Source organism: Nonomuraea jabiensis, from assembly GCF_014204795.1.
Classification (GTDB): domain Bacteria; phylum Actinomycetota; class Actinomycetes; order Streptosporangiales; family Streptosporangiaceae; genus Nonomuraea; species Nonomuraea jabiensis.
Genome location: NZ_JACHMB010000001.1, coordinates 3,741,563 through 3,797,168 on the forward strand (window position 1 = coordinate 3,741,563; position 55,606 = coordinate 3,797,168).

Annotated in this window: 58 protein-coding genes (2 of these 58 cut by a window edge); 34 read left to right on the plus strand and 24 right to left on the minus strand. The window is 68.9% G+C overall.

Features of this window, described 5'->3' with window-relative positions:
• Positions 1-892, minus strand: partial view of a zinc-binding dehydrogenase gene (locus HD596_RS16985; RefSeq protein ID WP_185070195.1) — the 5' portion only. 62 nt of this gene lie to the left of the window's left edge; the window shows 892 of its 954 coding nt (coding positions 1-892); its start codon is at positions 890-892; its stop codon lies off the left edge, out of view.
• Between the two features lie 99 nt (positions 893-991).
• On the opposite strand from HD596_RS16985, the gene HD596_RS16990 reads away from it, so the two are divergent.
• Positions 992-1,582, plus strand: coding sequence for a TetR/AcrR family transcriptional regulator (locus HD596_RS16990; RefSeq protein WP_313044338.1), 591 nt, complete (start codon positions 992-994; stop codon positions 1,580-1,582).
• Here the strand turns inward: HD596_RS16990 and HD596_RS16995 are convergent.
• Entirely contained in the window at positions 1,560-2,105 is a 546-nt protein-coding gene (locus HD596_RS16995; protein WP_185070199.1) for a type 1 glutamine amidotransferase domain-containing protein, read from the minus strand. The two genes, HD596_RS16990 and HD596_RS16995, sit on opposite strands and share 23 nt — an antisense overlap.
• A gap of 118 nt (positions 2,106-2,223) precedes the next feature.
• Here HD596_RS16995 and HD596_RS17000 point away from each other — a divergent pair, with 118 nt between their 5' ends.
• The 6 genes from HD596_RS17000 to HD596_RS17025 all read left to right on the plus strand — a co-directional run bounded on the left by HD596_RS17000 (position 2,224) and on the right by HD596_RS17025 (position 8,384).
• Positions 2,224-2,487, plus strand: coding sequence for a heavy-metal-associated domain-containing protein (locus HD596_RS17000; protein WP_185070201.1), 264 nt, complete (start codon positions 2,224-2,226; stop codon positions 2,485-2,487).
• Positions 2,488-2,673: 186 nt separating this feature from the next.
• Positions 2,674-4,488 (plus strand): ABC transporter substrate-binding protein, encoded by a 1,815-nt coding sequence (locus HD596_RS17005; RefSeq protein ID WP_185070203.1) that lies wholly within the window; start codon positions 2,674-2,676, stop codon positions 4,486-4,488.
• The gene (locus HD596_RS17010; protein WP_185070205.1) at positions 4,485-5,537 is read left to right on the plus strand and encodes an ABC transporter permease; all 1,053 of its coding nucleotides are present in this window, start codon (positions 4,485-4,487) and stop codon (positions 5,535-5,537) included. The genes HD596_RS17005 and HD596_RS17010 overlap by 4 nt, the downstream gene beginning before the upstream one ends.
• Positions 5,534-6,415, plus strand: a complete 882-nt coding sequence (locus HD596_RS17015; protein ID WP_185070207.1) for an ABC transporter permease — start codon at positions 5,534-5,536, stop codon at positions 6,413-6,415. The genes HD596_RS17010 and HD596_RS17015 overlap by 4 nt, the downstream gene beginning before the upstream one ends.
• The gene (locus HD596_RS17020) at positions 6,412-7,386 is read left to right on the plus strand and encodes an ABC transporter ATP-binding protein (protein ID WP_185070209.1); all 975 of its coding nucleotides are present in this window, start codon (positions 6,412-6,414) and stop codon (positions 7,384-7,386) included. The genes HD596_RS17015 and HD596_RS17020 overlap by 4 nt, the downstream gene beginning before the upstream one ends.
• Positions 7,383-8,384, plus strand: a complete 1,002-nt coding sequence (locus tag HD596_RS17025) for an ABC transporter ATP-binding protein (RefSeq protein WP_185070211.1) — start codon at positions 7,383-7,385, stop codon at positions 8,382-8,384. The genes HD596_RS17020 and HD596_RS17025 overlap by 4 nt, the downstream gene beginning before the upstream one ends.
• 2 nt (positions 8,385-8,386) lie before the next feature.
• On the opposite strand, the gene HD596_RS17030 is transcribed toward HD596_RS17025, so the two are convergent.
• Both HD596_RS17030 and HD596_RS17035 read right to left on the minus strand, forming a co-directional pair.
• Positions 8,387-9,034, minus strand: a complete 648-nt coding sequence (locus tag HD596_RS17030; RefSeq protein ID WP_185070213.1) for a response regulator — start codon at positions 9,032-9,034, stop codon at positions 8,387-8,389.
• Positions 9,031-10,131, minus strand: a complete 1,101-nt coding sequence (locus HD596_RS17035) for a sensor histidine kinase (protein WP_185070215.1) — start codon at positions 10,129-10,131, stop codon at positions 9,031-9,033. Before HD596_RS17035 ends, HD596_RS17030 begins: the two co-directional genes overlap by 4 nt.
• Before the next feature lie 109 nt (positions 10,132-10,240).
• Here HD596_RS17035 and HD596_RS17040 point away from each other — a divergent pair, with 109 nt between their 5' ends.
• Positions 10,241-11,317: an alpha/beta hydrolase family protein gene (locus HD596_RS17040; protein WP_185070217.1), complete on the plus strand. Its 1,077-nt coding sequence runs from the start codon at positions 10,241-10,243 to the stop codon at positions 11,315-11,317.
• On the opposite strand, the gene HD596_RS17045 is transcribed toward HD596_RS17040, so the two are convergent.
• Positions 11,278-12,102: an NmrA family NAD(P)-binding protein gene (locus tag HD596_RS17045; protein WP_185070219.1), complete on the minus strand. Its 825-nt coding sequence runs from the start codon at positions 12,100-12,102 to the stop codon at positions 11,278-11,280. The genes HD596_RS17040 and HD596_RS17045 overlap by 40 nt on opposite strands.
• 60 nt (positions 12,103-12,162) lie before the next feature.
• Entirely contained in the window at positions 12,163-13,341 is a 1,179-nt protein-coding gene (locus HD596_RS17050; protein WP_185070221.1) for an FAD-dependent monooxygenase, read from the minus strand.
• Between the two features lie 73 nt (positions 13,342-13,414).
• On the opposite strand from HD596_RS17050, the gene HD596_RS17055 reads away from it, so the two are divergent.
• Complete coding sequence (locus HD596_RS17055; RefSeq protein WP_185070223.1) at positions 13,415-13,981, plus strand: TetR/AcrR family transcriptional regulator; 567 nt, start codon at positions 13,415-13,417, stop codon at positions 13,979-13,981.
• A gap of 348 nt (positions 13,982-14,329) precedes the next feature.
• On the opposite strand, the gene HD596_RS17060 is transcribed toward HD596_RS17055, so the two are convergent.
• From HD596_RS17060 to HD596_RS17070, 3 genes are read right to left on the minus strand one after another with little or no spacing between them, the layout of a single operon-like run.
• Complete coding sequence (locus HD596_RS17060; RefSeq protein ID WP_185070225.1) at positions 14,330-14,968, minus strand: maleylpyruvate isomerase N-terminal domain-containing protein; 639 nt, start codon at positions 14,966-14,968, stop codon at positions 14,330-14,332.
• Between the two features lie 19 nt (positions 14,969-14,987).
• Positions 14,988-15,302 carry a DMT family transporter gene (locus HD596_RS17065; protein ID WP_185070227.1) on the minus strand — a complete coding sequence of 105 codons (315 nt, stop codon included), beginning with the start codon at positions 15,300-15,302 and terminating at the stop codon, positions 14,988-14,990.
• Positions 15,299-15,928, minus strand: coding sequence for an FMN-dependent NADH-azoreductase (locus tag HD596_RS17070; RefSeq protein WP_185070228.1), 630 nt, complete (start codon positions 15,926-15,928; stop codon positions 15,299-15,301). The genes HD596_RS17065 and HD596_RS17070 overlap by 4 nt, the downstream gene beginning before the upstream one ends.
• 74 nt (positions 15,929-16,002) lie before the next feature.
• Here HD596_RS17070 and HD596_RS17075 point away from each other — a divergent pair, with 74 nt between their 5' ends.
• On the plus strand, positions 16,003-16,563 hold the full coding sequence (locus HD596_RS17075; protein ID WP_185070229.1) for a TetR/AcrR family transcriptional regulator: 561 nt from the start codon (positions 16,003-16,005) through the stop codon (positions 16,561-16,563).
• Here HD596_RS17075 and HD596_RS17080 read toward each other — a convergent pair.
• The 3 genes from HD596_RS17080 to HD596_RS17090 form a co-directional block, all read right to left on the minus strand.
• Positions 16,544-17,272 carry a nucleotidyltransferase domain-containing protein gene (locus tag HD596_RS17080; RefSeq protein WP_185070230.1) on the minus strand — a complete coding sequence of 243 codons (729 nt, stop codon included), beginning with the start codon at positions 17,270-17,272 and terminating at the stop codon, positions 16,544-16,546. The genes HD596_RS17075 and HD596_RS17080 overlap by 20 nt on opposite strands.
• A gap of 80 nt (positions 17,273-17,352) precedes the next feature.
• Entirely contained in the window at positions 17,353-18,291 is a 939-nt protein-coding gene (locus HD596_RS17085) for a ribose-phosphate diphosphokinase (protein WP_185070232.1), read from the minus strand.
• Positions 18,292-18,348: 57 nt separating this feature from the next.
• Positions 18,349-18,978 carry an HAD family hydrolase gene (locus tag HD596_RS17090; RefSeq protein ID WP_185070234.1) on the minus strand — a complete coding sequence of 210 codons (630 nt, stop codon included), beginning with the start codon at positions 18,976-18,978 and terminating at the stop codon, positions 18,349-18,351.
• A gap of 133 nt (positions 18,979-19,111) precedes the next feature.
• On the opposite strand from HD596_RS17090, the gene HD596_RS17095 reads away from it, so the two are divergent.
• Positions 19,112-20,911 (plus strand): alkyl/aryl-sulfatase, encoded by a 1,800-nt coding sequence (locus HD596_RS17095; protein ID WP_185070236.1) that lies wholly within the window; start codon positions 19,112-19,114, stop codon positions 20,909-20,911.
• Here HD596_RS17095 and HD596_RS17100 read toward each other — a convergent pair.
• Positions 20,901-21,386, minus strand: a complete 486-nt coding sequence (locus tag HD596_RS17100) for a hypothetical protein (protein ID WP_185070238.1) — start codon at positions 21,384-21,386, stop codon at positions 20,901-20,903. The genes HD596_RS17095 and HD596_RS17100 overlap by 11 nt on opposite strands.
• Positions 21,387-21,420: 34 nt before the next feature.
• On the minus strand, positions 21,421-22,830 hold the full coding sequence (locus tag HD596_RS17105) for a purine-cytosine permease family protein (protein WP_185070240.1): 1,410 nt from the start codon (positions 22,828-22,830) through the stop codon (positions 21,421-21,423).
• Between the two features lie 67 nt (positions 22,831-22,897).
• Between HD596_RS17105 and HD596_RS17110 the strand changes: the two genes are divergently transcribed.
• The 3 genes from HD596_RS17110 (at position 22,898) to HD596_RS17120 (ending at position 25,406) form a co-directional block, all read left to right on the plus strand.
• Positions 22,898-24,289: an MFS transporter gene (locus HD596_RS17110; protein WP_185070242.1), complete on the plus strand. Its 1,392-nt coding sequence runs from the start codon at positions 22,898-22,900 to the stop codon at positions 24,287-24,289.
• Between the two features lie 109 nt (positions 24,290-24,398).
• Positions 24,399-24,788, plus strand: a complete 390-nt coding sequence (locus HD596_RS17115; RefSeq protein WP_185070243.1) for a hypothetical protein — start codon at positions 24,399-24,401, stop codon at positions 24,786-24,788.
• Positions 24,789-24,989: 201 nt separating this feature from the next.
• A complete protein-coding gene (locus HD596_RS17120) occupies positions 24,990-25,406 on the plus strand; it encodes a hypothetical protein (RefSeq protein WP_221519367.1) in 417 nt (138 codons plus the stop codon).
• A 47-nt stretch (positions 25,407-25,453) separates the two neighbouring features.
• Here the strand turns inward: HD596_RS17120 and HD596_RS17125 are convergent, their stop codons facing one another.
• The gene (locus HD596_RS17125; RefSeq protein ID WP_185070245.1) at positions 25,454-26,065 is read right to left on the minus strand and encodes a GNAT family N-acetyltransferase; all 612 of its coding nucleotides are present in this window, start codon (positions 26,063-26,065) and stop codon (positions 25,454-25,456) included.
• A gap of 120 nt (positions 26,066-26,185) precedes the next feature.
• On the opposite strand from HD596_RS17125, the gene HD596_RS17130 reads away from it, so the two are divergent.
• Together HD596_RS17130 and HD596_RS17135 are read left to right on the plus strand one after the other, a co-directional pair.
• Positions 26,186-26,782 carry an RNA polymerase sigma factor gene (locus HD596_RS17130; RefSeq protein ID WP_185070247.1) on the plus strand — a complete coding sequence of 199 codons (597 nt, stop codon included), beginning with the start codon at positions 26,186-26,188 and terminating at the stop codon, positions 26,780-26,782.
• Complete coding sequence (locus tag HD596_RS17135; RefSeq protein WP_185070249.1) at positions 26,775-27,983, plus strand: CU044_5270 family protein; 1,209 nt, start codon at positions 26,775-26,777, stop codon at positions 27,981-27,983. Before HD596_RS17130 ends, HD596_RS17135 begins: the two co-directional genes overlap by 8 nt.
• A gap of 210 nt (positions 27,984-28,193) precedes the next feature.
• Here the strand turns inward: HD596_RS17135 and HD596_RS61785 are convergent, their stop codons facing one another.
• Positions 28,194-28,442 (minus strand): hypothetical protein, encoded by a 249-nt coding sequence (locus tag HD596_RS61785; protein ID WP_246554522.1) that lies wholly within the window; start codon positions 28,440-28,442, stop codon positions 28,194-28,196.
• A 150-nt stretch (positions 28,443-28,592) separates the two neighbouring features.
• Between HD596_RS61785 and HD596_RS61790 the strand changes: the two genes are divergently transcribed.
• The gene (locus HD596_RS61790) at positions 28,593-29,081 is read left to right on the plus strand and encodes an NUDIX domain-containing protein (RefSeq protein WP_185070253.1); all 489 of its coding nucleotides are present in this window, start codon (positions 28,593-28,595) and stop codon (positions 29,079-29,081) included.
• Between the two features lie 7 nt (positions 29,082-29,088).
• Here the strand turns inward: HD596_RS61790 and HD596_RS17150 are convergent, their stop codons facing one another.
• Both HD596_RS17150 and HD596_RS17155 read right to left on the minus strand, forming a co-directional pair.
• On the minus strand, positions 29,089-29,931 hold the full coding sequence (locus HD596_RS17150; protein ID WP_185070255.1) for a PHP domain-containing protein: 843 nt from the start codon (positions 29,929-29,931) through the stop codon (positions 29,089-29,091).
• Between the two features lie 12 nt (positions 29,932-29,943).
• Positions 29,944-30,906, minus strand: coding sequence for an MBL fold metallo-hydrolase (locus HD596_RS17155; protein WP_185070256.1), 963 nt, complete (start codon positions 30,904-30,906; stop codon positions 29,944-29,946).
• A gap of 451 nt (positions 30,907-31,357) precedes the next feature.
• Between HD596_RS17155 and HD596_RS65655 the strand changes: the two genes are divergently transcribed.
• On the plus strand, positions 31,358-31,792 hold the full coding sequence (locus HD596_RS65655; protein ID WP_376776145.1) for a family 20 glycosylhydrolase: 435 nt from the start codon (positions 31,358-31,360) through the stop codon (positions 31,790-31,792).
• Positions 31,793-32,569: 777 nt separating this feature from the next.
• Here the strand turns inward: HD596_RS65655 and HD596_RS17165 are convergent.
• A complete protein-coding gene (locus HD596_RS17165; RefSeq protein WP_185070257.1) occupies positions 32,570-33,025 on the minus strand; it encodes a hypothetical protein in 456 nt (151 codons plus the stop codon).
• A gap of 470 nt (positions 33,026-33,495) precedes the next feature.
• Here HD596_RS17165 and HD596_RS17170 point away from each other — a divergent pair, with 470 nt between their 5' ends.
• Both HD596_RS17170 and HD596_RS17175 read left to right on the plus strand, forming a co-directional pair.
• Positions 33,496-34,131: a hypothetical protein gene (locus HD596_RS17170; protein ID WP_185070259.1), complete on the plus strand. Its 636-nt coding sequence runs from the start codon at positions 33,496-33,498 to the stop codon at positions 34,129-34,131.
• 975 nt (positions 34,132-35,106) lie between these two features.
• Positions 35,107-35,481, plus strand: a complete 375-nt coding sequence (locus tag HD596_RS17175; protein ID WP_185070262.1) for an STAS domain-containing protein — start codon at positions 35,107-35,109, stop codon at positions 35,479-35,481.
• 358 nt (positions 35,482-35,839) lie between these two features.
• Here HD596_RS17175 and HD596_RS17180 read toward each other — a convergent pair whose 3' ends face one another.
• On the minus strand, positions 35,840-36,433 hold the full coding sequence (locus HD596_RS17180) for a hypothetical protein (protein WP_185070263.1): 594 nt from the start codon (positions 36,431-36,433) through the stop codon (positions 35,840-35,842).
• Between the two features lie 223 nt (positions 36,434-36,656).
• On the opposite strand from HD596_RS17180, the gene HD596_RS17185 reads away from it, so the two are divergent.
• The 9 genes from HD596_RS17185 to HD596_RS61800 all read left to right on the plus strand — a co-directional run bounded on the left by HD596_RS17185 (position 36,657) and on the right by HD596_RS61800 (position 43,799).
• Positions 36,657-37,157, plus strand: coding sequence for a hypothetical protein (locus HD596_RS17185; protein ID WP_185070265.1), 501 nt, complete (start codon positions 36,657-36,659; stop codon positions 37,155-37,157).
• Positions 37,154-37,441: a hypothetical protein gene (locus HD596_RS17190; protein ID WP_185070267.1), complete on the plus strand. Its 288-nt coding sequence runs from the start codon at positions 37,154-37,156 to the stop codon at positions 37,439-37,441. The genes HD596_RS17185 and HD596_RS17190 overlap by 4 nt, the downstream gene beginning before the upstream one ends.
• A 985-nt stretch (positions 37,442-38,426) precedes the next feature.
• Entirely contained in the window at positions 38,427-39,050 is a 624-nt protein-coding gene (locus tag HD596_RS17195; protein ID WP_185070269.1) for a hypothetical protein, read from the plus strand.
• A gap of 299 nt (positions 39,051-39,349) precedes the next feature.
• A complete protein-coding gene (locus HD596_RS17200) occupies positions 39,350-40,426 on the plus strand; it encodes an IS110 family RNA-guided transposase (RefSeq protein WP_185070271.1) in 1,077 nt (358 codons plus the stop codon).
• Between the two features lie 359 nt (positions 40,427-40,785).
• Entirely contained in the window at positions 40,786-41,412 is a 627-nt protein-coding gene (locus tag HD596_RS17205; protein ID WP_185070273.1) for a hypothetical protein, read from the plus strand.
• A gap of 898 nt (positions 41,413-42,310) precedes the next feature.
• Positions 42,311-42,583 carry a S1 RNA-binding domain-containing protein gene (locus HD596_RS65660; RefSeq protein ID WP_376776146.1) on the plus strand — a complete coding sequence of 91 codons (273 nt, stop codon included), beginning with the start codon at positions 42,311-42,313 and terminating at the stop codon, positions 42,581-42,583.
• The gene (locus tag HD596_RS65665; protein WP_185070277.1) at positions 42,513-42,818 is read left to right on the plus strand and encodes a UTRA domain-containing protein; all 306 of its coding nucleotides are present in this window, start codon (positions 42,513-42,515) and stop codon (positions 42,816-42,818) included. The genes HD596_RS65660 and HD596_RS65665 overlap by 71 nt, the downstream gene beginning before the upstream one ends.
• Positions 42,819-42,918: 100 nt before the next feature.
• Positions 42,919-43,380, plus strand: a complete 462-nt coding sequence (locus tag HD596_RS61795) for an NUDIX domain-containing protein (protein WP_185070279.1) — start codon at positions 42,919-42,921, stop codon at positions 43,378-43,380.
• 173 nt (positions 43,381-43,553) lie between these two features.
• Positions 43,554-43,799 carry a hypothetical protein gene (locus HD596_RS61800; RefSeq protein WP_246554525.1) on the plus strand — a complete coding sequence of 82 codons (246 nt, stop codon included), beginning with the start codon at positions 43,554-43,556 and terminating at the stop codon, positions 43,797-43,799.
• A gap of 394 nt (positions 43,800-44,193) precedes the next feature.
• On the opposite strand, the gene HD596_RS17230 is transcribed toward HD596_RS61800, so the two are convergent.
• Entirely contained in the window at positions 44,194-45,009 is an 816-nt protein-coding gene (locus HD596_RS17230; RefSeq protein WP_185070281.1) for a class I SAM-dependent methyltransferase, read from the minus strand.
• 88 nt (positions 45,010-45,097) lie between these two features.
• Here HD596_RS17230 and HD596_RS17235 point away from each other — a divergent pair, with 88 nt between their 5' ends.
• Both HD596_RS17235 and HD596_RS17240 read left to right on the plus strand, forming a co-directional pair.
• Entirely contained in the window at positions 45,098-45,580 is a 483-nt protein-coding gene (locus HD596_RS17235) for a GbsR/MarR family transcriptional regulator (protein WP_185070283.1), read from the plus strand.
• Positions 45,581-46,107: 527 nt separating this feature from the next.
• Positions 46,108-47,109, plus strand: coding sequence for an ROK family protein (locus HD596_RS17240; RefSeq protein ID WP_221519370.1), 1,002 nt, complete (start codon positions 46,108-46,110; stop codon positions 47,107-47,109).
• Here HD596_RS17240 and HD596_RS17245 read toward each other — a convergent pair.
• From HD596_RS17245 to HD596_RS17255, 3 genes are read right to left on the minus strand one after another with little or no spacing between them, the layout of a single operon-like run.
• The gene (locus HD596_RS17245; protein ID WP_185070287.1) at positions 47,096-47,938 is read right to left on the minus strand and encodes a LacI family DNA-binding transcriptional regulator; all 843 of its coding nucleotides are present in this window, start codon (positions 47,936-47,938) and stop codon (positions 47,096-47,098) included. The genes HD596_RS17240 and HD596_RS17245 overlap by 14 nt on opposite strands.
• A complete protein-coding gene (locus tag HD596_RS17250) occupies positions 47,935-50,373 on the minus strand; it encodes a glycoside hydrolase family 2 protein (RefSeq protein WP_185070289.1) in 2,439 nt (812 codons plus the stop codon). The genes HD596_RS17245 and HD596_RS17250 overlap by 4 nt, the downstream gene beginning before the upstream one ends.
• A 31-nt stretch (positions 50,374-50,404) precedes the next feature.
• Entirely contained in the window at positions 50,405-51,568 is a 1,164-nt protein-coding gene (locus HD596_RS17255; RefSeq protein ID WP_185070291.1) for an ROK family transcriptional regulator, read from the minus strand.
• A gap of 265 nt (positions 51,569-51,833) precedes the next feature.
• Between HD596_RS17255 and HD596_RS17260 the strand changes: the two genes are divergently transcribed.
• The 3 genes in view from HD596_RS17260 to HD596_RS17270 are tightly spaced (at most 11 nt apart) and all read left to right on the plus strand, a layout consistent with a single transcriptional unit that may run on beyond the window.
• Positions 51,834-53,393, plus strand: coding sequence for an ABC transporter substrate-binding protein (locus HD596_RS17260; RefSeq protein ID WP_221519371.1), 1,560 nt, complete (start codon positions 51,834-51,836; stop codon positions 53,391-53,393).
• Between the two features lie 11 nt (positions 53,394-53,404).
• A complete protein-coding gene (locus HD596_RS17265; RefSeq protein ID WP_185070295.1) occupies positions 53,405-54,397 on the plus strand; it encodes an ABC transporter permease in 993 nt (330 codons plus the stop codon).
• A protein-coding gene (locus HD596_RS17270) for a dipeptide/oligopeptide/nickel ABC transporter permease/ATP-binding protein (RefSeq protein ID WP_185070297.1) crosses the window boundary here: on the plus strand, positions 54,394-55,606 show its 5' portion. It continues 512 nt past the right edge of the window; 1,213 of the gene's 1,725 nt are visible here — the first part of the coding sequence; its start codon is at positions 54,394-54,396; the stop codon falls past the right edge of the window. Before HD596_RS17265 ends, HD596_RS17270 begins: the two co-directional genes overlap by 4 nt.

Genomic DNA, 55,606 nt, shown 5'->3' on the forward strand with positions numbered 1-55,606 from the left:
CCTTCACGTCCTCCAGGTCCTCCCACGAGCTGTTCAGGCCGATGTCGACGGAGAGCTCGCCGGCGGCCACGAGGGCGAGCAGGTGGGCGAGGTCGTCGGCGGGGGCCGTCACGTCGCCGAAGGAGTTGAGCGATCTGGCCGGGCCGAGGGAGAAGGTCGAGTTCGGGGGGAAGACGGCGGGCTGCCCGCAGGCCCAGCCGACGCTCTGCAGGTTGCCGCCGGGCTTCAGCAGCGCCCAGGCCGCGACGAGCGCCGGACCGCCGACCGTCTCGATCGCGACGTCGACCGGCTCGACGCCGTCCAGGCCCACCACGATGTCGGCGGGCGCTGCGAGGCCGGCCGCCGGCCGCGCCGCGCGTTCGGGTGCGCCGAGGCCGGCCGCCAGCCGCGCCGCGCGTTCCGGCCTGCTGACGGAGGCGATGACGTGGGCGCCCGCGCGCCCGGCCAGCTGCACGGCCAGCCGTCCCACGGCTCCCGACGCCCCGGTCACCAGGACGCGCGACCCCGGCCCGGGTCCGGCGGCCCGCAGCGAACGCAGGGCCGTGAGGCCGGCCATCGGCAGCGCGGCGGCCCGTACCAGGTCCACCCCCTCGGGCACCACCGCCATCGAGCCGGTGTCGAACGCCGCCCGCTCGGCCCACGCGCCCGCCCCGAAGGCCGCCACCCGCGCCCCTTCGCGCGGCCCCGTGCCGTCCTCGGCGGCGCGCAGGACGACCCCGGCGGCGTCGTAGCCGAGCACGGTGCCCTCCGGCAGGCGGCCGATGTGCCGCAGGTCGCTGAAGTTGACGGAGGCGTGACGGACCTCGACGAGCGCCTGCCCGGGCCCCGGCGCCGGTTCGGGCACCTCCGCGAAGCGTCCCTCGGCTCCCGGGCCCACGACCAAAGCGCGCATGCTCATCCTCCCTGGCAGCACAATACGGACTGTCGGTCCGCTTCTATGGCAGGGATAGTATGGGGACCGACGGTCCGTTTGCAACAGGAGGTAAGGCCGGTGCGGTCAGACGCGACCCGTAATCGGGCGGCGATCCTGCGGGCGACGGAGGAGCTGCTCGCCGCCCACGGCGCCGAGCACATCTCCCTCGACCGGGTGGCCGCGGCGGCGGGGGTGGGCAAGGGCACGCTGTTCCGGCGCTTCGGCAGCCGTACCGGGCTGTTCCAGGAGCTGCTCGCCGAGCGGGCCGCCGCGCTGGCGCTGGCCATCGAGACGCCCGGCTCCGCGCTCGGCCCCGGCGCGCCGCCCGAGGACCGGCTGCTGGGCTTCCTGGACGAGCTGTGCGAGCTGGCCGAGCGGAACCTGGCGCTCTTCGCCGCGCACGAGCGGGCCTGCGCCGAGGACAAGTACCGCGATCCGACCTATCTGCGCTGGCACGCGCACGTGACCGCCCTGGTCGCCGAGGCCCGGCCGGAAGGCGACGGCGGCCTGGACGCGGAGTTCGCCGCCCACGCGCTGCTGGGCTCCTTCGACGCCGACCTGGCCCGGCACGTCATGGCGGACGGCGGGGTGGCGCGGCTCAAGTCCGCGGTCAGGGGCCTGGCCGAGACCCTGCTCCAGGGTGCGGCTACTCCCCGAACGCGTCGGTAGCGGCCTGGCAGAAGGCCTTGAGATCGTCCGGCTTGCGGCTGCTGACCAGGGTGTTGGGCCCTGACGTGCAGATCACGACCTCCTGGTCCGCCCACGTCGCCCCCGCGTTGCGCAGGTCGGTCTGCAGGCTCGGCCAGGACGTGATGGTACGGCCGCGCACGACGTCCGCCTCGATCAGCGTCCAGGGCGCGTGGCAGATGGCGGCCACGGGCTTGCCCAGGTCGAAGAAGGCGCGGGCGAACCGGACGGCCTGCGGGTCCATCCGCAGGAAGTCGGGGTTCGCGACGCCTCCGGGGAGCACGAGGCCGTCGAAGGAAGCCGGGTCGGCGTCCTCCACCGTGGCGTCCACGGCGAACCGGTCGCCCTTGTCCAGGTGGTTGAACGCCTGGATCTGACCCTGCTTGGTGGAGACAAGCTTGGGCGTGCCGCCCGCCTGCTTGACCGCCTTCCACGGCTCCGTGAGCTCCACCTGCTCCACTCCCTCGGGCGCGACGAGGAACGCGATGGTCTTGCCGTCCAACATGTGACCTCCCCTTGGGTTGAGTGCTTCCCCTCCCCCTTTCCGGGCGCGGCCGTAGTATGCACCTTTACCCCTAGGGGGTATAGTGGCGGCCAAGGATCGAGGAGTGAAGGAGCGAGGCATGACCGTCGCGACGTACCAGGTTGAGGGCATGACCTGCGGCCACTGCGTGAGCGCCGTGACCGAGGAGGTCGGCAAGGTCGCGGGCGTGAGCGGCGTCCAGGTGGACCTGGCGGCCAAGGCCGTGACCGTCACGAGCGAGACGCCGATCGACCGCGCGCTGATCGACGCGGCGGTGGTGGAGGCCGGTTACGAGCTGGCGGGGGCGATCGAGCTGCTGCCGCAGGCGGGGGGTTCGTGCTGCGGCTCCGGCGGCTGCCACTGATCGCCCCGTAGGATGCCTCATCGTCCCCTTGGGGGTGCCGCATCACGGCAGCCCCAAGGGGACTGAAAATTTACACCGCAAAAGGAAACGAGAATGAAACAATTTTCCGCAGCGCGTTGACACGCGGACTCCCTATGGTGTGCCTTTCTCTACACAGGAAAACCCCCGCCTGAAGGTGAGGCACATATGAGCAAATGGATCGCGCGCCTGGCAGCGCTGGGTGTCGCGCTGTTAGTGGCGGGTCAGGGCGCGACAGCCGCCCACGCCCAGGAGCCCGCGGCGGGGAAGAAGGTACTGCGCGTCGGGGCCACGCAGTCGATGGACTCGATGAACCCGTTCCTGGCGGTCCGCCTGGTCTCGACGTCGATCCACCGCTGGATGTACGGCTTCCTCACGGTGCCCGACTCCAAGACGCTGCAGCCCAGCGCCGACCTGGCCGAGTCGTGGACCACGTCGCCCGACGGGCTCACGTGGACGTTCAAGATCCGTGCGACCAAGTGGTCGGACGGCAAGCCGGTCACGGCCGATGACGCGGCCTGGACGTTCAACAAGATCATGACGGACGAGGCCGCCAAGACGGCCAACGGCCCGGCGGTCGAGAACTTCGAGAGCGTCACCGCCAGCGGCCAGGACCTGACGATCAAGCTCAAGTCGCCGCAGGCGTCCATGCTGGACAACCCGATCCCGATCATGCCCAAGCATGTCTGGGAGTCGGTCACCGACATGGCCAACTACGACGCCGAGAAGTACCCGGCCGTCACCAGCGGCCCGTACATCGCGATCGAGCACAAGAAGGACCAGTACGTCAAGCTGCAGGCCAACCCCAACTACTGGCGGGGCAAGCCCAAGATCGACGAGCTGCAGGTCATCTTCTACGACAACCCGCAGGCCGCCGTCGCCGGCCTCAAGAACGGCGACATCGACCTGCTCGGCCGGATGAACCCGCCGGAGTTCCAGGCCATCCAGAACGACCCGAACATCGAGGCGTGGAACACCCAGGGCCGCCGCGCGGCGTACCTGCAGATCAACCACGGCGCCACCACCACCGACAACAAGCCCGTCGGTGACGGTCACCCGGCGCTGAAGGACGTCAAGGTCCGCCAGGCGCTGCACTACGCCATCGACAAGCAGAAGCTGGTCGCCGAGGTCCAGAACGGCCTGGCCAAGCCCGCCGACGGCTCGATCATCCCGCCGATGTACAAGGACTTCTTCTGGGAGGCCACCGGCGACGAGAAGGTCACCTACGACCCCGCCAAGGCCAACAAGATCCTCGACGACGCCGGCTACAAGAAGGGCTCCGACGGCATCCGCACGATGCCCGACGGCAAGCGCAAGCTGGAGTTCCGCTTCAGCATCCACACCGACACCCCGATCGAGGACAAGCTCGCCGAATACCTGACGGGCTTCTTCAAGGAGATCGGCATCACGCTGACCACCAAGAAGCTCGACTCCAGCAAGTTCACCGAGGAGACGGGCGTCACCGGCCTGTTCGACATCGCGATCAGCGGCTGGTCGGTCAACCCCGACCCCGAGGAGGTCCTGGCCACGCACCTGTGCAGCCGCAGGCCGGCCCCGGGCGGCGAGGGCGGCGGCACCGAGTCGTTCTTCTGCGACGAGACCTTCGAGAAGCTCTACAAGGAGCAGCTGCAGGAGCTCGACCGGCCCAAGCGCGCCGAGACCATCAAGAAGATGCAGGAGCGGCTCTACACCGAGGCCCCGGTCATCGCGATCTACTACAACAATGACCTCGAGGGCTACCGCAAGGACCGGATCACCAGCATCACCCCGATCCCCGAGGACAAGGGCCTCCTGTACGGCGGCAGCGGCTACTGGCCGTTCTACACCGTGGACGTCAAGGCCGCAGCGGCGAGCGGCGGCAGCGGCGGCGGCGGCTCCAACACCGGCCTCATCGCCGGCATCGTGGGCGGCGTCGTGGTCCTCGGACTGGCGGGCTTCTTCCTGAGCAGGCGGCGTAAGAGCGTCGCAGACGAGCGCGAATGACCACTCCGCTCGAAGCAGCAGAGCCCGCCGTCCAGGCGGCGGGCCCTGGTGACGAGCGCTCCACCCGCCGCGGCACGCTGCAGTACGCGCTGTCCAAGGCCGGTGGGGCGCTGTTCAGCATCGCCATGGTGATCGTCGGGACGTTCTTCGTGTTCCGGCTGCTGCCCGGCGACCCGGTGCGCAACCTGGCGCAGGGCCGCAACATGACGCCGGATCAGCTCAACCTCGAACGCCACCGGCTCGGCCTGGACAAGCCGGTGCTCCAGCAGTTCTTCGACTTCGTGGGCAACACGCTCAGGCTCGACCTGGGCACGTCCTACGAGTACAAGCGGCCGGTTCTGGACCTGATCGGCGAGCGCATCGGCCCGACGCTGCTCCTGGCGGGCACGGGTCTGGTCATCGCCGTCAGCCTCGGGATCTGGCAGGGCACGCGGTCCGGATGGCGGCCGGGCACCAGGTTCGACCGCTTCTCCACCAGCGTCTCGCTGGTGCTCTGGTCGGTGCCCACGTTCTGGCTCGGACTGCTGCTGATGATGGTGCTCGGCGTCGGCATCGGGCCCATCCCCGGCCTCTTCCCCTTCAGGGGCATCGAGAGCGTGGACGCGCCGGATGGCTTCGCGTACGTGCTGGACGTGGCCTCGCACATGGTCCTGCCGTGCCTGACCCTGGTGGGCGTGGTCTACGCCCAGTACCTCCTGATCATGCGCTCGTCGCTGCTGGAGGAGGTCAGCCAGGACTACGTGACCGTGGCCAGGGCCAAGGGGCTCCGGGACGACGAGGTCCGGCGGCGCCACGCGGTGCCCAACGCCCTGCTGCCCACGGTGACGCTGGTGTTCATGCGCATCGGCTTCGTGGTCGGCGGCGCGGTCACCGTGGAGACGATCTACACCTGGCCCGGCCTGGGTCAGCTGTTCTACCGTGCGATCAAGGTGCCTGACTTCACCCTCATGCAAGGGACGTTCCTGCTGATCACCGTGTCCGTGATCGTCATGAACACGCTGGCCGACGTGGTCTACCACATGCTCGACCCGAGAGTGAGGTCGGCATGACCAGCGTCGCCGCGGCCCGCCGGCGGCTCGTCCTGAGCCGGTTCTGGGCCGACTTCCGCACCCACAGAGCAGGCGTCGCCGGGATGGTGGTCCTGCTCGTCGCCGTGGTGCTCGCGCTGATCGCGCCGCTGTTCATCGACGAGGGCGTGACCAGTGTCGTCGACGCCCCCGGACCCGAATTCGCCGCGCCGAGCCTGGACTTCCCCTTCGGGACCGACGAGTCCGGCCGCTCGATCCTGCTGATGGTCTGGTGGGGCTCGCGCACGTCGCTGCTCATCGGCTTCCTGGCCGCCCTGCTCAGCATCGTGATCGGCACGGTCATCGGCATCGCCGCCGGGCACTTCCGCGGCTGGGCCGGCGGCGCGCTCATGCGGGTCACGGACTGGTTCCTGGTGCTGCCCTCGCTGGTGACCGCACTGGTGCTGGCGGCCATCCTGGGCGGCACCACGTTCACGGTCATCATGGCGATCGCGGTCACCTCCTGGCCGTCCACCGCCCGCCTGATCAGGGCGCAGACGCTCGCCGTGGAGGCCAGGCCGTACATCGAGCGGTCGAAGGCGCTCGGCGGCGGGCACTGGCACATCACCACCCGGCACGTCCTCCCCAACGTGGCGCCACTGCTGCTGGCCAGCACCACGCTGGAGGTGGCCAGCGCGATCGTCACCGAGTCCACGCTGGCCTTCCTGGGCGCCAGCGCGAACAAGACGTCATGGGGGACCATGCTGCGTTCCTCCTACGACTACGGCGCGGCCACGCATGGCGCGTGGTGGTACATCCTCATCCCCGGTCTCGCCATCCTGGCCGTCGTCATGGCGTTCACCCTCGTCGGGCGGGCGCTGGAGGCCGTGCTGAACCCGCGGCTCAGGAGGGCGGCATGAGCTTGCTCGAACTCGACGACGTGTCGGTGACGTACCGCATCGCCTCGGGCGAGGTGCCCGCCGTACGCGGTGTGTCGCTGAAACTCGACTCCGGAGCGGCACTCGGAGTCGCCGGCGAGTCGGGATCCGGCAAATCGACGTTGGCCATGGCGCTGATGCGGCTCCTGCCCCGCGACGCGCGCGTCGAAGGCCGGATCCTGCTCGACGGCGAGGACGTGCTCACCATGAAGTGGGGCCGCATGCGCGCCGTACGGTGGGCCGAGGCCTCGATCGTGTTCCAGGGCGCGCAGCACGGGCTCAACCCGGTGCGCAGGATCGGCGACCAGATCGCCGAGCCGCTGCTCGTCCACGGCCTGGCCAAGCCGGACGCCGCCCGCAAGCGCGTGGCCGAGCTGCTCGAACAGGTCGGCCTGCCCTCCTGGCGGGCCCGCAGCTACCCGCACGAGCTGTCCGGCGGGCAGCGGCAGCGCGTGATGATCGCGATGGCGCTGGCCTGCTCGCCCCGGCTGATCATCGCCGACGAGCCGACCACCGCGCTCGACGTGATGGTGCAGGCCCAGGTCCTGACGCTGATCAAGGAGCTGGTCGCCGAGCACGACATCTCGCTGATCATGATCTCGCACGACCTGTCGGTGCTGGCGGACGTGTGCGGCCGGCTCGCGGTCATGTACGCGGGCCGCGTCGTCGAGTACGGCCCGTCCGCCGAGGTGTTCCACGACGCCAAGCACCCCTACAGCCGGGCGCTGGCGGCGGCGTTCCCCACGGTGGGCGACCCGGCCTCGCGGCTGGCGCCGAAGGGCCTCGGGGGCGACCCGCCCGACCCGATGCAGCTCCCGGGCGGCTGCTCGTTCCACCCGCGCTGCCCGGTCGCGCTGGACGAATGCGCCACGCTGGACGTGGAGCTGTGGCCCGCGGGTGAGCGCCGTACCGCCGCTTGCGTGCACGTACGCGAGAAGGAGGGGGCCTCATGACCGAGACGCAGACCACCGCCGAGGCGGTCTCGACGGCCCGGCCGAGCCTGCTGGAGGCCCGCGACCTGCACGTGGAGTTCTCCTCGCGCGGCCGGCGCGCCAAGGCCGTGGACGGCGTGAACCTGGCCGTCGGCGAGGGCGAGATCGTGGCCCTGGTCGGCGAGTCGGGCTGCGGCAAGACCACGCTGGCGCGCACGCTGCTCGGCCTCGAACGCCCCACCTCCGGCGAGGTCCGCTACGGCGGCGCCGCCCTGGACTACGGCTCCAGGGCGCTCAAGGAGTACCGCAGGCAGGTGCAGCTCGTCCTGCAGGACCCGACCGGCTCGCTCAACCCCAGGCACACCGTGTACGAGGCGGTCGCCGAGGGGCCGCGCATCCACGGGCTGCCGGACGAGCGCGAGATCGTGGCCGAGGCCCTGTCCAGGGCGGGGCTGCGACCGCCGGACCGGTTCTTCCTGCGCTACCCGCACGAGCTGTCCGGCGGGCAGCGGCAGCGCGTGGTGATCGCCGGGGCGCTGGCGCTGAACCCGAAGGTGCTGATCGCCGACGAGCCGGTGGCCTCGCTGGACGCCTCCGTACGCGGCGAGATCCTGGCCCTGATGCTGCGGCTGCGCGACGAGCTGGGGCTGTCGGCGCTGGTCGTCACCCACGACCTGGGCCTGGCCTGGAACATCGCCGACCGGGTGGCGGTCATGTACCTGGGCCGGATCGTCGAGTCGGGGCCGGTGGAGCAGGTGCTGACCGCGCCGCGGCACCCGTACACGCAGGCCCTGATGTCGGTGCTGCCGGAGTCTCCCGAGCGGGTGGTGCTGACCGGCGAGCCGCCGGACCCGACCCGGATCCCGGGCGGGTGCCGCTTCCACGCCCGCTGCCAGGTGCTGGCCTCCGGGAAGGCGGCCGAGGCGGGGGTGGACGCCAGGTGCCGCTCGGAGCTGCTGGACATCCTGCCGGCCGTGCCCGGGGCCCAGGCGGCCTGCTACTACGCGGACGCCGTCTGAGGTTAGCCCAGGTCGGCGTCGTGGACCAGGATGGCGGCCTGGACGCGGTTGGCCAGGCCCAGCTTGGCCAGCATGCGGCTGACGTGCGCCTTCACCGTCGCCTCCGTCAGGTGCAGCTCGCGGCCGATCTCGGCGTTGGACAGGCCGCGGGCGACGGCCCTGATCACGTCCTCCTCCCGCCCGGTGAGCCGGTCGAGCTGCTGGCGCGCCACCTCGGCGCGGGAGGGGGCTCGGTTGGCGTACGAGGCGATCAGGCGCCTGGTGACCGAGGGCGAGAGCATGGCCTGGCCGCCGGCGACCGTGCGGACGGCGGCGGCCAGCTCTCGCGGCGGGGTGTCCTTGAGCAGGAACCCGACCGCGCCCAGGCGCAGCGCCTCGTGCACGTACTCGTCCAGGTCGAACGTGGTCAGCATGATCAGCTTGGGCGCGTCCGGCTCGGACAGGAGCCGCGCGGCGGCGGTCAGGCCGTCCATGCCCGGCATGCGGACGTCCATCAGCACGACCTCGGGCCGCAGCCGCCGCACGGCGGAGACGGCCTCGGCGCCGTCGCGGGCCTCGCCGGCGATCGCGATGTCGCCCGCCGCCTCCAGGATCAGCCGCAGCCCCGAACGGACGAGCGCCTCGTCGTCCACGACGAGCACCCTGATCATGCCGGGATCCTGGCGCTCACGAGGAAGCCGCCGCCGTCCTGGGCGCTGGTACGCAGGGTGCCGCCGAGCAGCTCCACCCGTTCCCGCAGCCCCACCAGGCCCCAGCCCGCGCCGGGCAGCTCCCCGGGCGGCGACCCCGGCGCCTGGTTGCGCACCTCCACCTCCAGCTCCCCGGGCCCGTAGCGGATGAGCACGTCCGTGGCGGCGTCGCCCGCGTGCTTGTGCACGTTGGTGAGCGCCTCCTGGACCACCCGGTACGCGGTCCGCTCCACGGTCGGTTCGACCGGCCGCGCCTCGCCCTCGTCGTGCCTGGTCACCGCGATGCCCAGGGCGCGGGACTGGTCGAGCAGCCGGTCGAGATCCCCCAGGGTGGGCGGCGGCTGGACCGCGCTCTCCCGCCCGGGTGTTCGCAGGACTCCCAGCACGTCGCGCAGGTTCGCCAGCGCCTCCCGCCCGATCCCGCCGATCAGGGCGGCGGCCCGCTCCGTCTCCCCGTCCGGCGCCCGCATCTCCAGCGCCCCCGCGTGCAGCACCATGAGCGAGACCCGGTGCGCGACCACGTCGTGCATCTCTCTGGCGATCCTGGCCCGCTCCTGCGCCCTGGCCTGCTCGGCCCGCATGACCTGCTCGTGCTCGCGGCGCTCCGCGCGCTCCACGGCCGCTTCCCGGCGGGTGCGGACGAGGAGGCCCAGCGCCAGCGGCAGCCCGATCACGGCCAGCGCCAGGATCAGGGCGTTGCCCGTGGTGGCGGTCATCAGCTCGTACGGGCCGCTTCGCTGCGCGCCCGCGAGCGCGGCGATTCCGCACACGGCCAGGCAGCCGCCGAGGTAGGCGGCCAGGCGCCGCCCGCTCAGGGCCAGGCCCGCGTAGTAGGAGGCCACCAGCAGCGGCGGCCACATCACCAGCCACACGTAGCCGGCGGCGCCCACCGCGGCCAGCGGCCACCAGGACCGCCGCGCCTGCCAGGCGGCCAGGCCCGCGACCGCGGCGACCGCGACGAGCACCGGGAGCGGCAGGCTCGACGGCACCCCGAGCTGCCCCTTCACCACGAGCAGCGAGGCCGCGAACACCCCTGCGCCGAGCAGCACGAACCGCATGCCTCACAGCGTATGGGCCACCCGGAAAGGGACATTACAACCAAAGTAGTAAGAGCCGATCGACGATCGGGGCGTCCCGGGCGGCGGCCTGCGGCACCAGCCTGGGCCCATGCGTAAAACCCTTGCCACAGTCGTGACGTCCCTGGCCGTCCTCGCCGGAGCCGCTCCGGCGCAGGCGGCCGACCTCGCCCTTCCGAAGCCGACCGGGCCGCGGCCCGTCGGCACGACCAGCCTGCACCTGGTGGATTCCAGCCGCCCCGACCCCTGGAACCCCGAGGCGTCCCGGCGGGAGCTGATGGTCTCGCTCTGGTACCCGGCCAGGAAGGCCGTGGGGCGGCCCGCGCCGTACGTGACACCCCAGGAGTCGGCCGCCATCGTGAAGGGCTTCCCGGACGTCTCCCCGGACGCGCTCACGAAGACCAGGACGTACGCCAGGCTCGGCGCGCCCGTGAGCGGGGGCAGGCTGCCCCTGGTCGTCATGTCGCCGGGCTTCTCCTTCCCGCGCGCCACCCTGACCTCGCTGGCCGAGGAGCTGGCGTCCAGGGGATACCTGGTGGCGGCGGTGGAGCACACGTACGAGTCGGTCGCGACCACCTTCCCCGACGGCCGGACCACCACCTGCCTGGCCTGCGTGAAGGGCCAGGACAACGTCAAGGTGGCCGCGAGCCGGGTCAAGGACGTGCGGTTCGTGCTCGGCGAGCTGGTCAGGGGCCGGTGGGGCAAGGTGATCGACCGGTCGAGGATCGCCATGGCCGGCCACTCCATGGGCGGGTACGCCACCGCCCAGACCATGCTGGCCGACACCCGGATCAAGGCCGGCGTCAACCTGGACGGCACGTTCGCGCTGGACGAGCCGCTCGACCGGCCGTTCATGCTGGTCGGGGCGCCGGGGCACGCCCCCGGCTACGGCTCCTGGGACAGGGCCTGGGTCAACCTGAAGGGCTGGAAGCGCTGGATCACGGTGGCGGGGACCGACCACTCGGCCTTCGTCGACTACGCCGTGCTCAGGCCGGCGCTCGGCCTGCCCGCGCAGGAGCTGGACGGCGCGCGGGCGCTGCGGATCACCCGCGCTCACCTGGTCAGCTTCCTCGACCTGCACCTGCTCGGTAAGCGGACGCCGGTCGAGGACTATCCCGAGGTCACCGATCAGACGCGGAACGCGTCGGCGTTCTCCGAGGCCCACTGAGCGAAGCTGCGCGCGTCCCGGCCGGTGATCTCGCGCACGGTCGGGACCACCGTATAGCCGACCTCCGGGGTGTTGCCCAGGGCCTGGACGAGGAACTCGATGGTCTGCTCGCCCATGCCGTCGGCGGCCCACTTGGCCCGCGCCTCGTCCACGGTCAGCTCCACGTACTCGACGTGGCTGCCGATCGACGTGCCCAGGATCTCGACCTTCTGCCTGAGGGTGATCGCCTCGGGGCCCGTCAGCACGTACGTCCTGCCGCCGTGGCCGCCCTCGACCAGCACCGTCGCGGCCACGGCGGCGATGTCGCGCTCGTGCACGAGGGCGCTCAGCCGGTCGCCGAACGGCTCCTTGATGACGCCTTCCGTCTTCACCGTCTGCGCCCACCAGCGCAGCGTGTTGGACATGAACTCGACCGGGTGCAGCAGCGTCCACTCCAGGTCGGCCGCGGCCAGCGCCTGCTCCAGCGGGCCGTCCTCGCGGCCGCCCAGCACGGTGACCCGCCGCACGCCCGCCTTGACGGCCAGCTCCACGATCGCGGCGCCGTCCGGCAGGGGCGCGTAGTCGTCGCCCGCGAAGTTGATGAGGTGCGCGGCGGTGACGCCCTCGAAGGCGTCCGTCAGCGTCTCGGGCCGGGCGAAGTCGCCGGCGACGACCTCGACGCCCTCGGGGAGTGCGGCCTTGGCGGGGTTCCTGGTCAGGGCGCGTACGTGCTGCCCGGCCGCGAGGAGCTCCTCCACGACGAGTCGGCCGACGGTCCCGGTGGCTCCGGTGACGAGGATGGTCATGGCGAACCCCTTTTTTTCGGAACGGAATGTTCTGCTCTCAGTATAGCAGAACGGAACGCTTTATTCCGAGTAGTTTTTGAGCGAGATGGCGTTCGCGGCGCGGTGGATGGGGCCGGCGATCCTGTCGATCATCCGGTCGCGGCCCGGCAGGTGCGGGAGCAGCCTGACCATCCTGGTCTGGAACCAGATGGCCACGGGGGAGCCGAGCACCATGCCCTTGACGTTGGCCGGCCCGAGTGCCTGGTTGGCTTCGACGAACTCGCGCATCTCGCGCTCGTAGCCCTCCGTCCCGCCGCCGCCGGCCAGCTCGCCGGCCAGCACGTACGCGCCCACGAGCGCCAGGCTCGTGCCCTGCCCGGAGGCCGGCGAGGCGCAGTACGCCGCGTCGCCCACCAGCACGACGCGCCCCTTGGACCAGCGGTCCATGTGGATCTGGGTGACCGAGTCGAAGTAGAAGTCCTTGGCGTCGCGTACGGACTCCAGCAGCGCGGGCACCTCCCAGCCGACCCCCGCCATGGCCTTGACCAGCAGGTCCTTCTGGCCCTCGGTGTCGCGGTGGTCGTAGGCCAGCGGCTCGGACGACCACATGAACAGCGCCTTGGCGCGGGTGTCCTGGCGGGTGCTGTAGACGTTCGCGGTCCGGCCCGGGGCCAGGTGCACGGCCTCCTCGCGGTCCAGGCCCAGGGTGTTGGGGACGGTGCAGATGGAGATGTAGTAGCCGAGGTCGCGGGCGTACTGGGACTCCTCGCCGAAGGCGATCCTCCTGGTGTTGGAGTGCGCGCCGTCGGCCCCGACGACCAGGTCGAACCTGCGGGGCGCGGAGCGCTCGAACGTCACCGTGCCGTCCTCCGCGATGCCGGTGACGGAGTCGCCGAAGACGTACTCGACGTCGTGGCGGGTGAGGTCGTACAGGAGCTCGTTGAGGTCGCCGCGCATGATCTCGGCGTCGCCGCCCGTGCGCCCGCCGAACAGGTCGGCGTCCATGGTCGCGACCTTCCTGCCGTTGGCGTCGTAATGGGTGGCGATCCGCATGTCCGTGCTCGCCGCGCGGACCGCCTCCATGAGGCCCATGCGCTCGACGACCCGGAGGGCCGCGCCCCGGATGTCCACCTTGTAGCCGCCCTCGCGGATCGCGGGGGCCCGCTCGACCACGGTCACGTCGAAGCCGTGGCGCCTGAGCCAGTACGCGGCCGCGGTGCCGGCGATGCTTGCGCCTGAGATGAGGATGCTCTTCGTCATGGCCCTGACGGTACACATGTCTCAGACGCTTGTCTAGGACGAGTTTTCCAGACGTTTGTGCTAGGCTCCGGGCATGGGAAACAGGGAAGATCTGCTGGCCGGGGCCAAGCGGTGCCTGATCGAGAAGGGCTATTCGCGTACGACGGCGCGCGACATCGCCAACGCGTCCGGGGTGAGCCTGGCGGGCATCGGTTACCACTTCAAGTCGAAGGAGGCGCTGATGAACGAGGCGCTCTTCGAGGCGATGCGGGAGTGGGGGGACGACCTGGCGGCGACCCTGACGGCCGACGTCAAACCGGACGCCACGCCGCTGGAGCGGTTCGAGGCGGCCTGGGACCGGGTGGTGGAGTCGTTCACCCGCCTGCGGCCGCTGTGGCTGACGCAGTTCGAGCTGCTGGGGCAGATCGACCACCTGCCGGAGGTGCGCGAGCAGCTGGTGCGGGCCACGGGGGAGGCGCGGCTGGGGCTGGCCGAGCTGTTCGAGGGGGTGGAGCTGGGGGGCGATCCGGAGCGGGAGCGGCTGGCGGGGTCGCTCTACCAGGCGCTGCTGACGGGCTTCCTGTCGCAGTGGCTCCTGGACCCGGCCAGCGCCCTGTCGGGCCGCGAGGTCGTCACCGCCCTCCGCTCACTCACCTCCTGACACCACCCGCCCCCTTGCGCCGGACCGCTCACCGCCACACACCGCCCGCACCACGTCCCGCCGGGGTGCTCGCCCGGCGTGCGGGGTGCGGCGTTAGGAGGGGCGCTGGGCGGCGTCCGGTGCGGCATGCGGGGGCGGCGTGCGGTGTCGCGTGAGGAGGGGGCGGGTCATGCGACGCCGACCATGCCGCTCGCCCGCACCGCGCCCTCAGCGCCAGCGCCGCGCGTCCGGATGCGGCGATGCTGCCGTGTGGTGGTGCTGGGTGCGGTGCGTGTGTGGGTGCTACGGCGAGGACGTCACGTCCGCGAGTCGCCCCCGCGAAGGGGACCGGGCAGGCGACGGCCGGGGTCAGAAGGCGCTGATGGTGGCGGGGGCGCGTTCGGTGCGGCTGAGGGTGCGGATGACCGCCGTGGCCCCGTGCCGGTGGACGGCCAGCCGGGCCAGGAGTTCGACCACGGGATCGATGATCGAGGACGGCAGCTCCGGCGTGTCCAGCCCCACGCTCGCCGCCAGGTCGTCCGAGTGCACCACCAGCTCCACGAGCCGAGTGAGCAGGAAGTCGTCGAGCAGCAGCGACCACCCCGCCCACGGCAGGCCCACGACCCGGTCGGCGGGTTCGGCGGCCAGGGCGGCGGCCAGCAGGTCCAGCAGCGCCTGGGTCCGGTCCGCCAGCGCCTCGGGCCCGTCCGCCGCGGCGGCCTGGCCGCCGCGCCTGATGCTCACGTTGCTCTCGTGGTCGAGCCCCGCCTGCACCCACGGCGACCTCGAATAGTGCTCCAGGAGCCCGACCGGCTCGCCGGCCACCCCGTCCGACGCGAGCACGTCACGGACGCGGACGAGCTGGTGCGCCAGGTGCCCCGCCAGCCCCGCGACGCTGAACTCGGTCAGCGCGCTCGGCTTGTCCCAGGCCGCCGCCACGGCGGGATCGCGCAGCAGCGAGACCGCCGAGGTCGCGGCCACCAGATAGGACTGCCTGATTTCCCCCATTTGCCGCCCTTCCCCTGGTTTAGGTGGTAACTCGCGCCAAGACTATCCCTCCGACAATCAGGGCGAGCGCCGCCATCCTGCCGACGGAGACGGGGTCGTCGTTGAGCGCGATGCCCAGGGTGATCGCGCCGACCGCGCCGATGCCCGTGAAGACGGCGTACGCGGTGCCGACCGGCAGCGTGTTCATCGCCTGGGACAGCAGCCAGACGGCGGCGGCCATCAGGACGAGGCACACGAGCGTGGGCACCGGCCGGGTGAAGTTGTGCGTCGGCTTGATGCTCTGCGACCACGCCACTTCGACGAGTCCGGCGAGGAGCAGAATGAGCCAGTTCATCGGGCCGCCTCCTTGAGCGCCGCGGCCAGGGACCGCTCGTGGTCGTCGCGCAGGTGCGCCAGGGCCGGGTCGAGCCGCGCGTTGACCAGCTCCGCGTGGATGAACGTCACGTCCTCGACCCTGAAGTGCCCCTTGAAGAAGTCGCGCAGGTAGCGCTCCTGGTGGTCGTAGGGCTCGCGGGGGGTGCCCGGCCCGTACGCGCCGCCCCGCGCGCTCGTCACCACGAACGAGCGGCCTTCGAGCGACATCTTCGGGAACGTGATCTGGTCGAGCCAGGCCTTGAGCGAGGAGGGGATCGAGTAGTTGTACATGGGCGTGCCGATCAGGATCACCTCGGCCGCCACCACCTCGTCGAGCAGCGGCTCCACGACGGCCCACGCCTGCCGCTGGGCGGGCGTCCGTACCGCCTCCCGATATCGCGAAATGTCGGTGATCTCGTGTTCGAGGATGTGGTCGCAGAGCTCCGTCCACGCCTCGCCGATGTGCGGCACCGGCTGCGTGGCCAGGTCCCGGTAGGCGTACGGGCGATCGGGATGCGCCGCCCGCCACGTGTCGGCGTACACGGCGGACAGTCTGCGCGAGAACGACGACGCCCGGCGCGCGCTCGCGTCCAGATGCAGCAGCATGGTCTCTCCTCAATAAGTGGACATGCCGTCCACTTCAATATAACCGGACGCCGCGTCCACATACAATCGGACGCATGGAAAGAGCCGACGCCGCGCGGAACCGCGCGCGCATCCTGGAGGCGGCCGCGCAGCTCTTCGCGGAGCGGCTGCCGCAGGACGTGACGATGGAGGACATCGCCAGGAAGGCCGGGGTGGGCCGGGGCACGCTCTACCGCCGCTACCCCGACCGGGCGTCGATCGCCGTCGCGCTCCTCGACGAGCACGAGCGGGCGCTGCAGGAGCGGCTGCTGCGCGGCGAGCCGCCGCTCGGCCCGGGAGCGCCGCCCGGCGACCGGCTCGCCGCCTTCTACGCCGCGATGGTGCGCCTGCTGGAGGACCACCGGCACCTGGTCCTCGGCTCGGAAGTGGGCCGCTCGCGCTTCGAGACGGGCGCGTACGGCTTCTGGCGGGCGCACGTGCGCGCGCTCCTGGTCGCGGCCCGCACCCCGGAGCCCGACGCGCTGGTGGACGTCCTGCTCGCGCCCCTGGCCCCCGAGGTGTACGGCTACCAGCGCTCGGTGCTCGGCCTGACCCCGGAGCAGATCGCGCAGGCGCTGGCCAAGCTCACGGCGACCCTCAGGTCAGAGCCTTCCTGATGGCGGACCTGACGAACGCGCGGGCCAGCCGCCCCCTCCTGAACCGGCTCAGCACCGGCCGCGCCGTGCCGTATCTCCGCGCGCGGATGTCGGCCACCACGCTCTCCGGAGCCCCCAGCTCGGCGAGCACGTCGAGGGCCTCCCGCTTGCTGATCATCCGCCCTTCCCGCAGCGTGACCGTGGCCCGGGCGACCGTGAGCAGGCCCAGGTCCACCCAGATGTCACGCAGCCAGCGCCGCCGGGCCCGCGTCTTGACGAGCCAGTAGTCGCGCAGGTCGCCGCGGACGAAGTCGGTCAGCTCCTCGTCCGACACCGGCGGCAGCAGCCCGGCGGGCGGCGGGCCGTACAGCTCCAGGGCGCTTTCGTGCAGCTCGCGGCGGGTGACCGCGCTGACGGGACGGCGGAAGATGCGCTCGTGCGCCCAGGTCACGTGCTCGACCGAGGGGTCGGCCAGCTCCTGCCTGGCCAGGTACGAGCAGTGCAGCCGCGCCGCCAGCGGCCCGTCGAGAGTCCGGTGAACGGCCTTGATCCGGCGCCACTGCTCCATCGTCACCGGCGCGTCGAGGACCGCGACCAGATCCAGGTCGCTGCGGCCGGGTTGGTAGTCATCGGTGGCGAGGGAACCGTGCGCCCATAAGGCGACCAAGGGCACGGCCGGTTCGACGCCCCGGAGAAAGTCGCTCAGCAGTCGTTCGGTCGCCGCGTGCATACTGGCCACTATGATCGATAAACCGCCGAGGGGGAAAGCCGCGCAGATCACAGCGGGTCTCCGCGGCTCCGGTCAGGTCGTCACGACGCGTTGAACAGCGCGCTCACCGACTCCCCGTCGTGGATGCGGCGCATGGCCTCGGCCAGCGCGGGCGCGATCGACAGCACGGTCAGCTTGTCGCTGGGCTTGGGCGACGGCACGGTGTTGGTGCAGACGATCTCCTCGACCTCCGGCAGCGCGCTCAGCCGCTCCACCGCCCCGCCCGCGAACAGCCCGTGCGTGCAGGCCACCCGCACCGAGCGGGCGCCCTGCTCGCGCAGCCGGTCGAGCAGTTCGATGACCGTGCTGCCCTTGGCGATCTCGTCGTCCAGGACGATCACGTCCTTGTCCGCGACGTCGCCGATCACGGAGCTGATCACCACGCGGTCGTCGCTGAAGCGCTGCTTGGCGCCCATGGCGACCCCGGTGCCGAGCAGGCGGGCGAAGTGCGCGGCCTCCTTGGCGTTGCCGAGGTCGGGGGAGACGACGACCGTGTTCGACAGGTCGTACTGGCGGAAGTGCGCGGCCAGCTCGCGCAGCGCGTGCAGGTGGTCGACGGGGACGCTGAAGAAGCCGTGCACCTGCGGCGAGTGCAGCGTCATCGCCAGCACCCGGCTGGCGCCCGCGGCCACCATCAGGTCGGCGACCAGCCGCGCGCCGATCGAGATGCGCGGGGCGTCCTTCTTGTCCGATCTCGCATACGCGTAATGCGGAAGGACGACAGTGGTCCGCGCCGCGGACGCGCCCCGCGCCGCGTCCAGCATCAGCAGCAGCTCGACCAGATGCTCCTGTACGGGCGGCACGAGCGGCTGGATGAGGAACACGTCGCGTTCACGGCAGTTGGCCTGGAGCTGCACTTCGAGGACGTCGTTGGCGAAGCGTTCGATGCGCACCGGGTGGAGTGGCGTACCCAGATGCCTGCAGATCTCTTCGGCCAGCTCAGGATGGGCGCTTCCGCTGAAAACCGTGATGTCTCGCACGATTCCGTAAGCATAGCCACCCGACCTCGGCGTTCACGTGAGCGACCCGGGGTGCGCTCAAACGAGCAGCAGATCGGAGGTCAGCTCGTCGAGACCGGGCAGGACCCGCCAGGCCAGCGCCAGCGCGTCGGGAGCGGGCGGGTAGCGCGGGTGCGGCACGGCGATCACGCGCATGCCCGCCGCGTGCGCCGAACGCAGCCCGTTGCTCGAGTCCTCCACCGCCACGCACTTGCGCGGGTCGGCCCCGATCCGCCGGGCGGCCTCGAGGTATCCGTCGGGCGCCGGCTTGCCGCGGTCGACCTCCTCGGTCGAGACCGTGGCCGCGAAGCACTCGTTGAGCTCGGCCGCGTCCAGCACCACGTCGATCAGTCTGCGCGGGGACGAGCTGGCCAGCCCCAGCGTGACGGCGCCGGACAGCCGCCGTACCGTCTCCACCGCCCCCGGCATCAGCGGCACCCCGTCGCGGTAGCGGGCGGCCATCTGGTCCACCACGCCCCGCGCGATCTCGTCGGGAGGCATCGACACCCCCAGCGAGTGCAGGTATTCGGCCCACTCCCCGGTGCTCATGCCCATGAGCCTGGATTGGGTGTCGGGCTGCCAGGTGCCGCCGTGTTCGGCGACGAACGCCCGGCGCACCTCCTCCCACACGGGTTCGGAGTCCACCAGCACGCCATCGAGGTCGAACACGCACGCTTCCACCCGAACAGCCAATCACACGGTGTCGAGGAGCCGAGCCAGGCCTGTCCGTATTGCCCGAGATTCATGCTATTAGGGGCGTTTATTGAGCTATGTAGAGTGATTCCCGGGCACTCGGCTAGGCATGGCAGACCTTCCATTCCACGACAAGGACGACTTCGAGGACGCGGACCGCGGGTTCATCGCGAAGCTGAGTCCCGCAGTGATCCAGGCGGCGGACGGCCGGGTCATCTGGGACAACGACTCCTACGACTTCCTCCAGGGGGAGTGCCCGCCCACGGCCCATCCCAGCCTCTGGCGGCAGGGCCAGCTGTGCGCCAGGCAAGGTCTGTACGAGGTCGCCGAGGGCGTCTACCAGGTACGCGGCCTGGACCTGTCGAACATGACCCTGGTCGAGGGCGAGCGCGGCGTCCTCGTGATCGACCCGCTGATCTCCACGGAGTGCGCCGCCGCCGCGCTCCGCCTCTACCGCGAGCACCGCGGCGACCGCCCGGTCACCGGCGTCGTCTACACGCACTCGCACGCCGACCACTTCGGCGGCGTACGCGGGGTCACCGGGGGCGGCGTGCCGATCCTGGCCCCGGAGGGGTTCATGGAGCACGCGGTGTCGGAGAACGTCTACGCCGGCCCCGCCATGGCCCGCCGGGCCGTCTACATGTACGGCCCCGCCCTGCCCCGCTCGCCCGAGGGCCAGATCGGCTGCGGCCTCGGCATGACCACCTCGACGGGCACCGTGTCGCTCATCCCGCCCACGACGGAGGTCACCCGTACCGGCCAGGAGGAGACCGTCGACGGGATCCGGATGGTCTTCCAGCTCACGCCCGGCACCGAGGCCCCCGCCGAGATGAACTTCCTCTTCCCCGACCGCCGCGCCCTGTGCCTGGCCGAGAACGCCACGCACAACCAACACAACATCCTCACCCTGCGCGGCGCCATGGTCCGCGACGCCCGCGCCTGGGCGCGCTACCTGAACGAGGCCGTCACGCTGTTCGCCGACCGCGCCGACGTCGCCTTCGCCTCGCACCACTGGCCCACCTGGGGCCGCGGCGGCATCGTACGCTTCCTCGAACAGCAGCGGGACATGTACGCGTACCTGCACGACCAGACGCTGCGGCTGCTCAACAAGGGCCTGACCGGCCCCGAGATCGCCGAGGCCATGCACATGCCGCCCGAGCTGGAGCAGGCCTGGCACACGCACGGCTACTACGGCTCGGTCAGCCACAACGTCAAGGCCGTCTACCAGCGTTACCTGGGCTGGTTCGACGGGAACCCGGCGCATCTGTGGGAGCACCCGCCGCGGGAGAGCGCCGTCCGGTACGTCGACTGCCTGGGCGGCGGCTCGGCCGTGGTCGCGTTCGCCCGGCGCTACATCGAGGAGAACGACCTGCGCTTCGCCGCCCAGCTGCTCAACCACGCCGTCTTCGCCGACGAGGGCAACAAGGAGGCCCGCGACCTGCTCGCCGAGGTCTACACCCGGCTCGGCCACGGCGCCGAGAACGCCGTGTGGCGCAACTTCTACCTCATGGGCGCCTTGGAGCTGTCCGAGGGCATCGTGCCCGCCACCACGGACGTCACCTCGCTCGACCTGCTCGCCGCGCTGTCCGTGGAGCAGATCTTCGACTCGCTCGCCATCCGCGTGGACGGGCCGCGCGCCTGGCACGAACGGCTGTCGATCGACTGGTACCTGACCGACCTGGGGGAGCGGTACCGTACGACGCTCTCGAACGGCGCGCTCATCCAGCAGCGGGAGCCCGCGGACGAGAACGCCGACCTGACGCTCCGGCTGACCAAGGACCAGCTCGTGGGGCTGCTGGCGGGCAAGGGCGTCGGAGGCGTGGAGCGCGAGGGGGACACGGCGGCGTTGCAGCGGCTGGTCGCCGTGCTCGACCGCCCGGCACCCGACTTCGCCATCGTCACGGCCTGATCGGGGACTCCTGCTCAGGCCGTTCGACCTCGCGGCGCAGCGCCTTGCAGGCCAGCGCCAGCAGCGTCACCACCGCGGCCCCGACGCTCGGCCCGAGCACCAGCGGCAGGGTCAGCTCGCCGGCGTGCCACGCCGCCGCCAGGATCGCCGCCGAGGTCAGCACCGCCACCCCGAACATCGCCCCCCACAGCGGCAGCACGTCCAGGTACGCGAACAGCAGCGGAAACGCCAGCCACACGAACGGCGGCTCCGCCACCGCCAGCACCACCCATCCGGCCGTCACGAGCCCGAGCCACGCGACCCGCCGGCCTCCGGACGTCATCGGACCGGCGGCATAGGCGACGCCGAGCACCAGCCCCCCGACGGCCACGGCCACCCGGTCCTCGCGCAGCGAGCTCAGCACCGCGAGCACCAGAAGCCCGCAGGCCGTGGCATGCACCGCCCACCGCAGCAACCGCGACGGAATGTCCATCATTACTCACCAAGAGTAACAACAGGACCCGGCGCCGTCACGCCTCCCGGCGCCGCCCGGCGAAGGCGGTGATCAGGAGGTACAGCAGCCCGGCCAGCACGAGGGCGATGACCACGCCGATGTTCGCCCCGCCGAACGTGCCCGCCTTCATCTCGTCGCTCATCAGGAAGCCGACGATCCTGGCGATGTTCGGGTCCGCCGACTTGATCAGCCCGAGACCCACGGCCGACGCCACGACCAGCGACACCAGCCCGGCCCAGTTGAACGCGGGCGCGCCCGGCCGCAGCAGCCGCTCGTCATAGGTCCTGCCGCCCGCGCGCAGCCGCCACATGTCCACCAGGAAGATCGCCACCCAGGCCGCCATCACCACTCCGATGATCGCCAGGAACGCCTGGAAGGTGCCGAGGAAGCTGCTGGAGACGAACAGCAGGTAGTAGCCGCCGAGCACCATGAGCACGCCGTCGATCAGCACCGCGTAGTGCCGCCTGACCGGCACGCCGAGCGCCAGCATCGACAGCCCGGACGAGTAGATGTCCATGATCGCCCCGGCCAGGAAACCGCCGATGGCGGTCAGCAGGTACGGCAGCAGGAACCACGTCGGCAGCGCCTGGGCCAGCGCGCCCACCGGGTCGCCCCCGGCGGCCTCGGCCAGCTTCGGATCGCCGCCCGCCAGCAGCACGCCGAACACGAGCAGCACCATGGGCGGCACCGCGCCCCCCAGCGTCGTCCACAGCGCCACCGACCTCGCCCGGGAGTTCGCGGGCAGGTAGCGGGAGTAGTCGGCGCCGCAGTTGACCCAGCCCAGGCCCAGCAGCGTCATGGCGAAGACGACCCCGCCGACCCACTCGCCGGGGCCGGCGCCGCCCTTCAGCGACCCGCCGAGCTTCGGCAGCATGAGGGCCATGTAGACGACGGTCAGCACGACGAACGCGTACGTCAGGTACCGCTGGACCGCCATGATCATGGCGTGGCCGTACACGCCGACCGCGATCACCACGACGGCCGCGACGGCGAAGCACACGGCGGTGGCCGTGGTGGCGGGCACGCCGGGCGCGACCCGCGCCAGGATCGCCGCGCCGCTCTGCGCGGAGAGCGTGACGAGCACGATCTCCCAGCCGACGTTCGAGATGTACGACAGAGCAGCGGGCAGCTTGTTCCCCTGGTACCCGAACGGCGCCCGTCCCAGCGTCATCGTCGGCACGCCCGACCGCGTCCCCGCGACCGCGACCAGGCCCACCAGCAGGAACGACAGCGCGTACCCGACCGCCCCGGTGATGATCGCGGGGATCACGCCCAGGCCGAGACCGACCATGTACACGCCGAAGGCGACACCGAACAGGGAGAGGTTGGAGCCGGCCCACGGCCAGAAGAGATCCCCCGGCCGGCCGCGCCGCTCGGCCTCGGGGACCGCGTTGATGCCGTTCTGCTCGACGGTCATCGTGTCCATGATCGGACGTTACTCGCCTCATACCCGGTAAGAGAACCCTCAGCGGGCCTCTGAGAGTCTGGACGGCATGAGCGCGGAGACCGGGTTCGGCAGGCGGCGGCAGGCGCTGGCCGTGTGCCTGGTGTCGGCGTTCATGACCGGCCTGGACGTGAGCATCGTCAACGTGGCGCTGCCGTCGATCCGCGCCGGCCTGCAGGCGACGGAGGACGGCCTGCAGTGGACGGTCTCCGGCTACGCGCTGACGTTCGGCCTGCTGCTGGTCCCGGCCGGGCGCATGGGGGACGCCAGGAGTCGCAGGACGCTGTTCATGGGGGGCGTGGCGCTGTTCACGCTCGCCAGCGCGGCGTGCGGCTTCGCCTGGGACATGAACGTGCTGATCGCGGCCAGGCTCGTGCAGGGCATGGCGGCCGGAACGGTGAACCCGCAGGTGTCGGGGCTGATCCAGCAGATGTTCGAGCGGCACGAGCGGGGCCGGGCGTTCGGGGCCCTGGGCGCCACCATCGGCCTGTCCACGGCCGCCGGGCCGCTGATCGGCGGCGCCCTGGTCACCCTGTCCGGGCCCGAGCTGGGGTGGCGGTGGGTGTTCCTGGTGAACGTGCCGATCGGGCTGGCCCTGCTGCCCCTGGCCTGGCGGGTGCTGCCGGCCCCGCGGCAGGACGTGCCGCGGCGGCGGGAGAGCATGGACCCGGTGGGCGTGCTCCTCCTCGGCATCGGGGTGGCGGGGCTGCTGCTGCCCTTCATCCAGCGCCACCAGTGGGAGGGGAACGCCAAATGGCTGATCGTCCCCGCCGCGCTCCTGATCCTGGGCGGCTTCGTGACGTGGGAGCGGTTCTACCCCCGTGAGCCTCTCGTGGACCTGGCGCTGTTCAGGAAACGCTCCTATCGCCTCGGCACGGCCATAGGGCTGTTCTACTTCGCCGGATTCACCGGCATCTTCTTCATCTTCACCCTGTACCTGCAGAGCGGCCTCCGCTACAGCCCCCTGCTGGCGGGCCTGTCGATCACGCCGTTCGCCCTCGGCTCGGCCTCGGCCAGCGTGGTGGGCGGGCGGCTGGTGTCCCGCGCGGGGCGCCTCGTGGTGGTCATCGGCCTGGTCACGGTGATCGCCGGCCTGTCGGCGACCATGGCCGCCACCGCGCTGGTGCCGGGGCCCGGCGCGGGCCTGGCCACCGCCCTGCCCCTGCTGGTCGCGGGCATCGGCAGCGGCCTGGTCATCTCGCCCAACCAGGCCATCACCCTGTCGGAGGTGCCGCCCGAGGGCGGCGGGAGCGCCGCGGGGGTCCTGCAGACGGGCCAGCGGCTGGGCTCGGCGATCGGCATCGCGACGGCCGGCTCCACGTTCTTCGGCGCGCTCGGCACGGACTGGGCGACCGCCTTCCGTCACGGCCTGATGGTGGTCCTGCTGTTCGTCGCCATCGCCCTGTCGGCCGCCGTGTACGACCTCGCCCGCCCGCGTTAGCACCTCCGCTCGGGACCCCTCCCGGCGTACATCCGGTACAAAGGCCTCAGCCGCGGCCGATCTGCGCGAGCACGGCGTACGGGCCGCTACAGCCGACGAAAGGGAGACCATGCACCCCCGGAAGGCCATCACCGCCCTGACCCTCGCCTGCGCCATGGTCGCGACCCCGGCCGCCTCTGCTTCTGCCGCCGCCTCCGCCTCCGCCTCCGCCAAGCCGAACCTGCGGGCCTGTTACGACGGGAAGTGCAAGTTCACGTTCACGAGGGGCGTGAACTTCCGCATCTCCAGCAGGTACTACGGCTTCTCCAGGGTGTACGTCTCCAAGGAGTACATGGGCGGCATGTTCAACCAGGACATGGTCGTCGTGCGGGCCCCCGGCATGACCTCGTCACTGGGGGAGGGCGCCCGGGGGGAGTTCCGGTACGGGAAGAAGCGCACGCTCAACTTCCGCGTCTTGTCGATCACCGATCGGGGGGCGACGATCCGTTTCGAAGGCTGACCGTCAGCCGAAGCAGTAGTCGTTGACGTAGGCGTTCCCGTTCGCCAGGGTAGCGCTCATCGTCTCCGCCACGATCACGCGATCGCCCGCCGCGTGGACGCCGCGGAACTCGACGGAGAGCGGACCGGCGGAAATCGGACCTCATCACCGGCACCGGGTCGGCTAGGCTCCGACGCGGAGGTGGGCACCATACCGACGAGGTTGCGGAAGCTCTACGCGGACGGGCGGGAGTTCGTGTGGAAGGGCGAGGTCCACCACGTGTCCGGCGGGCGCGACTGTCACAGGTGCGTCCGCCTGCGGGTCTGGGGCGCCGGGAAGAACAGCCGCGTGCTCCAGGCGGACCTGCTGTCGAAGGCGGTCCTGCCGTGGGGCTGCGCGAGCGACAGCTCCTACCCCACTCCGAAGGACGTGCGGGAGGTCATCGACCATGCGCTGACGCACGGCTGGGACCCTGACGCCGCCGGCGGGGTCTTCTTGCTGAGCGAGGACGGGCACGCCGCCGAGTTCGAGCTGGCCGGCTTCCTCCTCACCGACCGCCTCAGGGACGAGGGGGCGCCGGACCCGACCGCCCGCGTGCTCAGCGCCTTCGACCGCGCGACCGGCTCGCCCGCGCCGTGAGCCGTCTTCGGGATCCTCAGGCTCTATGGCCGTAGCGGGCCTGCGCCCTATCCGTTGGCCAGGGCTTTGACGCCTTCGGGCGTCCAGGCGTACTCGATCACGGGCAGCTCGATTCCGCCGGGCACGCGCTCCCAGAAGTCCCGCGTGGCGCTGCCGCCGCATCGCTCGTAGAAGGCGATGGCCGGGGCGTTGTCCCTGAGCACCTCCAGGTAGACCGCCTTGCCGGGGTGGTGGGTGGCTGCCCAGCCGAAGGCGCGGGTCATGAGCAGGCGTCCGATGCCGGAGCGTTTGCGGGCGGGGCGGACGTGGAGGTTGTCGAGCAGGATCCGGCCGTCGGGCTGCGCGATCAGGTAGGCGAAACCCTGCAGCGTGTCGTCCTGCTCGGCGAGCAGCAGGTGGGAGGCGTTCTCCAAGGTGCTCGGCCCGCTGCTCGGCCCGCTGCTCGGCCCGCTGGTTGGCTGGCTGGTCGGACCGCTGCTCGGCTGGCTGGTCGGCTCGCTGGAGGGGAGCCGGGCGGCCCAGAGCGCCTTGCGGTCCTCCAGGAGCGGGCCGTCGAGGAAGGAGGCGGGCATGATCCCGGAATAGGCCGTCTGCCAGCTCTCGGTGTGCAACGCCGCGATGAGGTCGGCGTCGCGCGGTGCCCCCGTCCTGAATTGCATGGGTCAGAGCATGCCATAGCCGCACATACGGTAACTCCGCGGTTGGCGTCGCGCGGCTGCGAAGTGGATCGGGCTCTGCGACGGACTAATGGTGTACCTGAAAGAAGGGACGCCATGCGGATGACCGCTCCCCCCAATACACCCGGCAGACTTGACGACGCCGTGCTCATCGAGCAGTCACGGCATCGGCCCGAGTCCTTCGCCACGCTGTACGACCGCCACTTCGGCGACATCTACCGCTACGTCGCCGCGCGGGTCGGACCGCAGGCCGCCGACGATCTGGCCTCCGAGACGTTCCTGGTCGCGTTCCGCAAGCGACATAGCTTCGATCCCCATCGTGGCGCCGTACGCCACTGGTTGTACGGGATCGCCACCAACCTCCTCGCCGACCACCGCCGCAGCGAGACCCGGAGGCTGGAGGCGCTGGCCAGGGTGCCGATGGACAACCCGGCCGAAGGCGAGCACGCGGACCGCGTGGCGGCGCAGGTGACCGCGGCAGGTGCCCAGCGCCGGCTCGCCACAGAGCTCAGCCGGCTGCCTGACGGCGAGCGGGACGTGCTGCTTCTCGTGGCGTACGGCGATCTCAGTTACGAGGAGATCGCGCAAGCCCTCGACATCCCCTCGGGCACCGTGGCCTCCCGGCTCAACCGGGTGCGCAGAAGGCTGCGCGCGGCGCTGGGCGACATCACTGCCGAACTCGGAGGATCTGATGAATGAGCTGCATGATGACCAGGGCTCCGGCGATCTGGTCGAGCCGCGCCATGTGGAGGCGGTCGTCCGCCTCTTGGGGTCTCATGAACCCTCGCTCGACGCGGTCGTGGCGGGCCGTGACCGGCTGCTCGCCGAAGCGGCTGCGACCACCACGGTCGAGGCTCCCGTACGTACGCGGAAGAGGCGGCGAGGCCGGCTGGTCGGCGCCGCGCTGGGCCTGGCCGTGGCCGCCACGGTAGCGGTCGTCGCGCCCGCGATGCTGTCCGACAGCACGGTCTCCGTCGTGCCTCGGCCCGGTACGTCGTCCCCGGCGGCCGTACCGACTGCCCGGCAGATCCTGCTCGCGGCTGCCGTCGCCGTGGAGAAGGCCCGTGCGAGCGGCGACTATTGGCGTACGGCGACGCTCACGCAGTGGATGTTGACCGACCCCACGCGCAGCTACGTGCTCGAGAGCGAGCGGTCTGGGGAACAGTGGCTGGCGAAGCGGTCCGATCTGCAGAGCTGGCGCATCCGGCAGGATCTCGGCGTCAAGCCCGCGACCCCGCAGGACGAGGCGGCCTGGCGGGCAGCGGGGGCGCCCACCAGCTGGCGATACCCCAAGAACATGAAGACGGAGAACCTGTTCGCGGTCCCGTTCAAGCCGCTGGAGGCGGCGGCAGGCGAGCGAACCGCCGAACGGCTTCACGGCAAGGGGAAGGGAACGGCCGGTGACCTGGTAGGGGAGTGGATGACCTGGGAAGAGGTGCGCGCGATCCCGGGCGAACCCGACAAGCTCCGGAGCTACCTGGAAGAGCGCATCGGCCGACTGGAGCTGGCTGGATCCGGGATGGACGTGGAGGAGGCGAGGGCGTACATCCTTCTGCGAGAGTGTGTGGGCATCATCAGTGGTCTGCCGGCATCGCCCGAGGTTCGTGCATCCGCGTACCGGATCCTTGCGTCTCTGCCCGGCATACGGGCTGAGGGGGAGATGACAGATCCGCTGGGGCGGCGGGGGCAGGCGCTCAGCTATCAGGAGGAGATAGAGCCAGGCCTGTTCACCCAGGTTCGGCTCGTGGTCGATCCCGGTACCGGCCTGCTTCTCGCCGAGGTGAGAACGAACACCACCAGGCTCGCGAACGGGCGGGAGGCGGAGCTCCGCGTCTCCACCTCGTACCGGGCGATCGGCTGGACCGACGAACGCCCCCAACTGCCCACACACCAGGACTGAACCGCTCATCGGCCGCCGCGGCCGGATAGTCACCTGGCCGGCCCCCGAGAGCGCCTTGGCCTCCGAGAGCGCCTTGGCCTTCGGGTTGGGTTCTCGAAGGCCAAGGCGCTGGAGTCCCGAACGGCACCCGGACGAGCGCGTTTCTGGCCCCCCGCCCCCTTGGAGGAGCTCCTGCTCGGCGGCGTTGCCAGGGAGCCGTGGCGCGAGGCGCTACTTGAGGATCTCGAGGTGGTAGTCCGACTGCTTGTGCGACCAGTGCTCACCCGTCAGTTTGCGGCACCGCCAGCTCCCCTGCCACTGCTTGCCGTCGACCATGCACTTGTTGTAGCCCGTGGTGGTGAGCGGATAGGCCGCGACGTACTCCCAGACGTCGGCGCCGGCCGGAGCCGGAACGAACGCGCCGACGGCTGCCGCCGCCGAGACCGTGACCGCCACGGTCCTGACCTTGTTCCACAACATGAAGCCACTCATCCTTTCTCGATTGCGCGGGAAGCCTGGCAGCCGGGGCTTCCGTGTCTCTTCTCCGTTGCTTCCGGCCACCTTGTCGTGGCCGAGCCGACGGTTAACACACAGCGGCTCAGCGCCGGTTACAGCGTTAGCCTCGTGATCGTGACGACCCGAAACTCGCATTGCTCCTTCTGCGGCACGGCGTACGTCCCGGGCCAGGAGTGGCCGCGGACCTGCGCCGAGTGCGGCAACACCAGCTACCTCAATCCGCTGCCTGTCGCCGTGATGGTGCTGCCCGTGGACGAGGGACTGCTGGTGGTCCGCCGTGACGTCGAGCCGCACCGCGGCGAGCTCGCCCTGCCCGGCGGCTTCATCGACATGGGCGAATCCTGGCAGCAGGCGGCGGCCCGTGAGCTTCGGGAGGAGACGGGCATCCTCGTCGCGGCGGACGACGTCCGGCTGTTCGACGTGCTCAGCGCCCCCGACGGCACGGTGCTGATCTTCGGTCTGGGGCCGCGTACGAGCTCGGCCACCCTCCCGCCGGTGACGGCCACGGCCGAAACGACGGAGTGGCTGGTGATCGACCGGCCGCAGGAGCTGGCGTTCCCGCTGCACACGGGGATCGTGGCGGAGTACTTCGCCGCGGAGTGACCCTCGGTCAGCCCGTACGCGTCCAGAAGTCATGGGGGTGACGGCCGGGCCGGAAACCGTGAGCCTCGACCATGGCCGTCGCCTCGTCGAAGCGGTGTGCGATCCCGGTCGGGTCGTGGGCATCGCTCCCGAAGGTGACCGCGTCCCCGCCTTCGTCGCGCCACCAGCGAACGATCTCGGGATGGAGCGGCCCCCGCGTGTTGACCTCCAGAGCCCGGCCGCTGTCGGCGAGCGCGTGCAGGGCATGGCGGAACTCGTCCTGGAACGTGTTCGGATCGAACGGCCCGGCCTGCGCCGGCCAGTAGCGAAGCGGGTAGTCGATGTGGGCGAGCACCCCGAAGGCGTCCGAGCTCTTGATCAGCCGAGGTATCTCCGCCAGGTACTCCCGGAGCACCTCCGCGGCCGGTCGCTGCCGGTACAGGTACGGCGGCTCGGAGAACTGCCGCCCCACCGGCAGGCAGTGCAGCGAGCCGAGCACCCGGTCGAACTCCCCGGCGCCGAGCAGTCGCGCGACCTCGTCGCCGTACCAATGCGGTTCGCCTAATTCCACCCCGGTGATGATGCGCAGGCTCGGAAACCGATCGCGGCAGCGCCGCACGCACTCCAGATATCCGCCGGAATCGAATCCCGGCGGAACCAGCTTTCCGTCCGGCGTGACGAACGGCTTGAGATGCGCGTATTCGTCGAGGTCGTCGGCAAGAACCAGGGAGGCCGTGAAATCCACGTGCTCGGTGAACGCGACCGCGCGCAGCCCCGACTCCACCGCCCGCGCGCAGGTCCGCTCCATCGAGCCGCCCGGCGCGTCCCACGACCACTCGCTGTGAACATGACTGTCCGCAGGCAGCACCACGGCCTCACTCTCTCATATCGTGGACTGGTGCTGCTCGGGCAGCTGGCTCTCCGAATGCGCCCACACCAGGACGTTGTCGTGCCGTTCCCGCTGGAAGAAGGCGACCACCTCCTGATCGGAGTGGCGCAGGCTGAAATGGGTCAGCACGAACAGCGTGTCCGAATGCGCCTCGACCACGGGTTTGAGCCGGCTCCACACCGTGTGCCCGACCCGATCGGCGCGAGGCAGCTCGCTGTCGTGGAGAAAAGTGCACTCGGTGATGATGACCGGATAGGTGAACAGCCAGGGATTCCGCTCGAACACCGACACATGCGTATCGCCGAGGAAGGCGAAAAGAGGGCGGCGTACCTGCCGGTCGACCTCCACGCCTTCTCGCCGTTTCTGCGCAATGATCTGGCCGAACGCCGCGCCGCGTCCGTCCCGGACGAGTTCGTCGCGCAGGTCCTGGAATTCGGGCAGCAGTTCCTTGACGTTCTCACTGAACGCGTAGCCCACGCAGGGCACCTTGTGCTCGCATCGCACCACCCGCACGTGGTGGCCACGGGAGCCGAAGGTGAATTCGTCGTCCTGCCGCACGCCGTGCAGACGATAAGCCGGGGCCAGCGCCGGATCGTACGGGGCTGCGTGATTCAGCTCGGCGGACGCACGCAGAAAAGCCTCCACATAGGGCAGCGCCTCGGCGGGCAGGTAGATGTCGGCGCCGGATGGCCTGGCGGCGAGATAGTCGAGATCCTTGGCGTGGTCGTGGTGCGTGTGCGTCAAGAAAACCGTCTCGGGCTGCCGCCCTTCGCACAACCCGGCGTCGAGAGCGCACCGCAGCTCCGGTATGTGGAAGAAGGTCTTGTCGTTCGCCCGGGAGTAGCCGGTGAGGGTGAACGCGGTGCCGGGGATCCGCCATGTCTTCCACTGCCGGAAAGGATGCCCTTTCACCAGCAGATCCGGATGCTCGGCCTGCCGTTGGGAGGTCTGTGTCATCGGGTACGCCTTCCAGAGGTTCGGACGTGGCTTGATGGCTGCTGGCCAGGTTCGCGGTCCGTCGGCGAAATTTCCAGCGGATATCCCCACCGGGGGCCGGCTGCCTTTCCTCATGCCGCCGACCGAGCGCAGAACAGGCCGCTGACGCTCGCACCGGGCCTGATTCCCGCACCGGGCCTGATTCCCGCACCGGGCCGGATCGTCCACGGCGCAGGCGCGCATCAGGGAATCGGGATTCAAGGACGAGGACGGGCTCCAGCCCTGGCTGATCGGCCACTTCAACCGCTGGCCCGCCGGCGCCCGCCGGGCCCGCTGGCTGCCCCGCCGGCCCCCCGGGCCCCCGGCCCCCGGGCTCCCGGGCCCTCCGGGAGGCGACAGGTCCCCACAGGGCGACCCCCATGTACTTGTCGGCGACGAGAGCGGTCTGCCCGTCGGCGTTGGGCGCCGTCTCATCGGCTGGGACGAGATCTTGGCGGGCGGCCCGGCGGAGAGCGCCGCCGTCGCGTACCGGCGGTGGTACACGGGCGGCATCGCCGCAGCCGAGACCGGACACAAGGTGGTGACGTGCCCCCAGCAGGAGGTCCACCTCGACCACGTCCAGTCCCACGATGCCCGGGAGCCCGCGCCGTTCGGACGGGTGCACACGCTGGAGGACGTCTACGTTTCGAGCCCGTACCACCCCGACCAGCGGGAACGGCTCATGCGGCCCAAGTCATCAGGAAGTCGTCGAAAATCGCGGGCGAGTGGACTACCTGGCGTTTCCCCGGCTGGTCGCCTTCGCGGAAGTGGCTTCGTCGAACCTGCCGGCTCCCGACGAGCGCGACTTCGACGACTTCGAGCGCCGGATGAACGCGGCACACTACGCCCCTGGACACCCTGGGCATAGCCCACCGCCCACCCGACGGACCCCGCCCGACGGACCCCGCCCACGACAGCAACACCCCGGCATCCCTGGGCGCCTGCCTGGACACCCTGGGCGTCGCCTACCGCCCACCCGACGGGCCCCGGCCGACGGACACCGCCCACGACAGCAACGCCCCGGCATCCCCGGACGCCCGCACAACACACCTCGGCGAACCTGGCGGATGGCCTGACCCGGTAATCCCGACCGACCAGCTCCCTGAGGAGGCGCCGCTCAATCAGGCAAGGTGGCTGAACATCGGTCGGTGGCCGCGCCTGCGCGGACGGTCGCGATCCTCTTGCGCCTCACTCACACCTGACCGACCGAGCCGACCAACGAACGCCTGACGAAGTCGGCCCCGCCCATCCGTACTCGAGAATGTCCCGCTCTGCATGGCATAGGCTGCGATCGCGGCCTCGCCGGTAGCTCCAGGGACGGCTCCGATCCGCCGAAACGCTTCGCCGGGAGGCAACCCCTCGCACGAAGGTCAGGCACAGCTGTGCCGCGCCATCGCCATCAGCGCACTCCTCCGCCAGCCACGCACTTTGTCCTTACGACCAAAGGCCACCTCCCAGACCGGGCAACGTCCCGCCAGGCTTCCCGAAGCGGTGCACTGTCGGCGTGGCAATTGCAAGCGTCTTGTCCCGCAGCGGCGCCGAAATACGCCCAGTTCGCACCCTGCGAGGGACGGCGCCGAGCTCCTGCTCTCGTGGTACCGGCGAGCGTGTCCCACAGAAGCAGATGGCTCGTGATGATGAGCGATCAGGTGTCGTAGAGCCCGTCCCAGGGTGCATAGAACCCAAGGTTGTCGGGGTAAAGCTCCGCGCACTCCTCGCCCTCATGATCCTCCAGGACCAGCCCGAACACCACGCCATCAAATTCCAGCCGAAACGGACGAACGGCGATATCGCCGAACTCGAGTCCGGGCAACTCGGCAAGCCATTCGCTCAGCCGTCGATCTGCGGCGTCTACCGACTCCCTGTGCCTGTCATCGGCTCCGGTGCATTCGATGCGCGAGTCAAGATAGTGACCTTCAGGGCTGAAGCGGTGAAGAACGGCATACCACCGCTTATGGGATAACCAATCCTCTGTTCTCGAGTAGCCCTCCCGAAAGGCAGGCACAACCCCGCCAAGGAACTGACCGTCGCGCCACTGGCCGATGCGGTCGGTGTGATAGTCGGGCTCGTGTGAAATCGGGATAACCTCGGGATACGTCACGCCCCGAACCGTAGCCGCCCCGTACGACAATCTCCCGTCCTACCTGCCCAGCACCCGGACCCGCTGCAAGGTCGGTTCGACATGGCCTTCCCACGCAGCCGCTACGTCGCATCCCGAGCAATCAACAGCAGCCAAGAGCACCACTGGCGAGGTGGCCTGATATTCAGCGGGGCCGCAGGAAGCAAAACTTCCCGCGGCCCCGGTCTTCCACTCACGCGACATGGTTGGAAGAGCTCCAGCGTACTGTTCCAAGTCGATCCCTGGCGATGAGCCGCACCGCATCATCTTCGACAGGACAACGGTCTTCAAACCGGCCGCGACACAGACCCCAACATCAATACCCTGACCCCCGCAAAAAGGGGCACACGGTACACACCGCACTCTGAACACTCCAGCTCACCCGCCCTCTTGGCCGAGCCGCACACCACAATTTCGGTTGCCTGTCTCCATAAGATCGGCAACACTGCAGCGTGCACTCCCACGAGCAGGCCCGGCAGTTCGCCGACGAGTTGATGGGCCGCATCTACGTGGCATTGCGCGACGGGACCCTCGACGCCGAACCTGTCATCGCGCTGGCCTGCTTGCTGGAGGAAACCGGCAGAAGCACCCCCGCCACCCGTGAACTCCTTGAACGCGCGGCCGCTGATCTGACAACGACCGACGTGACCCGCCTGGGCAAGAAGCTCCTCCGTGACGCCCGATTCGAGCCGACCTTCGCCCTCGAACCGAGCATGTGGGTGGCGTTGGAGCAGGCACTGAAGCTCGTCGAGCGCGACGTCCGCAGCACGGGAATCACCGGACCCCTCCGACTGGTCATCCCTGACTGGGACGACAGCGGTCACGCCTGGGTGGAGTTCCGGGGCGGTTGCCAGGGCAACGGCATCTGGCCCACCCAGGGAAGCAATGCTCAGAAGGCGCTCGTGAGCATCGCGGACGCTACCCAAGAAGTGATCATGGAGATGCTCTGGAAGGTCTGGCCCGTCTGCCCCGCCCATGATCGAGGCCTACGCGCCGAACTGGAACACAAAGCCGCTGGTTGGCGATGCACCGGCGACGGAACCCACACAGTGGCGCGAGTCGGCGAACTGCTTCCCGAACACCGTTGACACACCTGGCCGCCGTCCTGGAACTCCCGCCGACCGCCCCAGGAACAGGCACAGATACAACTGCGGCCACCCTTGAGCCACACAGCTGAATATCGGCATACTTCTCGCTCTGCCGGCACCGGTTACCTCGAGCGGCGTGGTGACACGGAAGCGCCCTCAGACTCGATCAGCGCCGCACGGCGAAGCCTTACCTGCCGGGTCATACGGACGATCATCACGCGAGCGTCTGCGACCTTGACCATCGCGGCGGACCTGGCCGCGTGCTCACCCGAGGCTCCGGCAACTTGCCCCCCGATCACATCCACGCCCGTTCATGCGCCTAAACCCGCTCACCGACTCCGACGAAGCCGCCACTGAAGCCGCCGGAAAATACCGAGTGGGCTGCGACACGGTGAAGGCCCGCAATTGCAACGGCGACAGCTAAGCCGACCTCGCCATCGGTGCGTCCGAGCCATGGCGGGGCGGGTACGTATCGTCTCGTACGGGGGAACCGACGAACTCACCACGCGTCGCCACAATCGTTCGGCGACTCGCTGCAGTTGTCGGACTTGAGTAGCCCTTGCACTCGCGATCCCGACCGACGGCAGTGGCCGTACTGCCAGGCTCGTCCGATGGCGTGAACACGGTGAAGCGCATGTTCATCAACCCCGACCAGGGCACCCCGCCCAGGCAGGACATCGGTTCGCCCGCGCATTGAATTGAGCCCGCCCCAACCCAAATCACCACTCACTGCAGGCTCGCCTAACGGCACGCTATCTCGCACGACGATCAGCCCGCGACCCGGCGCTCCTTGCGGGATGTATGAGGAACAACCTCGACCTTTGGGCTGCTCCCCTTCTCCCGGGTTGGTGACGGACGGGATGACCAAGCTTCCACTTCAGTTACCCACAGCCCTGCCCCAGCACGGCAATTATCCCGAAGTCGAAATCCCGCGAGGCAGAATGGAGGGCAATCGGCAGAGACGGGGGTTGCAGCATGAGCGAGCAACCTGGCACTGCGCTGGAGATTCATGGGGCGCTGCACGATTGGTATGCGATCCTGCACGTGAGCGGTGAGTTCTGCCACGATGCTCGCTTAAGGGCTCGTCTTCGCGATGCGATGGCGGCGCTGCCCATGCCGGATCCGCCTTATCTGGTCCTCGACCTTGCCGGCGTCGCCTCTTGGGACAACTGGACCATCGGAGCGGTTCTTTCGAGCGCGAAGCGGGTGATGACAGGTGGCGGAGCGCTGGTCATCGCGTCAGCTCCCGCTGACCTGCTGGCGCACTGTCGACAGATAAGACTGGACCGGGCGTTAAGGTTCCGCGAGTCGGTGGAGTCGGCCGTGGAGCAGCTGCGCTCTGATGCGTGACCGGTGGGCGGCGCTCGGCCAGCGAGTTCGGTGGGCACGACGTGGTGATGCCGCGGCGATGCACCGCCCGGGAACGGCACCTCCTGCCGCACACTCATACTCATGAGCGGTGGCGCTTGCTACCTCCAGGAACTGAGCTGCACGGAGCTGAAGGAATTGTCCGCAATCGCCATGGCAACAGCGCCGATCATGGACCCAGTACCTGCGAGCGGGGTGCAGATCGCGAGTTCTCCGCCCCTGCCCCGCCGTAGACCGCTTGAACAGAGCGCTGTCACGAAGCAACGGCGCGGGATAGGCTCCGGTGGCCGGGCATTCATGCGGAGCACGGCATTCTGCCGGACTCGCGGTGGCCAACCACTTACCCACCGCCCCAGCCGCCTTCGTAGCTGTACCAACGGTCCTGCAAGTAGCTGTAGCTCTCGCCGTACTTACCGGCTATATCGTTCGGCTCGCCGGTGGGCAGCCAGATAAAACCTTTGTTGTCGTCAAGAAACCAGTCCCGTACGCTGAACTGCGCACTGCCGGGGCGCTCTTCCCAGGTGACGCCGTCGCGGTACTGCGATCCGTCGCACACGTAGTACAGACCGGCCCATTGGCAGGGCTCTTTGCCGCTGGGACTTACAGCCACGGCTTTGGCGTAGGCTTCCATACTCGGTTTGGAGATGGTGAAGCGAATCCAGAACGGCGCATCGGTGACGAGCGCGAGCATGACGCCGCCTGCGATGAAGAAGGGCAGAACCCACCGGTACTTCAGGCCCTCTGTCAGAGTTCCCTTGTGTTCGGCCCACACCATCCGGATTGCCCAATATGCGAGCAGGAGAACGCCGACGGGAATCGCGAGGAGGAACATCTCGAACTTGTCCCAGTACGGGTAGCTGGCCCATATCAAGCTGACGGCGGCCACGGCCGAGAATACGATCAGAAACGGTAATCCGGGCGGTTTGCTGATCACGGCGCCACCCTAGCGGCATCAGTGACACCACGCAGCCGGCAAGCCTGGCATCAGACGGCGGTGCGGCGCTTGGCCGCCGAGTTCGGCGCGTGCGGCGCGATGGCGCCACGGAGCGGGATGATCAGTTTCCACGCCATGCTGTCCACGGACCCCAGACTCTCGCGCTGATCACCCAGGGTCAGATATCCCGCTCGGAGGCGAGTTCTAAGGGATGCTGAGCGCTGTGCCGGACTTGTTGTGGGATGACGTGAAGGTTCTCTTCGACCCCGAGGTCAGCGGAGCGTTGCCTGACGTGGTCGTAGAGGGGACGACTGTCGAGGACTGGCAGGCGGTGCTGGATCTCGTTCGGGCGCAGGGTTGGCAGTACGCCTACTCGGTGGGCGGCGAGCCCATGGAGCTTTCTTCGGTTGCCGACATGGTGGCGGCCGCCTACGGCGGTGGCATGCCGGAGTTGAGGGTCACGCCCGAGCTGAGAGTCTGGCCGATCCCCGAAGTGTTGATGATCTTCCGGATGTATCAGACTGAGTCCATTGACTTCGATGTCAATCTCGGAGAGTTGCAGGGGCAGGAGCGGTTGGATGTCCTGGTGGATGTCTTCCACGCGATCGGACGGCGTCTCGGAAAGCCCGTGTGGATGAGCGCGGAGGGATCTCCTGGCCACCCGGATCTTGTGTTCGATGTCGAAGCCGACCGGGTGGTGCTGGCGTTTGATCCGGGCGTGTGACGACTGTTGAAGGACTTGGGGCTGGGATTCATGCCATCCCGCAGACTCGGGCCGCGCACCGGCGCCTTGATGGTGGCCGTACGGCAATCGGCGCACCGGGTCTGCACTTCTATGATCTCCATCGCCCCGGCAGCATGATCGCGGCAGCCTCAGGTGCAGGGCTGAAGGACCTCATGGCACGCATAGGCCACGACAACGTCCGGGCCGCGTTGATCCATCAGCACACCGTCCGGGGAGCCGACAAGCTGATCATCGAAGCCATCGACAACCATCTCATCAGGTAAGAGAGAACGGAGGGTACAGGCGGGGTGACACGGACGACGCCCCCGTTCTGACCGCGGTGAGCTGTATGAGATGCCTTCCCTGGTTCACGAGATCAGGACTGCGGCCAGCGCCCGTCGCGGCCGACTTGGGCTCTCATACCGAGAGCGAGTGACGGGAACCGAACCCGCTGAGCAGGAGAAAGGCTGACCTGGGCAGATGCCGGTCGAGTGACCGTGAGTCTCCGTGATTCCCCACTTGTCGCCGTCCGAACGGACACGCAACGGGCACGCTGAACGCTTCCACTGAGATCTGGCCAGCTGTTGCTGTGTCACCCACCCTCGGACATGCCTGATTCGCCTCGGACGTGGACAATGCGATCAGGCGTTCCGAGGGCAGCAGTACGGACTCTGCCCTCGATAAGACCCTGGCCTGTGTCTGCGAATAGAAATCTATGCGCGTAGACCTGCCCAAGCAGGAGCCAGTCGTAGCGAACGACCGGACGTCTCCAGATGGTTTCGAACCAATCGGCCGTGATCGCTGCCAACTCCGCAGGACGACCAGACCCTGTGAAGGCGAGGGGCGTTGGTTCGGTGGGGAAGGTCAGCAACTGGTTGTGGAACTGGTCGCCGCGAATCGTGGATCCATCGAGGTAAGCGCCTACCGTCATAAGGCTGAGGTGCAATCCAGGGGCCGGCAGATCCGCGTAGACAAGGAGCTTGCCGAAGGATGTCTCTCCCGGCTGGGGCGATACACGTAAGCAGCGTAGTCCGGAAGCAGTACTTCAGCATCATCCGGTGTCAGTGACCACGACGCTGCGCATTCTCTCAACGCGTTGATGAAAGCAGCCTGGACCTCATCGGGCTCGTCATCATCGTCAAGTCGAACCCATCCGTTCTCGGCCGTAGGGCACTCTAGATCAGAGCGTGTCCGTCCGACCGTCTGCGAGAAGACGTTCCGGCGCGCGATCAAGAAGGCAACGATCTAAATCATGTCTAGCCTGTCGGCGTGGGCACTGACATCTACGGCTACATCGAGGCTCGCCACCCGCGCGCTGACGAGGACTGGTACGACGGGGATGTATGGGCGGTGTCCATGCCTCTCTACCCGCTCTATGACGGTCGTGACTATGAGTCGTTCGGCTGCCTCTTCGGTGTTCGTAACCGGCTCGGCTGGACCCCGGTCGCGGCTGGCCGTGGTCTACCTGTCGACGCGTCGGAATCTGTTCGTACGGACTATGAGGACTGCGTCCGAATCGATGCAGCCATACATAGCTGCGCGTGGGTTTCATGGGCGGAGTTGCGTGATCTGGATATGACTGTCCGTCCCGCCGCCAGGGGGGTACTTGATGTTCACTCAGGACCTGGCTCGTCGATCAGCCGGTATCGGGTCGATGACCAGTGGCCCGAGAATGTTGTGGAGGAGTACGGCATCCCGCCGTTGGGTGCCTCGCCTGTCGAGGCTCCGAAGGGTAGCTGGGAGGTTTCTGGAGCGACGCTCGAGTATGGCCCGGTGACGCGGCTGGACGCGCTGGGACCGGGCACCGGGTGGGAACACGTCTTCGGGGTCATGCAGGCGTTGGCGCTGCGGTTCGGACCGGGGGGTGTGCGATTGGTCGTCTGGTTCGACTGATAGCACCGCGAAGGCCGTGCCGGCCGTCAGCAGTACATCAAGACCCAGGCAGGGGACATCAACTGACAGTGATGATGGAGGGGTGAGCGCTTCCCGCCAGGGTCTGACCCATCAACTGACTGACCTTGAGGTCCTCAACGGGATCTGTCGGCCCTGGACGGGAAGCGCTCATCTGCACTCACCGGACGCGGCACCTGTGACTTCATAGGAGCCTGGCCAGAGGCCCCATCACTGTCTTGTCCGCGCTGCCCCGGCTGGTGCGTGCCGTCCCGCCCCCTCGGTCAGACGACAGGACGACGATGACCTCCATTACACCCGACAGCACGCCGCTCACTGAAGTCGCCGGCGGCGTGGACACCCACCAGGACACCCACACCGCGGCCGTGATCGATGGAGTCGGCCGGGTGCTGGGCACCGAGCAGTTCCCCGCCACCCCCGCCGGCTACACCGCCCTGCTCGCCTGGATGCGCGCCTTCGGGCAGCTGAGCCGGGTCGGGGTGGAAGGCACCGGCGCCTACGGAGCCGGGCTCACCCGGCTGCTGCAGGCCGAGCACATCAACGTGATCGAGATCGACCGGCCCGACCGCAAGAGCCGCCGCTTCCACGGCAAGTCCGACCCGATCGACGCCATCGCCGCCGCCAAGGCCGCCCTCGCCGGTGACCGCACCGGCACCCCGAAACGGCGCGACGGCCGCATCGAAGCGCTGCGCGCCCTGCGCATCGCCCGCCGCAGCGCCATCGACCAGCGCGCCGACACCCAACGCCGGATCAAGGCCCTGATCGTCACCGCCCCGGACGCCCTGCGCCAAAGCCTGCGGGGCCTGTCCAGCACGAAACTCATCGCCACCTGCGCCGCCCTGACCTCCGACCGCGAGGCCGCCGCCGACCCGACCACCGCCACCCAGCTCGCGCTGCGCTCCCTGGCCCGCCGCCACCAGCAGCTGTCCGCCGAGATCGCCGACCTCGACGAGCTCCTGGACGTCCTGGTGATGGCGATCAACCCACGGCTGATCGCCGCCCATGGCGTGGGCACCGAGATCGCGGGACAGCTCCTGGTCACCGCCGGCGAGAACCACGACCGGATCGGCAGCGAAGCCGCCTTCGCCATGCTCTGCGGCGTCGCGCCGATCCCGGCCTCCTCCGGCAAGACCACCCGGCACCGCCTCAACCGCGGCGGCGACCGGCAGGCCAACGCCGCCCTCTACCGCGTCGTCCTGTGCCGCCTGCGCTGGGATGCCCGCACCCGCGCCTACATGGACCGACGCACCCAAGACGGCCTGTCCAAGAAAGAGATCATCCGCTGCCTGAAGCGCTACGTCGCCCGCGAACTTTACGGACTCATCACCACAACGAACGACCAGGAACGCTCCGATTGACATCCATAGGAGCATCTTGGGCCTTCGCGCTGGGAGCGGGTGACGGGAATCGAATCCGCGCAGTCAACTTGCTCGCAGAGGGTCTGAGCTGGGGCGGAGGGCTGGTCCTAACTGACCGTGGTTGGCCTCTCTCCCCCCGTTTCAGCTCGTGATCCGCTGTGCTGGAGCTCATCCGGATGGCGGAGAACCATCGCGGTTCGCACAGGAACTGCCGTCCGCGCGGGCACGGCCCGGCGGCCTGCACGAACTCCACTCGCTCTGCTCGGGCATCTACCTCACTCGTCTAAGGCCCTACCGGCGAGTGACTCGTGGTTACAAAGGGTTGGACAGCGCCTCCGCGTGGACAAGAAGATCTCGGCATGGGAACCGACATCCACGGATTCATCGAGTGCCGCACATGGACTCCCGGTCTCGATGTCGGCGAGACCGCTTGGTGCGCGGCCATCTCGCTGAAGATGTTGGTTGGTAGAGACTACGAGGCCTTCGATTGTCTCTTCGGGGTTCGCAGCTCAGGCCGCTGGCGACCGATAGCGGCCGATCGCGGGCTCCCTCAGGATGCGTCGGAGACCACAAAAGCGGGTTTGGCGGAATGGGGGGAAGCTGCCTTCGGTGTCACGTGGTTGAACTGGGGTGAGGTCACCGCGATCGACTGGGATGAACCTGCACTTCATCCGACCAACGTAGCCCAGTACCGGCAGCTTGCCGATCAGAGCCTGGAACTCGTTTACCGCTCGGTATGGAGCCGCAGATTCGCTCGGGTAAGTGGCGTGGATACTTTGACGGTCGACCCTTATCAGGTTGCTGTGCTGTGGGATGAAGGTACCGAGTGGAGGGACAGAGACACCGTCTTCCGTGTTGAGCGTGCCACGCGCCGCCGTGCCGTACCGCCTGACAGCCTTTGGCATGGCGTATGGACAGTCATGCGTACGCTCGCGCATGTTCATGGAGACGATGCTGTCCGCTTGGTGGCCTGGTTCGAGGAGTAGAGACGGGAATCGAACCCGAGCTGTCAGCTTGGGAACTCTTTCAAGATCATGGCCCATGAGCGGGGGAGACGCTGGCCTGGCCGTATGCCGGTCGAGTGACCGTGAGTCCCCGTGACTTCCCCGTGGCAGCCAACCGAAGGGGCACAATGGGCGCGGGTTGCCTGACTCACTGGTCAGAAATCCGCACCGACGTTTTCTTGGCCGCTGAGGGAGCAGTAGTGCGAAAATTGATCTATGCGGTACTTCAGTGCGACGGGCTGGACTGCGATCTTCACCGGGACGGAGACTGAGACCGGACGCATGCGACCGGTGGAGGCATGGGATTCGGCTACTGGGGTGGCGCTTGTCGTGGATCCCCAAAGGGGTGCGCTGCGCCCCGTCACCGAGTGGCCGGACTTCTCCCACTTGGAACGGGGAGAGCGCGTTGCGAGCGTTATCCCAGGGGGCGGATGGCATGCGCACTGGAACGAGGGGTACGATGGCACGCCGGTGACTGAGGCGGTACTTGCTTGGCTGATCCATACTGATGGTGGAGCCACTGCCATCAGTGTTCAACCTGATGGCAATGTTGGCACAGCGGAGTTCGCTGATCGTATTCTCGCGCCCGGAAGGGATCTGGACTGAGTCGATTGCAGTAAGAGGCTCGGGCCTGGACCTGTGATCCTGAGCTGACCTTCTTGCTTGGAGCGGGTGACGGGAATCGAACCCGCGCTGTCAGCTTGGGAACTGCGTCGATCACGGCATGATAAGGCGCTGAGCTGGGCAACGGAGCGGCCCTGAGCGACCGTGGTTGACCCCTCGTCACCCCTCCTAACGGCCCGGCAATTGCAGCGGGTGACATCACCGTGGTTATGACAAAGTGGGCAGTGTGGACAGGCCGACGAACGATCAAGACATAGTGGAAATCTTGAGGGCGGTTCGGGTCGGCGACATCGTCTCGGGGACAATCACGCAGGTGGGACGTCCTCACGGGGCCGCGGTGAGGCTTGACGGGTGGCTGGGTCTGGCATCGGCCGAGATCGGGCCTTTGGACGTCTCCTGGTGTCGCCTGCCGGATGAGGTCATACAGGTCGGCCGGCGCGTCACTGCCGAAGTGATCGATGTCGATAAGAGGAAAGGATCGGCCTGTCGCCGGCCGCGACCGAGAATCCCGAACTCTGGGCATTCCTGAAAGGACTCCGCCCTGGCGAGGTACTCAGCGGCGAAGTGGCAGACGTGCAGGCACGGCACTTGATCACATCGTTGAGCACATCACTGCACGCAATCCGACCAAGGAGGAGTGCGCCCTGCTCGACGTCAAGAGCTCGGCCGCTCTGCTGACCGTCTACGCCGTCGCCTGCGACGCCACCGGCAAACCCTGGGGTCGTGGTCGAATCCGTGCTTCCCGGGGACCGTCGCGAGCTTGAGGACGCTCACCCCATTCGTTAGATCACGGCACACAGCCTTTGATCGACGACCGGGCGGAACTCATCCGACTCCGCCGGGCCGAACCGTAGGATCCATTTCATGCCGATCCCCCGAGCGGTCGCCGTGGTCGTCGACGGTACCCGAGTCCTGGTCATCAAGCGGTTCCTCCGGCGCGACCCCGGCGTCGCCTGCGTCATGTGCGACGCCGCAGGCTGGCGGGGGGCGGCGTGTCCTGGGCACCACTACGCGGTTCTTCCCGGAGGCCATGTGGAGGATGGCGAGTCGCCAGAGTACGCGGCAGTGCGCGAACTCCACGAGGAGACGACTCTCACTGGGACGATCGACCGGCTGCTCTTCGCCAGCTCACACAATGGCCGGCCCGCCTTCTACTTCCTCATGCGCGACGTCAACGGCGCCCCGTTGCTCTCTGGCGAGGAGGCTACGGAACACGGACCGAACAACAGCTTCGAGCTCAGATGGGCGACTGCCGCCGAGTTCGAGCAGCTGAACCTGTACCCCGCGGATGTGCGCGGGCCACTCACGGAGCTACTTCATAGCTGACCCCTTATGCGCCGAGTGTCCTATCCCCGTGACGTTCGCCCAGGTCTTCCCGTACAGCTGCTACGCCGTCGGGGACGTCGAGCAAGTCAAGGACTTCGAGGCTTTCCACGAACGGCAGGTTCGTCCAGGCGAGGGACAAGCAGACGGGTGGACTCGTCTGGCAGATCCCCGTCATGGACGCCGACCCGTCGCTCAAGGCGGCCCAGAAGACTGTGGCGGTCAAAATCCTCAGCCCCACTCAACCGGTCGCCCCGGCTCCCGTCGCGGGGCTGCCGTACACGCCGGTCGAGTTCGAGGGCCTGACCGTCACGCCGTACGTCAACGGTTCCGGGCGACTCGCCTACTCGATCAAGGCGCGGCAGATGCTCGCGCCCCGCACCAACACCAAGTCCAACAACAGCACGGAGGTCGCGGCATGAACACCGGCTACAGCCGGTCACTGTGGCGGAGGCATACCGGCTCCTGAAGGCCGTCTTCAACGCGGCTGTGGAGGAGGGGCTGCATCGATGTCTCCGTGTTGTGGCATTGTCCGGGCGAAGCCGGCAGCAGCCTTATTGACTTGGACGACTTCTGGCTCTTCTTCCAGCGGTTCCCGCAGGCGGAGCGCAGCTCATCGAGCAGACCCAAGGCACGCCGCAGAGCGGGATGCCCTGCAGGAAGTCGGCCGTCCCGTCCACGGGGTCCAGTGCCAGATTTCGCCGGCATCAGGGGCTTTCAGATCTGCCCCATCCAGCCGACTGCATGTGGCGCGTTTCGGGGGGAATGACGCTGGTCGATAACGCGCCGAGCAGTCGCAGTACTGACGTCGGCGCGTTAGAACCGGAACCGCACGATGCGGGTGGACCGTTTCATGCCCGGCAGCAGGTTCATGAGGCGGTACATGCGGCGTATGTTTGCGGGTGCCTTGGCCATCAGCGCCGGTGAGTCGTACATCGGCGCCTCATCGACGTATTCGAGCCGGGGATGCCAATCGGCCAGCGCGGCCGGGTCGTTGAAGCCGCAGTGGAACTGGGCGTCGTATCTGCGCAGCGAGGGGTCCCATTTCGAGGTTCGCCACGCCCAGACCGGCACCGTGTCGAACTGTATCTGGCCGGTGGGGAAGGCGTCGACGACGCCGGTCAGCAGTTGCCGGACGTCGGTCTCGGTCAGGTAGGGCACCAGTCCCTCGGCGATCATCAGCGCCGGTCGGCCGCGGGGGATGCGTTCCAGCCAGGTCAGGTCGGTGACGCTGGAGTCGATCAGGGTGTAGTGCTCGCGCGGCGGCAGGAATTGTTGCCGCAGTTCGATGACGGAGGGATAGTCCAGGTCGTACCAGTCGACGGTGACGGGCGGATCGATCCGGTACACCCGGGCGTCGAGGCCGCAGCCCAGGTGCAGCACCACCGCGTCGGGGTGGTCGGCGAGGAAGCTTCGGGCCCAGTCGTCGTGGGCCTTGGCGCGCACCACGGCGGCGAGGCCCATCTGGCTGGCGCCGAATCTGCGGGTGTCGTAGTCGGGGTCGAGGCGGCGCATCGCCTGCTCAGCGTGTTCGTCGCCGAGGATCGGGTCAGGCAGTCGGTTGTCCAGTGCTTTGGCCCTGAGGACGGGGCTGAGGGTCTTCTGTACTCCAACGAGTTCAGTGTCCTTCACGACAGTGACACTACTCGTATTTCACGAATTTCGTGAAATATATGAATGACTCTAGACTGTTGAGGCCGCGACGAGGAAGGGAGCTTGGGTGACGCGAGCGGACGAGGGTGCCATCGCCGTCTTCCAGGAACGGTTCGCACAGATCATGGTCGAATCCGGCATGCCCCGGATGGCCTCACGCGTGTACGCCGCGCTGCTGGTCACCGACTCCGGCAAGCTGTCTGCCGCCGAGCTCGCCGAGCGACTGGGGGTCGGCGCGTCGGCGATCTCGGGGGCGGTCAAGTACCTGGTGCAGGTGCGGCTGGTCGAGCGCGGCCGCGAACCCGGTGCCCGGCACGACTTCTGCCGGATCCACGAGCACACCTGGAGCCACTTCGTCAGCCAGTCCGACCCGATGCTGGCCCGGGTGCAGGTCGGCGCCGACGAGGGCGTCGCGGTGCTGGGTCTCGACTCTCCTGCCGGGCGGCGGCTGGACGAGACCCGCCGGTTCTTCGCGTTCATACGCGAAGAGGTCAACCAGTCGATGGCGAAGTGGCGGCGGCTCCAGGAGGCCGAACGCGAGGCCGGCTAGACGGCCGGCAAGACTCTTGCCGAGGTAGCCGCCCGGACTTTCGCAGCCGGCGGCCTGGTCGAGCGGCGACCGGTGCGCGATGACGCCCTTGGGCTAATTGCACGTTGGTTGCAGCTGTTGTGACGAGTTCGATCGGGTCCATTCGACGTGGTGTGCCCACGCGGGCACACCAGCGATCTCGTACAACCCATCCAGATGCGAGGATGCCCGGCGACTGGCGAAGCAGCTGTGCAGCGCGAACCACCAACGCTTCGATCATCAGCCCACCGAGCGCATGGCGATCGCGAGAGTGGACAACGGACGCCTGCCGTACGGCTAGCCCGGCATGATTCGGCGAAGCCGGGTTAGCGGGGAAAGTTCGTCGGGATAGCCTTGTCACTCATATGCGCCCACATCCGGTGACTACCACGCCCGCTGCGACCGCGGTCTTCACCACGGTTCTTACCCACGGGCCGATCTCCCGCACAGATATCGCGAAAATCACCGGGCTTTCGTCCGCAGCGGTCACCCAGGTCGCTAGACCGATCTTGGAGGCCGGGTACCTGTACGAGCTCCCGAGCGGCGGCCGCACCGGCGCCCGTCTGGGCCGTCCGGTCGCGCCCTTGGCGGTCCGGGCCGACCGGGAGCACTTCGTCGGCGTGAAGATCACTGAGACCGAGCTGATCGCGGTGCTCACCGATCTTCGTGCTGAGGTTCGGAGCGCGAGGCACCTGCCGCTCGCGACCAAGGACGTGCCCGCCGTGGTGGAGGCCGTGGCCCAGGTCGTGACCGACCTGGCCGGTGGCCGCGAGCGGACACACTGTCTGGGCATCTCGGTCGCCGGCGACGTGGACAAGGCGAGCGGCCTGGTCCGCTACAACCCCTTCCTGGAGTGGCGGGACGTACCACTGGCCGACCTCGCCGCCTCCGCCACCGGGTTGACGGTGACGGTCGAGAACGACGTCAACGCACTGGCCGTGGCCGAACAGTGGTTCGGCGAGGGGGTCGGCGCCACCACGTTCGCCGTCGTGACCGTAGGGGCTGGCATCGGCTGCGGCCTCGTGGTCAACGGCGCCCTGGTCACGGGTGGATACGGTGTCGCGGGCGAGATCGGGCACATTCCGGTCTCGGCCTCCGGACCGGCCTGCTATTGCAGTGGGCGAGGCTGTCTCGAGGCGATCGCCTCCGAGCCTGCGATCGTGAGGCAGGCGCGGGCGGTGACCGGCGATGCGGGGCTCGGCCTTCCCGGAGCCGTCGATCTGGCCCATGCCGGGCATCCGGCTGTCCGGGAGGTCTTCGCGATCGCCGGGCGAGCCATGGGGCGGGGCCTCGCGGCACTGGTGAACCTCGTCGGTCCGGAGAAGGTCGTCGTCACCGGCGAGGGGCTGGCCGCCTACGACCTGTTCGAGGAATACATCAGGGAGACCTTCAACGCGCAGGCCTACGGCGCCGCCGGAAAGTGCCCGCTGGTCATCCGGCCGTTGCCGTTCGAGGAGTGGGCGCGCGGTGCCGCTGCCGTGAGCCTCCAGAGCCTCTTCACCTCGCGATGAGGGCAGATGCGCTGGTTTCCCGGGCGACCAGGGTCGCGGTCGGGCACCATCGTTCCGCCACCGGTGTTCCTGCGATGAGATCCAGCGTCGAATCCGCCACGATCTGCCCGAAGAGGTGGACGTCCAGGCTCATGGCGGTGAGTGCGGGTGAGGTGAGCCGGCACAGGCTGGAGTCGTCCCAGGCGATCAGGCTGAGGTCGTGGGGCACCCGGACACCCAGCTCTTTCGCGGCGTTGAGCCCCGCGACCGCCATCAGGTCGTTGTCGTAGACGATCGCTGTGGGAGGATCCGGCCGGTTCAGCAACATCTCCGTCAGCTTGGCGCCCGACTCCTCCGAATAGTCTCCCTCCTCGACGATCGCTTCGATACCTGCCGCACCCGCGGCCTGGAGCAGTGCCCTGGTGCGGGTCCGGGTGTGGAGCAGGGTGTTCGGACCGCTGATCCGTGCGATCCGGCGATGACCGAGATCATGCAGATGGGAGACGGCTTGGTGAACCGCGCCCTCGTCGTTGGTCCGCACGGTGGGGGCGTCACCGGCCGGTTCGCCCGCCACCACGACGGGTATGCCCAGCTCCCGCAGGGCGGCAGGCCTGGTGTCGTGAACGGCCCTGTTCACCAGCACGACGGCGTCGACGGTGCGGTGGGCGGCCCATCGCCGGTATGCCGCCACTTCCTGTTCGTGCGTGGTCACGATGTGCAGCAGCACGGACCGGTCGTGTTCTGCGAGCCGCTCTTCGATGCCCGCGATGAACTCCATGAAGAACGGCTCGGCGCCCAGGAGCCGGGAAGGTCTTGCCAGGACGAGGCCAACCGCGTCGGCGATGCTCATGTCACCGCACTCAACCCGTTGGCGCTGGTCAGCACCTCTGGGGCGGCCAGTTGATCCGGCCACTCCAGCACCGAACGCGTGCGCACGAGGAAGACGTGCGACGCCCCCGCCGGTAACGACACCAGCATCTCGTCGACCACGGCGTCGGGTATCACCCTGTCTGCCAGCAGGGCGACGTCACGTGCGAAGGAGGTGGCTCGCACCTCGACACGGTAGCCGCCGTCGACAGGCTGAACAGTGCCGGTCAACGGCCGCGGATCGTAGGCGACATCTCGGTCCTCGGCGAACAGATGGCACAGACGCGTGCCCTCGCCTGTCACGACCGTGAGCACCTCCCTGGTCTGGTCATCCGGCTTCAGGAGCTCCCCCGGCAGCTCGACCGGCGCGACCGATCGAGGCGGTACGGCGAGCTCCAGCTGCCGTCCGGCCAGTTCCTCGCCATCGAAGGTCTGGCGGGATGCAGTCGCCACGGTCCGCCATGGCTCGTCATGGTCATTGACGGCGACCAGAACCCAGCGACCGTCTCTGGGCTGGAGGGTCAGCAGGCGGGGCGCGAAGGCGTGCCTGAGGGCGAAGTAGAGCGGCTTGGCCCGCCCCTCGTAATCCACCGCGGACCACGAGATGGCCGGCCAGCAGTCGTTGAGCTGCCACACCAGCGCACCGGCCGTCCGGGGCCACCAGGAGCGGAAGTGCTCGACACCCAGCGCCACCGCTCTTGCCTGATTGAGCTGCGTCGCCCAGTGCCAGTCGGCGAACGTGCCGGGGACGGGCAGGTGCGGGCGCAGCCCCCGATCGAGGTTGTGGTCACCGTTGACGGCCTTCTGGTGCTGCAGGAACACCGGGGAAGCCGGCGTCAGCGGCTCGTCGTGGATCCAGCGGGCCACCGTGGCCGAGGCCGGCGGGCCCTGGAACCCGAACTCAGCGCAGAAGCGGGGAATGTGGTCGCGGTAATGGACGTAGTCCACGACGTTCCACACCGCCCACTCGTGCCGGGTGCCGTGGTCGGGATCGTTGGGCGGCAGGGTGCCGGGGCTGAACGGGCTGCCGGGCGCGTACGGCCGGGTGGGATCCAGCTCGGCCACGATCCCGGGCAGCAGTTCGGTGTAGTAGGCCTGCCCCCAGGTGCGGCCCTCCAGGCTGTCACGCCAGCCGGGCCAGTCGGTGTACGCCACCAGGTTCTCGTTGTTGCCGCACCACAGCGCGAGTGAAGGGTGGCTGGTCAGTCGTGCGACGTTCTCGCGCGCCTCGGCCTCGACCTCGCTCCACAGCGGCTCTTCCTCGGCGTAGAAGGCGCAGGCGAAGGGAAAGTCCTGCCAGACCAGGATGCCGCGTTCGTCGCAGACGTCATAGAAGTCGTCACTCTCGTAGATGCCGCCGCCCCAGACCCGCAGCATGTTCATGTGCGCGCCGACGGCCTGGTCGACGCGCTGGGCGATCCGCTCGCGGGTGATGCGGGTGAGGAAATGGTCGTCGGGGATCCAGTTGGCGCCCTTGGCGAAGATCGGCTTGCCGTTGACGACGAAGGTGAACGGCGTGCCGACCTCGTCCGGTTCGGTGTGCACGGTGATCGTGCGGAACCCGACGCGTCGCCGTACCTCGTCCACGGGGTTGTCGCGGTCCAGCAGGGTGACGGTCAGCTCGTACAGCGGCTGATCGCCGTGGCCGGCCGGCCACCACAGCCGGGCCTGAGGCACGAGCACGGTCAGCACGGCCGATTCCCCGGACGCGGTGGTCCGGGCTTCGTGGCCGCCCACCCTGGCCACCACGGTGTAGGCGTCGTCTCTGGCTCGATCGAGCCGCACGTGTACCTCGACGCGTCCGGTGCCATCCTCGTCCACCGTCACCAGCGGGCGTACCTGCGCCAGACGGGCGCTGTCCCAGCGTTCCAGGCGCACCGGCTTCCAGATGCCCGCCGTCTGCAGATCGGGGCCCCAGTCCCAGCCGAACGAGCAGGCCATCTTGCGGATCGCGTTGTAGGGGTGGGGGTATGCGCGCTGGCGTCGGCCCAGTCTCGCCTCCAGCTCCTCGGCGTGGCGCAGCGCCGAGCGGACGTTGACCACCAGCTCGTTCGCGCCGTCACGCACGAGGCCGGCCACGTCGAAGCGGAAGCCGCGGTGCATGTTGGCGGTATGTCCGAGGAGTTCGCCGTTGAAGTGGACGCTCGCCACCGTGTCGATCCCGTCGAAGACGAGGTCCACCCGCTCGCCCGGGCGGGCGGATGTCGACTGGAAGGTGGTGGAGTAACGCCAGTCGGTGTGATGCATCCAGGAGAGGAGTGTTTCGTTCTGGTCGAGATAGGGATCCGGGATCAGTCCCGCTTCGAGCAGATCGAGGTGTGTGCTGCCCGGTACGCGGGCGTCCACCTCCCGGCCTGCGATGGACTCCGGCACCGGCCCGTCCACGGCGCGCAGCCGCCAGCCCTCAACTAAAGTCACGCACCTTTCTTACGTAGTGAATTAAAGAAAGTCAATGGATCGCCTCCGAGCTCAGATTCTCGGGCAACCGGGCCCCCAGGCTGAGAGGTACCAGCTCCGACTCGAGCACCAGCGCCGCCGCGCCCACAGCCGAGGCCGTGGCGGCCAGCCGGGAGAGCCGCACGTCCACCGCGGGCGACAGTTCCTTCTCTATCACCGGGAGATAGATCGAACCAGCGATGGAGAATCCAGGGCCCGTCAGCACGAGCACCTGGAGATCCATGATCGCGGAGAGCGTCCTGGCCGCCGCCGCGATGTAGCGGGCGGAGCGTTCCAGCAAGGCCAGCGCCCTCGGCTCGCCCCTGCGCGCCGAGCGACTGAGGGCGGCGAAGTCCGCCGCCACCGAAGGCTCTCGCGAGCGGCGCATGGGGACGAGCAGGTCCGCACGGGCCGCCGCGACAACCGCGGCGGGACCGGCCAGCACATCGAGGCAGCCTCGGGCACCGCACCGGCACCTCGGACCGTCCGCTTGGACACAGACATGCGCGAGGTCGCCCGCCTTCCTGCCGGGACCGCGATAGGTGATGCCGTTGATCACCAGGCCCGCGCTGATCCTGGTGCCCAGATAGAGCGCGGCGGCGGCGGAAGCACCCCCGAATCCGCCGGCCCAGTGCTCGCCCAGGGCCGCGGCCGTGGCGTCGTTGTCGAGCACCACGGGCAGACCGGTCGCCTGCTCGAGCGACTCGGAGAGGGGGAATCCCGCATCCGCGAAGACCACCCCGACTCCCAGCACGCGATGGCGCTCCACACCGGCGCTGTCGATCAGCCCGGAGATCTCCCGGGCCATGGCCTCCACCGCGGCGCGTGGCTCTTCCACACCCACTCCCGGCTTGGCCATCCGGGTGACGACGGCGCCGGCGAGATCCGTCAGGACGTAGACCATGCCGCCGTGATCGAGGTGCACGCCGACCGCGTACCTGGCCGAGTGATCCAGTCGCAGCAGGATCCGCCGCTTGCCACCCGTGGATTCCGCGCGGCCGGACTCGACGACCAGGCCCTCCTCGATGAGCTTGCGGACCACGGCAGTGATCGTCGGGCCGGTGAACCCGGTGGCCCCGACCAGGCCGGCCCGGCTGATCGTACCCGCGGCTCGGATGGCGTCCAGGACCACAGCCTTGCTGCTCGCATGCGGCTTGGTCCTGGCTGTTGCGTTCATGGGCCCTCCATCCGCTCGACACTGCGAGGGTACAGGCACTGTTGACTTACTTAAGTTGCTGAGTTAACAATCGGAACCGGCGCGCCGACAATTACATCACCGCTCGAGAGGACTCCGCGTGATGTCGGTGAGGAATGCACTAACCATGAGAACCGGGGCCGGGCTGGCCGCGTTGGCCTTAGCCATCACCGGATGTTCCTCGTCCGGCAGCTCACCGCGAGGATCGACCGGGGCACCGGCGGCCACGGGGGCACCGCCGATACTCGTGATCTACACGGGCGCCACCGGCGACATGCAGGTCAACTTCAATCCCTTCGCCCCGGGCAGCCCGTCGACCGGGCCGATCTACGAGCCCCTCTTCTTCTACAACACCGCTCGGGCCGATCCCCCCCAGCCACGGCTGGGCCAGAAGTTCTCGTGGAACGCCGACGGCACGCAACTGTCGATCACGCTCCGCCAAGGCGTGAAATGGTCCGACGGCCAGCCGTTCACCGCCAGGGACGTGGTCTTCACGCTCGACCTGCTCGCCAAGAACAAGGCGTTGAACACCACCGGCTACCGCGGCAAGGCGACCGCGGTGGACGACACCCACGTATCGGTCACGTTCGACGAGCCGTCGTTCGTGGACGGTCCGCAGCTTCTCGGCCGCATCTACATCGTGCCTGAGCATGTGTGGAAGTCCGTGGCCGACCCCACGACCGCCCAGATGCGCAACCCCGTCGCCACCGGGCCCTACCTTGAGGACGACGTCAAGCCGCAGGCATACACGCTGAAGGCCAACCCGAGCCATTGGGGCGGGGAACCCACGATCAAGCGCGTCCGCGTCCTGTCGCTGTCAGGCAACCAGGCAGGAGCAGCGGCGATCAGGGCCGGCCAGATCGACTGGCAGACCGGTCCCGTGCCGAATGTCAAGAACGCCGAGCAGGCCTACCCCGGCTACAAGGTCATCATCACTCCGGTGAACCAAATGGTGCTGGACACCTGCAGCAACCCGGACCTCGGTTGCAAGGGACCGCAGACCGACCCCGCCGTCCGCCAGGCGATCTACTACGCCGTCAACCGCACCCAGCTCAACGCGCTGGCCTTCGAGAACACCTCCAGCGAGATCTCGCCCAGCCTTGCCCTGCTGGAACGAGACCAGGCGTTCATCTCCGGCCGGCTGCAGAACAAGGTCGCGCCGATGCAGCCCGACGAGGCCAGGGCCCAGCAGATCCTGGAGGGCGCCGGTTACGCCAAGGGGGCCGACGGCATCTACGCCAAGGACGGCAAGCCCTTGCAGCTGACCCTCAAGACCGTCTCCGGCTGGACCGACTACATCACCGCGGTCAACGCGCTTTCCCAGCAGCTCAAGAAGGCCGGCATCAAGGTGACCGCGCAGCAGCTGTCCTTCAACGAATGGTCCGACGCCCGCGGGCGCGGTGACTACCAGCTGATCATCGACTCCCTCTTCCAGGGCCCGGCCGCCGACCCGTTCTACGTCTACAGCTACTTCTACGGCTCCGACACCACCGAGAAGGTCGGCAAGCAGGCCGGCACGAACGTCAGCCGCTTCACCGATCCCCAGGTCGACGCCGCCATCGCCGCGCTCAAGAAGATCGACCCGAAGGACACCGCCGCACGGCAGCCGCAGTTCGACACCATCCAGACCCGCATCGAACAGGCCATGCCGTACATCCCGCTGCTCACCCAGGGCACGATCAGCGTCTACAACGCCACCAAGTTCACCGGCTGGCCGACCAAGGAAGACCTCTACGCCTTCCCGGCCGCCTGGCAGTCGCCGGATAACTCGGAGATCTACCGACGGCTCAAGCCCACCGGGAAATGAGCGCGTGACCGATGCTGTACTACCTGCGCAAGATCGCCTTCTACCTGGTCGCCCTCTGGACGGCGGTGACCCTGAACTTCCTCATCCCCCGCATGATGCCCGGTGACCCGGTCACCATCCTGCTGGCCAAGGCGCAGCAGCGCGGCGGAGTCGACCCCGCCGCGCGCCGCGCTTACGAGCTGATGCTCGGCACCGACACCGGCGAGCCGCTGTTCACCCAGTACCTGCTCTACCTGGGGAACATGGCCCGCGGCGACTTCGGCATATCCGTGAGCTCCTTCCCGGCTCCCGTTTCCGAGGTCATCGCCGCATCGCTGCCCTGGACCGTCGTCCTGGTCGGCCTGGCGACCGTGCTGTCAGTGCTGACCGGCACCGCGCTGGGAGCGCTGGTGGGCTGGCGCCGGGGCACCTGGCTGGACTCGCTGGTGCCCGCGACCACGGTGCTGTCGGCCGTGCCGTACTTCTGGCTGGCCCTCGTCCTGGTCGCCGTCTTCTCCTCCGCGCTCGGCTGGTTCCCGCTGCTGGGTGGTTACGACGTCAACCTCACCCCCGGCTGGAGCGGCGAGTTCCTCGCCTCGGCCGTGTACTACGGCATCCTCCCCGCCGCGACGATCGTGATCTCCTCGATCGGCGGCTGGCTGCTGGGCATGCGCAACATGATGGTCTCGACGATGGCGGAGGACTACGTCCGTACGGCTGTCGCCAAAGGACTGCGCAACCGGCGCATCATGGTCTGGTACGCGGCCCGCAACGCGGCACTGCCCTCCATCGCCGGATTCGCCATCTCGCTGGGGTTCGTGGTGGCCGGCTCGGTCGTCACCGAGCAGGTCTTCTCCTATCCGGGCATCGGCTCCAAGCTCCTGCAGGCTGTGGAGAACAACGACTACGCGCTCATGCAGGGCATCTTCCTGGTCATCACGGTCGCCGTCCTCGGCGCCAACCTGGTGGTCGACCTGCTCTACAGCATCGTCGATCCGCGGACGCGAGCGGGGGCGGCCACATGACGGCAATCAGCCGGCGGGACCCGAAATTCGTGATCGGACTGATCCTGATCGGGGTCATCGCCGCCATCGGCGTGGTCGGACCGCTCCTCGCCGGCGACCCGGACGCGATCAACGACATGGGGCTGACGCCGCCGGGCGGGGAGCACCTGCTGGGCACCACCCAGACCGGCCAGGACGTGCTGTCCCAGATCACCTACGCCACCCGGGGCTCGCTCGTCATCGGCGCGCTCGTGGGCGTCATGGCCACACTGCTGTCGGCGCTCTTCGGCATCGTCGGCGCCTACGCCGGTGGTCTGGTGGACGAGGCCTTCTCGCTGCTGTCCAACGTGATGCTGGTGATCCCCGGACTCCCGCTGGTGATCGTGATCTCCGCTTTCGTCCCGGCGGAGCAACGCGGCTGGTGGACGATCGCGCTGGTGCTCGCGATCACCAGCTGGGCCGGCTCGGCTCGCGTGCTCCGCGCGCAGACGCTGTCGTTGCGCAACAGGGAGTACGTCCTGGCCGCCCGCGTGGCCAAGGAGCGGCCGTGGCGCATCATCGGCGTGGAGATCCTCCCGAACCTCCTGCCCCTGCTGGCCTCCCAGTTCGTGTTCGCGGTCATCGCCGCGATTCTCAGCGAGGCCGGCCTGTCCTTCCTCGGCCTGGGCGCATCCAACTCCGCCACGCTCGGGACCATGCTCTACTACGCGCAGAACGGCTTCGCGCTGCAACTCGGCGCGTGGTGGTGGTTCGCGCCGCCCGGCATCATCATCGCCCTGCTCGGTTGCGGCCTGGCGCTGATCAACTTCAGCATCGACGAGATCGTCAACCCGAAGCTCCGGATTCCGGCCGCCCGCCTGGTGGACACGCCCCGCCAGGAGGCGGGGCGTGTCGACGAGGCCGCCGACGACGCCGTTCTCACCGTGGCCAACCTGTCGGTGACCTACCGGGGCGAACGGCCCGTGCAGGCCGTCAAGGACATCTCGCTGACGGTACGGCGAGGCGAGATCCTGGGCCTGGCGGGCGAGTCGGGCAGCGGCAAGACCACCCTCGCTTATGCGATCAGCCGGCTCCACCGGCCGCCGGCGGAGATCACCTCCGGCACGGTCGCCTTCCACGACCGCGCCGGCACAGCCGTCGACGTCCTCGCCTTGCCGCCGCACGAGCTGCGTACCTTCAGATGGGCGAAGCTCTCCATGGTGTTCCAGGGGGCGATGGACTCGCTCAATC

Excerpts from the sequence above, each read along its gene's own strand:
- HD596_RS61795 (WP_185070279.1), top strand. The coding sequence starts at position 42,919 with ATGCCGATCCCCCGAGCGGTCGCCGTGGTCGTCGACGGTACCCGAGTC.
- HD596_RS17200 (WP_185070271.1), top strand. The coding sequence starts at position 39,350 with ATGACCTCCATTACACCCGACAGCACGCCGCTCACTGAAGTCGCCGGC.
- HD596_RS17010 (WP_185070205.1), top strand. The coding sequence starts at position 4,485 with ATGACCACTCCGCTCGAAGCAGCAGAGCCCGCCGTCCAGGCGGCGGGC.
- HD596_RS17015 (WP_185070207.1), top strand. The coding sequence starts at position 5,534 with ATGACCAGCGTCGCCGCGGCCCGCCGGCGGCTCGTCCTGAGCCGGTTC.
- HD596_RS17155 (WP_185070256.1), bottom strand. The coding sequence starts at position 30,906 with ATGACACAGACCTCCCAACGGCAGGCCGAGCATCCGGATCTGCTGGTG.
- HD596_RS61785 (WP_246554522.1), bottom strand. The coding sequence starts at position 28,442 with ATGTTGTGGAACAAGGTCAGGACCGTGGCGGTCACGGTCTCGGCGGCG.
- HD596_RS17020 (WP_185070209.1), top strand. The coding sequence starts at position 6,412 with ATGAGCTTGCTCGAACTCGACGACGTGTCGGTGACGTACCGCATCGCC.
- HD596_RS17040 (WP_185070217.1), top strand. The coding sequence starts at position 10,241 with ATGCGTAAAACCCTTGCCACAGTCGTGACGTCCCTGGCCGTCCTCGCC.
- HD596_RS17025 (WP_185070211.1), top strand. The coding sequence starts at position 7,383 with ATGACCGAGACGCAGACCACCGCCGAGGCGGTCTCGACGGCCCGGCCG.
- HD596_RS17125 (WP_185070245.1), bottom strand. The coding sequence starts at position 26,065 with ATGCAATTCAGGACGGGGGCACCGCGCGACGCCGACCTCATCGCGGCG.
- HD596_RS17105 (WP_185070240.1), bottom strand. The coding sequence starts at position 22,830 with ATGGACACGATGACCGTCGAGCAGAACGGCATCAACGCGGTCCCCGAG.
- HD596_RS17175 (WP_185070262.1), top strand. The coding sequence starts at position 35,107 with ATGAGCGAGCAACCTGGCACTGCGCTGGAGATTCATGGGGCGCTGCAC.
- HD596_RS17000 (WP_185070201.1), top strand. The coding sequence starts at position 2,224 with ATGACCGTCGCGACGTACCAGGTTGAGGGCATGACCTGCGGCCACTGC.
- HD596_RS17135 (WP_185070249.1), top strand. The coding sequence starts at position 26,775 with ATGAATGAGCTGCATGATGACCAGGGCTCCGGCGATCTGGTCGAGCCG.
- HD596_RS17095 (WP_185070236.1), top strand. The coding sequence starts at position 19,112 with ATGGCAGACCTTCCATTCCACGACAAGGACGACTTCGAGGACGCGGAC.
- HD596_RS65665 (WP_185070277.1), top strand. The coding sequence starts at position 42,513 with ATGTCGATAAGAGGAAAGGATCGGCCTGTCGCCGGCCGCGACCGAGAA.
- HD596_RS17265 (WP_185070295.1), top strand. The coding sequence starts at position 53,405 with ATGCTGTACTACCTGCGCAAGATCGCCTTCTACCTGGTCGCCCTCTGG.
- HD596_RS17060 (WP_185070225.1), bottom strand. The coding sequence starts at position 14,968 with ATGGGGGAAATCAGGCAGTCCTATCTGGTGGCCGCGACCTCGGCGGTC.
- HD596_RS16995 (WP_185070199.1), bottom strand. The coding sequence starts at position 2,105 with ATGTTGGACGGCAAGACCATCGCGTTCCTCGTCGCGCCCGAGGGAGTG.
- HD596_RS17245 (WP_185070287.1), bottom strand. The coding sequence starts at position 47,938 with ATGAGCATCGCCGACGCGGTTGGCCTCGTCCTGGCAAGACCTTCCCGG.
- HD596_RS17255 (WP_185070291.1), bottom strand. The coding sequence starts at position 51,568 with ATGAACGCAACAGCCAGGACCAAGCCGCATGCGAGCAGCAAGGCTGTG.
- HD596_RS17030 (WP_185070213.1), bottom strand. The coding sequence starts at position 9,034 with ATGATCAGGGTGCTCGTCGTGGACGACGAGGCGCTCGTCCGTTCGGGG.
- HD596_RS17205 (WP_185070273.1), top strand. The coding sequence starts at position 40,786 with ATGGGAACCGACATCCACGGATTCATCGAGTGCCGCACATGGACTCCC.
- HD596_RS17080 (WP_185070230.1), bottom strand. The coding sequence starts at position 17,272 with ATGCACGCGGCGACCGAACGACTGCTGAGCGACTTTCTCCGGGGCGTC.
- HD596_RS17070 (WP_185070228.1), bottom strand. The coding sequence starts at position 15,928 with ATGCTGCTGCATCTGGACGCGAGCGCGCGCCGGGCGTCGTCGTTCTCG.
- HD596_RS17100 (WP_185070238.1), bottom strand. The coding sequence starts at position 21,386 with ATGATGGACATTCCGTCGCGGTTGCTGCGGTGGGCGGTGCATGCCACG.
- HD596_RS61800 (WP_246554525.1), top strand. The coding sequence starts at position 43,554 with ATGGACGCCGACCCGTCGCTCAAGGCGGCCCAGAAGACTGTGGCGGTC.
- HD596_RS17055 (WP_185070223.1), top strand. The coding sequence starts at position 13,415 with ATGGGAAACAGGGAAGATCTGCTGGCCGGGGCCAAGCGGTGCCTGATC.
- HD596_RS17065 (WP_185070227.1), bottom strand. The coding sequence starts at position 15,302 with ATGAACTGGCTCATTCTGCTCCTCGCCGGACTCGTCGAAGTGGCGTGG.
- HD596_RS17115 (WP_185070243.1), top strand. The coding sequence starts at position 24,399 with ATGCACCCCCGGAAGGCCATCACCGCCCTGACCCTCGCCTGCGCCATG.
- HD596_RS17130 (WP_185070247.1), top strand. The coding sequence starts at position 26,186 with ATGACCGCTCCCCCCAATACACCCGGCAGACTTGACGACGCCGTGCTC.
- HD596_RS17075 (WP_185070229.1), top strand. The coding sequence starts at position 16,003 with ATGGAAAGAGCCGACGCCGCGCGGAACCGCGCGCGCATCCTGGAGGCG.
- HD596_RS17005 (WP_185070203.1), top strand. The coding sequence starts at position 2,674 with ATGAGCAAATGGATCGCGCGCCTGGCAGCGCTGGGTGTCGCGCTGTTA.
- HD596_RS17050 (WP_185070221.1), bottom strand. The coding sequence starts at position 13,341 with ATGACGAAGAGCATCCTCATCTCAGGCGCAAGCATCGCCGGCACCGCG.
- HD596_RS17110 (WP_185070242.1), top strand. The coding sequence starts at position 22,898 with ATGAGCGCGGAGACCGGGTTCGGCAGGCGGCGGCAGGCGCTGGCCGTG.
- HD596_RS17035 (WP_185070215.1), bottom strand. The coding sequence starts at position 10,131 with ATGCGGTTCGTGCTGCTCGGCGCAGGGGTGTTCGCGGCCTCGCTGCTC.
- HD596_RS17045 (WP_185070219.1), bottom strand. The coding sequence starts at position 12,102 with ATGACCATCCTCGTCACCGGAGCCACCGGGACCGTCGGCCGACTCGTC.